The following is a 56771-nucleotide window of genomic DNA, read 5'->3' on the forward strand; positions in this document are numbered from 1 at the left end:
GCGGGGGAGGAAGCGCCGGTGGCGGGGCGGCCGGGAGCACGTCGTCGGCGCCCGGGACCAACTCGGCCGGGACAGCGCAATCGAGCGGCGGTTCCGGCCCACGGGGATCGACGACCGTCGGCCGACCCGGCAATCCTGCAGGCGGCACCAATATCGGACGCATCGATGGGACCGTCACGCCCGGACCCTCGCTGCAGGGCGACGACCAGATTCGCTCGGAGACCTCCCGCGATTCCGAAGCGGATCGAAAGATCAAAGGCATCTGCAGGGGATGCTGAGCCCATGATGCTGACCCCTTGATCAGCAGGGCTTTCGCATTTGAGATTTTCCCTGCGGCCATCCTTCGAGATGTCCGCTTGAGGCGGGCTCCTCAGGATGAGGTCGGAGTGCGCGGCAGCAGTTTCAACGGGCACTGACACCGATTAGCCTCATCCTGAGGAGGCGCGTCAGCGCCGTCTCGAAGGACGAGGCGTGCGCGCAGACCGCCGCCACAAGTCATATGCGATTGCGCTGCCCCTGATCAGGACGCCGGCTTGACCGGCGTCCAGTCCAGGTCCGCATCATCGCAAGGCTCGGGGTCGGCCGGGCAAGGCCTGATCTTCAACTCGTCCTCGAGCACCGCCTCGCCCTCGGCATGCTCGACCAACCCCGCCTCATCGGCTTTCTCCAGCGCTTCCTCCTTGGTCGGAAACGTGCGGCTCATCTTCTCTCCGTCCTTGAACAGGGCGTATGCCATGATCGCCTCTCTGGCTTCCGTCGCTACGCGCTATGCGATTTCCCTGAGGTGACTCAGGGTCGACAATCCGAGGCCACCCAAAGCAAGCAAGAACGATCTTCTCGGCATGTGCATCTCCAACATGTGAGCGACAGACGCAGCGTGATATCGAACGTTCCTATCCGGAATGAAGCCGATGACCAATCGCGCACGCGTGCCGACGAACGTCTCGCTCGCCTTAACGCATGTTAGTCTCGATCAATTGGCACGATTGATCGCAAGCTCGATCCCAGTGAGATGCTGATCGCCATAGGAACGTGTCCGTCTAGCATGGCTTAATTCCGCATCGGAAGTGCCGAGCCGCGCACGAGTTCACCACATGCAAGACAGACAAAGCAATTTCCCGACGTCCGCAGGCGTCCTTCTCGGACTTGGCCTCGGCGCATTCTTCGACGGCATCGTCTTTCATCAGCTGCTGCAATGGCATCATATGTTAAGCGGCTGGTATCCGCTCGATTCCATCGAGAACATCACCCTCAATACGACTTGGGACGGCATCTTTCACAGTACCGCCTATGTCCTCGTACTCGCTGGGCTTTATCTGTTATGGCAGCGGGCACGCCGAGGCGCGCCGCGGTGGTCCCGCTCGCAGTGTCTCGGGACGATCCTGATCGGGTGGGGCATCTTCAATCTCGTCGAAGGCGTGATCGATCACCAGATCCTGAGATTGCATCAGGTGAACGAGACCGTGCCCGACGGCCAGCGCATTTTCTGGGATATCGGCTTCCTGCTGTGGGGAGCTGCGATGATCGTCATGGGCGTTGCCATGGCACGCGCGGGCGCGCAGGAGGGAGTGCATGCGAAAGGCAGCTTACAGGCTCGTTAGAAACACGCCGCCGGCTCTGGTCTACGTGATGTTTCTGCTGCTGCTCGTGCTCGCGACGGCGCCGGCGTTTCGGCCAGTGCTGTTCGGCCTCTCCGTCGACGATCTCTTGCAGTTGCGCTGTTTTTCGCCGGTCTGAGCGCGGAGGTGACCATGGTGGAGTTCAGGCTTCCAAGAAACTCCCGCATCGAGCAGGGGGTGGTCTGGCCAAAGCCGGCCGGCAAGAGCTTGCGGGAATTTCAGGTCTATCGCTGGAATCCGGACGATGGCCGCAATCCCAGGCTCGACACCTATTTCGTCGATCAGACGGATTGCGGGCCGATGGTGCTGGACGGGCTGATCTGGATCAAGAACAACATCGACTCGACCCTGACCTTCAGGCGATCCTGCCGAGAGGGCGTTTGCGGCTCCTGCTCGATGAACATCGCCGGCCAGAACACGCTGGCATGCACGAGGTCGATGAACGAGGATGTTGCGGAAGGCGAGCCGCTCCGCGTGCTTCCCCTGCCGCATCAGCCGGTGGTGAAGGACCTGGTGCCGGATCTGACCAACTTCTACGCGCAGCTCGCACTCATCGAGCCGTGGCTGCAGACCACGTCCCCCACGCCGCAGAAGGAATGGCGGCAAAGCCACGAGGATCGGGCGAAACTCGACGGATTGTACGAGTGTATTCTCTGCGCGTGCTGCTCGACCTCATGCCCGAGCTATTGGTGGAATTCCGAGCGTTTTCTCGGGCCGGCAGCCCTGATCCAGGCGGCGCGCTGGATCAATGACAGCCGGGACGAAGCCACCGGCGAACGCCTCGACATGCTCGAGGATCCCTTCAGGATCTATCGCTGCCACACCATTCTGAATTGCGCGAAAGCATGCCCAAAGGGCCTCAATCCCGGAGAAGCCATTTCGGCTCTGCGGCTCAAGATGGTCGAGCGGAAGTTCTGATCGCGAGCGAGACGCCACTGCGCAAAACAGGAACCATGGCTGCGGCGCTCGCTTATCAGACGCGAGTTGGAGGCGCCTGATGGGAAAGAAGCAATTTGCCGCTCTGCCGTTTCGGCTGGACAAGTCCGAGCTGCGGGTGATGCTGATCACGACCAGGCGCAAGCGCAGGTGGAGCGTCCCAAAGGGATCGCCGATGCGCAACAAGGAGCCGCACCTGACGGCTGCGCTCGAAGCCTATGAGGAGGCGGGCCTGGTCGGTGTCGTGGCCACGCGCGCACTGGGCAGCTTCAAGCATCGCAAGCGAAAAGGTGATCGCAAGCGGACCATGAACGTTGCCGTCTTCCCCATGAAGGTGCACGGGCGCCAGCGCTGGTGGCCCGAGAAGGGCGAGCGGGAGGCGATCTGGGTCTCGCCCAAGACGGCGGCGCGCCTGGTGCACAAGGCGCAGCTCCGGCGCCTGATCGCCCGGTTCGCGGCGCAGACGGCGCGCGAGACATCCTCGCCGCTCGGCCGGTGAGGGGGGGCCGGGATTAGGAACACGTCGCGCGCCCAATCATTCAAGCTTGATGGACCAACAAACCACGGGGCTCATATCGGAGGAGCGGCCGCCTCACGACATCCTGGCAGCGGCGATCGAGCGACGCCGCGCCGTCTTGTTCGTGGGCGCCGGTGTCTCGATGGCCGTCGGCCTGCCGTCCTGGCAGTCCCTGATTGATCATCTCTTGGACGATTTGGGCCTCGAACGCAACGTCATCGACGGAATGCATGGCGGCTATCAGATGCTTGCGGAATATTATCGGATCAAGCGCGGCGGGATCGGCCCGCTGCGCAGCTGGCTCGACCGCAATTGGCGTGTCGACCCCGAGAAGATCGCCGCTTCAGAGCTGCACCGGATGATCGTCGAGCTGGATTTTCCGGTCATCTACACCACTAATTACGACCGCAACCTCGAAACCGCGTTCGACGTGCTGAACAAGCCCTTTGCGAAGATCAGCAACGCGAAGGAGATCGCGAGCGCTCGCGCCGGCGTCACCCACATCATCAAATTCCACGGCGACTTCGATGACGATGCTTCGCTGGTTCTGACCGAGACCGATTTTCTCAACCGGCTCGCCTTCAATTCCCCGCTCGATATCCGCTTTCGCGCCGATGCGCTGGGAAGCACGCTGCTCTTCGTCGGATACAGCATGTCCGATCCGAACATCCGGCTGCTGCTGCACCGGATCTGGCAGATCTGGGACGAGTCCGGGCACAGCCAGGACCGGCCGCGATCCTTCGTATTCGTCGCGCAGCGCAATCCGGTGCAGGAGGCGGTGCTCGCCAACTGGGGCATCACCACCATCGCCCCGCCCGAGGGTATGGCTGCCGATGACGGTCTCAGGCGGCTGCTGCACGACATTCGCGAGCGGCTTGACGGCAGGACAGCGCCTAGCTCGGGTCCCGACACCGAGAGACATCGCTAGGGCCGCCGGACGCTGCAGATCTCGTTCGGGGCTAGAGTGAGGCTTGCGGCATATTGCATATCCAGAAAGCCGGCGCGCCAGCGCTGCGCCATGGCCGTCTCCGACAGATCAAAGGATTTTTCCGGCCCGGCCTCCTCGCGGCCCGGCCGGTAGCTCAGGAGATAGACCTCGTCCTTGTAGTGGAGGTCCTGAAGCTCGGCGCGGAGCTGACGGGCCTCCAGAGCGTAGCCGAGGCGCTGGAAGGTCTGGTTGCCGAAGGTCAGGTCGCTCTTGCGCTCGGAGGCGGCCTCGAGCCCATCGGGGACTTTGCCGTCGCGCGGAAACAGATCGATCGCATAGAGGCGGAGCGGGCCTGCAGTCTCCAGGATCGGATCGAACGGCGCGTTCAGCGAGAACCCGCCGTCGACGAGCCAGCGGCCGGCGATCTGCACCGGAGCGAATTCGGGGAGAAAGCCGCAGCTGGCCAGGATATGGTCCATTTCGATCCGCTCCGATGCGGAGTCGAACAACACGGCATCGCCGCTCTCGACATCGGTGGCGCAGATCGTGATGCGCAGATCGCCGCCATTCAGACGTCCGAAATCAATCAAGCGCTGCAGGCGTTGGCGGGTCGGGCCGAGATCGTAGATGCCGCCGTAGTGAGACGCCGGAATGGGGAGGCGGGGGTGGAAGAAACCGGAATGACCCAGCACGCGCGTACTGATCGAGCTCAGCCACGCGAAAGTATGGCGGCCCGCGTTCGGCACGTCGGCTGGACTGCTTGGGGCATGCCAATAGCTGCGTAAATTGCGCAGCCGATCGTCGCACGGGCTCCCCGCGATCAGCGCGGCCGTGATGGCCCCGGCCGACGAACCGGTCACCCAGTCGATCGGCAGCCGAAGCGAACTGAGGGCTTCAAACACACCGCCATGATAGGCGCCGAGGCCGAGCCCGCCGGAGAACGTGATGGCGGTGAGAGGACGCTCGGCTGTGCCGCCAGGCTCAGCTGCACGGTCGGTCAAGACGGGCGCCAATTGCCGGTCGGGTGGTCGCGCCGATCACCGGTATCTCCCGCAATAGCGAAGATTGATCGCGAGAGCGGCGGCGAGCAATCGACATTCATCTCAAAGCTCCAATGTCGACAATTGAACGCGGCTCTTGATGCCGTGTTCCAAAGGCTCAAACGGCACGCATGGCCGCCCTTTGCGGCGAGCCGTTAACCTGTGTGAAGCCGGTCGCTGCAGATCGCGGCTAAGGTGACGGCTGCGACAGCTCCGACCGGAAGCGGGATGCCAGAACAATCTCCGAGCCTCAGAAATTTCACCATCAACTTCGGTCCTCAACATCCTGCCGCGCACGGGGTGTTGCGGCTGGTGCTCGAGCTGGACGGCGAAGTCGTCGAGCGCGTCGATCCGCATATCGGCCTTCTGCACCGCGGCACCGAAAAGCTGATCGAGGCCAAGACCTATCTCCAGGCCATTCCCTATTTCGACCGGCTCGACTACGTTGCTCCGCTGACCCAGGAACATGCCTTCTGCCTCGCCATCGAACGGCTGATCGGCATTGAGGTGCCGCGCCGCGGCCAGCTCATCAGGGTGCTCTATCACGAGATCAGCCGCATCCTCTCGCACCTTCTGAACGTCACCACCCAGGCCATGGACGTCGGCGCCTTGACCCCGCCGCTGTGGGGCTTCGAAGAGCGCGAGAAGCTCATGGTGTTCTACGAGCGCGCCTCCGGCAGCCGGATGCATGCCAATTATTTCCGGCCGGGCGGCGTGCACCAGGATCTGCCGCCCAAGCTGATCGACGACATCGAGGCCTGGTGTGATCCGTTTCTGAAAGTCGTGGATGATCTCGACCGCTTGCTAACGCTCAACCGGATCTTCAGGGCGCGCAACGTGGATATCGGCAGGGTGACGCTGGAGCAGGCCTGGGCGTGGGGATTTTCGGGCGTGATGGTGCGCGGCTCGGGCGCCGCCTGGGATTTGCGCAAGGCGCAGCCTTACGACTGCTATGCGGAGATGGATTTCGACATCCCCATCGGCAAGAACGGAGACTGCTACGACCGTTATCTCATTCGCATGGAGGAGATGAGGCAGTCCGTCCGCATCATGAAGCAGTGCATCGAGAAGCTGAAGTCGCCGGACGGCGGCGGCCCGGTGATCGTGCAGGACAACAAGGTCGCGCCGCCCCGGCGCGGTGAGATGAAGCGGTCGATGGAGGCGCTGATCCATCACTTCAAGCTCTACACCGAGGGCTTCCATGTTCCCCCCGGCGAAATCTACGTCGCCGTCGAGGCGCCTAAGGGCGAATTCGGCGTGTTTCTCGTCGCGGATGGGACCAACACCGCCTACAAGTGCAAGATCAGGTCGCCCGGCTTCGCCCATCTGCAAGCGATGGATTTCCTCTGCAAAGGGCATTTGCTGGCGGACGTCTCGGCGATCCTGGGCTCGCTGGACATCGTGTTCGGCGAAGTCGATCGCTGATCGTGAACGGCCGGCACGCACCTACTCGGGCAGAGGCGTGTCGGCGATGTCCAGCAGCGCGCCGAGGCCTTGGCGGAGGCGCCGCGTCGCGATGCTGTCGTTGGCAAGGCCGAACACCACGAGCGAGCGCGCGGTCACCGCGTAAGCATGCCCGAACTCGAACTCGGCCATCGGCGCGTCGGGCCGATTGGTGTCGATCAGGCCGAGCCAGCTGCGTCCGTCGGTGACCTCCGGCAGGGTGAAATTCACGACGTCGTGGTGCGCGTTGTAGACCAGCAGCATGGTCGCATCCGAGCCGCGGCGCTTGATCCCGGTCTCCTGCGCGCGGCCGTCGAGCAGCATGCCGAAGCACTTCGCATTGCCGTCCTGCCATTGCTCCGTCGTCATCTCCTCGCCGGACGGCGAGAGCCAGGTGACGTCCTTGACGTCGAGCTCCTCGTTGTGCGAGCCGACCAGGAAGCGGCTGCGGTAGAGGATCGGAAACGCCTTGCGGGTGGCGATCAGCTTGCGCACGAACTCGCGCAGGCTGCGGCCGTTCGCGGTGATGCCCATCCAATTGAGCCAGGTGGTCTCGTTGTCCTGGGCGTAAGCATTGTTATTGCCGTTCTGGGTGTGCCCGAACTCGTCGCCCGCGAGCAGCATCGGCGTACCGTGGGACAGCAGCATCGTTGCCAGCAGATTCCGCTTCTGGCGCTCGCGCAAGGCGGTGATCTCGGCGTCGTTGGTCGGCCCTTCGACGCCGCAATTCCAGGAATGGTTGTTGTCGTGACCGTCGCGATTGTCCTCGCCATTCGCCTCGTTGTGCTTGTCGTTGTAGGAGACGAGATCGTTGAGGTTGAAGCCGTCATGCGCGGTGACGAAATTGACGCTGGCCCAGGGCCGGCGTCCGCGCTTGTTGAAGAGGTCGCCGGAGCCCGAAACGCGCTTGGCGACGTCGGCCAGCGTGCCCGGATCGCCCTTCCAGAAGGCGCGCACCGTGTCCCTGAACTTGTCGTTCCACTCGGCCCAGCCCGGCGGAAACTGACCGACCTGATAGCCACCGGGCCCGATATCCCAGGGTTCCGCGATCAGCTTGACGCTGGAGAGCACGGGATCTTGGCGGCAGGCGTCGAGAAAGCCGCCGCCTTCATCGAAGCCATAGGGCTCGCGCGCCAGGATGGTGGCGAGATCGAAACGGAAGCCGTCGACCCGCATCTCTGTCGCCCAGTAGCGCAAGGAATCAGCGACGAGTTGCAGCACACGCTGATGCGAGAGATTGACGGTGTTTCCGGTGCCGGTGTCGTTGATGTAGTAGCGTTTCTTGTCCGGCAGCAGGCGGTAATAGCTGGCATTGTCGATGCCCTTGAACGACAGGGTCGGGCCGAGCTCGTTGCCTTCGGCGGTATGATTGTAGACGACGTCGAGAATGACCTCGATGCCATGGGCGTGAAACTGGTTGACCATGGCCTTGAATTCGTTCGCAGACGTCGCCTTCAGGTAGCGCGGATCAGGAGCGAAGAAGGCGATGGAATTGTAGCCCCAGTAATTGCGCAGGCCTTTCTCGACCAGATAGCTGTCGTCGACGAACGCATGGATCGGCAGCAGCTCGGCGCTGGTGATGCCGAGCGAGCGCAAGTAGGCCGGGATTTCCGAATGTGCGAGGCCCGAGAACGTGCCGCGATCGGCTTCCGGCACCAGCGGATGCAGCTGGGTGAAGCCTTTGACGTGCATCTCGTAGACGATCGTGCGCTCCCACGGCACTTCCGGCTTGCGCGCCACGCCCCAGGTAAAGGCGGGATCGATGACGCGGCATTTCTGCATCAAGGGCGCGCTGTCGCGTTCATCATAGGACAGGTCCTTGTCGGCGTGATCCAGCCGGTAGCCGAACAGCTCCGGCCCCCAGCGGAGCTGGCCGACCAGCTGCCTGGCGTAGGGATCGAGCACGAGCTTGTTGGGATTGAAGCGGTGGCCGGCGTCGGGTTGGTAAGGACCATGGACGCGATAGCCGTAGACGGTCCCGGGACGGGCGGAGGGCAGATAGCCGTGCCAGACCTCGTCGGTATATTCGGGCAACTCGATGCGCTCGAGCTCGGCTTCGCCGGTATCGTCGAACAGGCAGAGCTCGACCTTGGTGGCGTGGGCGGAGAACAGCGCGAAATTGACGCCGAGGCCATCCCAGGTGGCGCCGAGCGGGAAAGGTCTGCCTTCGGTGATCCGGGTGCGGCGCAGGCGTGAGGCCGTCCGCGTCAGGGCCTCGTCTGAATGTGCTGGCTGGTCCATCTCTGCCCCCGAGTTGCCCGTCAGGATGTCGGCGCAGTCGCGGCGGTGGGCTCCACGTCGGCCGGCTTGGACGGCGCGTTGGCTTTTTGCAGAGCCGCCTCCTTGCTGATGGCCGGAATGGAGTTGCCGATCCGCCCGACGATCGCGATCAGCTCAGCGTCCGAAAGTCCGAGCCGTTTCTTGACGAGGCGCACCTGGGCGCGGTCGGTCAGGTCGAGCTTGTTGCGGATCAGTTGCGGCTTCGGGCGGCGCATGGCCACGGCTCCTGTCTGGGATGGTAACCGTCGCGCTGATGATTCCGTTCCCGTCGCGCTGCAAATGTCCGGCGTCGGCGCCGTGGAGGAACGAACGCACACGGCTCCGCTTTGTCGCCCCGACGCGCGCAATTGCATGCCGAGGTGGGCATGCCGCGAAAGGGGATGGGCTTGAGTCAAAGACTGGGAATGGCCGAGCAAAGTCGGCGCCATGGTCCTCAGATCGTCGATCATGGGGTCTCGTTCCACCTGTGGGCGCCGACGGCGCGATCGGTCGAGCTGCTCGAAATCGGCCAGCCGCCACGCAAGATGCCGCGCGATGCGGACGGCTGGTATCAGCTATTGAGCCAAACTGCGCGCGCCGGCACGCGCTATCAGTTCAGGATCAACCAAGACCTCGTCGTGCCCGATCCCGCCTCGTGCTTCCAGCCGGACGACGTCGGCGCGCCGAGCGAGGTGGTCGACATGGCCGCGTTGAGGGACCCGGTGCTCTATCCGGGCCGTCCCTGGGCGGAAGCCGTGATCTACGAGCTGCATGTCGGCACGTTCAGCGAGGAGGGGACCTATGCCGGCGTCGAGAAGAAGCTGCCTTATCTTCGCGATCTCGGCATCACCGCCATCGAGCTGATGCCGCTCAACGACGTGCCCGGACGGCACAATTGGGGCTATGACGGCGTGCTCCTGAACGCGCCGAATGCCCGCTACGGCCGGCCAGAGGATCTCAAGCGGCTGCTGCGCGCGGCGCATGCCCTCGACATCATGGTCTATCTCGACGTCGTCTATAACCATTTCGGGCCGCAGCTGAACTATCTGCATCTCTATGCGGAGAATTTCTTCAACCCGCGCCACACCACCGGCTGGGGGCCCGCCGTCAACCTGGAAGGAGCCGACGGCGCGTTCGTGCGCGAGTTTCTGATCGAGAATGCCCTGATGTGGCTGCGCGACTATGGCTTCGACGGCCTGCGCTTCGATGCCGTTCATGCGCTGAAGGACGACTCGAACCGTCATTTCCTGGTCGAACTCGCGGAGACCCTGCGCAGCCAGCTGGCGGGCCGGCGCATCCATCTGATGCTGGAGAACGAGGCCAATCAGGCGCACCTGCTCGCGCGTTCACAAGGACGCGCGACGTACTACGATGCGCAATGGGGCGACGATTTCCACAATGCGCTGCACGTCCTGCTCACGGGCGAGGACGAAGGTTATTACCGGGCGTTTGCGGACAAGCCGCTCGAACATCTGGCGCGATCCCTGACCGAGGGCTTCGCCTATCAGGGCGAGGTGTTTCCCCTGCACGAGGCGCCGCGCGGCGAGCCGAGTGCTCATCTGCCGCCCGAAGCGACCATCTTCTTCGCCCAGAACCACGACCAGGTCGGCAACCGCGCTTTCGGGGAGCGGCTGTCGCGGTTGGTCGGTCCGGACAAGCTGGAGCTGGCCCTCGCACTGGTTCTGCTCAGCCCGCATATTCCAATGCTGTTCATGGGCGAGGAAGCGGCAGCCGAAACGCCCTTCCTGTTCTTCGCCGACTGGTCGGGCGAAGCCGCCGAACTGACACGGGAAGGCCGCCGCAAGGAGTTTTCACACTTCAAGGCGTTCGCGACGCCCGAAACGCGCGCCGGAATCCCGGACCCGTGCGACGAAAGAACCTTCCGCGCCTCCAAGCTGGACTGGACCCGCATCGAGCAATCGCCTTCCGGCACCAGGTTCCGAGCACTGACGACGCAGTTGTTGACGATCCGGCGCGAGAAGATCGTGCCGCTGATCAAACGCGGGTTCGTTTCGGCGCAGCGACAATTGCTCGGCGCGGATCCCAGCATGGGCGGCGTGGATGTGCGCTGGCAGACCGAGCAGGGCGACGTTCTGCAGATTGTCGCCAATCTCGCCGACCTCGAACTGCCGATGCCGTCGCTGGTCGACGGCGAGAGCCTGTGGCGATTGCGCCGTCATGTCGCCGGAGCACTTGCGCCCGGCGACATGATCGTGAGGCTTGGCCGCAAGCGCTGACGACAGACGAGGGTCAGCGCTCTCAGGCTAGCTGCCGGCACGGCTCGCGACGGCCGGTGTGGGCGAGGTCGCGAACTTGCCGAGCCCGAGGTAGACGAGGCCCGCCACGCCGATTCCGAACAACCAGCTCAGATCGGCACCGCCGAGCAGATAGATCGAGATCGGCCCCTGCAGCGCGCTGACGAGGCCGTCCTGCACCAGCCATCCGGCAACGAGGCCGGCGAAGAACGCGATCATGCCGGCCCAGTTGATGTCGCCATAGGCGCTGCTCTCCGGCGAGCGATAGAACTCGGCCACCTCGATCTTGCCCTTGCGCTTGATGAAGAAGTCGGCGAGCACCACGCCGGCCCACGGGCTCATCCACAACAGCAGGCTGATCATCCAATGGTCGAACGCCTTCGCGAAGGACGGCGCGAAGATGAAGTAGAGGGTGACCAGATAGCCGGCGACGCCGACGATGACGGTGAGCCAGAAGCGCGAGAGTTTCAGCCCCGCGCTTAAGGCGGCCAGCGCCGCCGAATAGACGTTGAGGATGTTGGTAGCGATCGGGCCGTGCAGCACCATCAGGAGGACAAGGATGCTGACGGGACCGCCGAACACCGCGCTGACCATCTTGGCGGGATCCGTGTCCAGCGTCGTCGAGGCAATGGTCGCGCCGAGAATGCCGAGCCAGACCGTCGGCACGAACATGCCGACATAGCTGTACCAGAACACGGCTTTCGACGGCGTGGAGCGCGGCACGAAGCGCGAATAGTCGGAGGCCCAGGTGACCCAGGAAATGCCCCAGCCGACGCCGATTGCGGTCATCAGCATCGTCAGCATCGCCAGATGCGCGCCGGGCGGCAGCGAGGTGGTCAGGTTCCAGTTGACGACGCCGGGCCGCGTCCAGGCCAGCACGCTCATCAGCACCATGATGGCGATGGTCGGCGGCACCGTGTACTTCTCGAAGGTGCGGATCGCGTAGAAGCCGTAGACGCCGATCATCACCTGCACCGCCATCACCAGCGTGATGACGATCATCTCGACCAGCCAGGTGTCGGGCACGCCGAACTGGCCGAGGATGCCCATCGAGACCTTGACCGGGAAATAGGTGTTCACGCCGATCCAGCCCAGCGTCATCAGGAACATCAGGATGCTCGGCAGGTAGGCGCCGCGGACGCCGAAGGCGGACCGGCTCAGCACCATCTGGTTGACGCCGGTCTTGTGTCCCATCACCGTGAAGGTCGCGAAGATCGCGCAGCCCACGATGTTGCCGAGCACGATGACCGCGATTGTCTCCATCAGGCCGAGCTTGAGGATGATGCCGAGCGCGCCGAGCGCCCAGTTCACCGGCGCGACGTTGGCGCCGGCCCAGATCCACATCTGCTGCGGCCCGCTGGAGTCCCGGTCCGCGTCGGGAATTGGCTCGATGCTGTGAATATCAGCGCGAAGTTCGGAATCCGTCATGGCATCCCCCAATACGAAGCACGCTTCGCATCATCGCAGCATAAATCGTGCCATGGGTTGCGGAGCGGCCGGGCCGGGCGCGTTTCGATGCCGGACGCAGCGAGGCTCGCCTCGGATGCGACTGCGTTTTTAAGCGCCGGCCATGCCGACGCGCCGGCCTGCCGCAGCACACCGGACCCGCCGCCGGTTGACGGCGATCGATGCACGGCCGGGCAGCGGTACGATGATAAATTAAGCAGCCCAACTCAAAAGCGCAGCACTCGCCTCTAGTCGAATAGGGCAGCGGCGCTGTCGCGACTGGGATGGCCGGCCACGATGCGCTGCATCATCTCGATGAAGAGGGCCTGTTCCCGCTGGCTCAAATCACCGAGCGTTGCGCGATGCGCTCGCCGTGCCGCGCCCTCGATTTTAACCAGCAGCGCGGCGCCGGCCGGCGTCAGGCGGCACAATCGCGCGCGCCGATCGTCCTTGTTCACCGCGCGCTCGACAAGGTTGCGCGCCGCGAGACGCTTCAACGCACCGGTCGTCGTAGTGCGATCGAGCGCGATATCGGCCGCCAAAGTGGTCTGATCGGCGGTTTCTCGCACCGCCAGCGCCGAGAGCAGGCTGTATTGCAGCGGCGTGACCTCGAATTCGCCGCAGGCTTCCTGAAACAGCGCGACGTGAATCTGGTGCAGCCGGCGGATCAGATAGCCGGGCCGTTCCGACAAGGGCCAGGGGCGGTGCCGCGTCCCGCCGCGACGTGTCTTCGCTTGCCGCAATGCACACACTCCCAAGCCGAAACCCTGCCGCGCTTAGCTCGATTCGAGTGCGCCTGCCACATCGGGATCATGGCACGATGCTTGCTTTTGTCAAAATGCGAAGCATGCTTCGTAATTCGAGGGACGAAGCCGTCGCCCCTCGCAAGAAGAGGAGAGCGCCATGTCCGTCACTGCCAGCTTCGATCTTCTGCTCCGGGGTGGCCGCGTGATCTGTCCGGCCTCCGGCGTCGATGGCCTCAAGGACGTCGCCATGCGCAATGGCAAGATCGCGGCGGTCGCATCCGACATTCTGCCGACCAGCGCGAAGGAGGTCGCCGATGTCAGCGGCAAGCTCGTGCTGCCCGGGCTGATCGACACCCACGCGCACGTCTATCAATATGTCTCCGGCCGTTTCGGCATGAACCCCGACATGGTCGGGGTGCAGTCCGGCGTGACCACGCTGGTCGACCAGGGCGGTCCGTCCTGCATGACGCTGCCGGGTTTCCGCCATTTCATCGCGGAAGCCTCGGCCTCGCGCGTCTATGCCTTTATCTCCGCCTATCTCGTCGGCGGCCTCGAGGGCCATTTCTATCCGCAGCTCTACAGCCCCGACGGCGTCGACATCGATGCGACCGTCAAGGCGGCAACTGCCAATCTCGATCTCGTGCGCGGCATCAAGGCTCACGCGGAGATCGGCGGCTTCGCGCGCTGGGGCATTCGTGTCATCGAGATGGCGGCCGAGATCGGCAAGCGCGCCGACCTGCCGGTCTATGTGCATTTCGGCCAGCTCTGGGGCCTGCCCGAGAGCGGCGCCAATGGCGAGGACGCCGACACCATCCTCACCCGCGTGATCCCGCTCTTGCGCGAGGGCGACATCCTCGCTCATCCCTTCACGCGCCATCCCGGCGGCTTCGTCAATCGCGAGGGCGAGGTGCATCCGGTGATCCAGGCCGCGCTCGACCGCGGCCTCAAGGTCGATGTCGGCCACGGCAGCCATTTCTCCTATCGGCTCGCGAAGAAGGCGATCGCCGCCGGAATCATTCCGACCACGCTCGGCGCCGACATCCACGGCTACAACACCCATGTGCCCGCGCCGGCCGGAACGCCCGACCAGCACGAGGACGATGAGAACCATCCCTTTGCCGGTCAGGCCAAGTTCAGCCTGGTCCAGGCGATGAGCTCGATGATGGCGCTCGGCCTGTCGCTGGAGCAGGTGGTGCCGATGGTCACCGCCAATCCCGCAAGAATGCTTGGCCGCAGCCACGAGATCGGCGCGCTCAAGATCGGCATGGACGCCGACGTCTCCGTGCTCACGGAGAGAAACGGCCGCTTCGTCCTGAAGGACAACGAGAACAACGAGGTGATTGCCGAGCGCCTGCTGCAGCCAGCCTTCTGCCTGCGCGCCGGCACCCGCTTCGATGCGGTCGCGCCGATCCTGCCGCAGGCCGTCGCGGCATAAGGCCGGGCGGTGGAGGAGAACGCGAAGTTGCGCAACGAGCGAGAATTTCCGGACGGAAAGACGGGGCAGGGCGTAGGCGCACGGCTGCCGCGCAAGGAAGACGACCGCCTGATGCGCGGCCGCGGCCAATATGTCGGAGACGTCAGGCTCGCCGGCCTTCAGGACGTCGCCTTCGTGCGCAGCCCGCTGGCGCATGCGCGCATCCGCGGCATCCATGTGCCCGAACGCCATCGCGGCAGCGTGTTCACGGCGACCGATCTCGTCGGCATCAAGCCGATCCGTGCGGTGTCGGGCCTGCCGGGCTTCAAGATCTCGGAGCAGCCGGTGCTCGCCACCGGTAAGGTGCGCCAGGTCGGTGAGCTCGTCGCGATGTGCCTCGCGCCGACCCGCGCCGAGGCCGAGGACATCGCGGCCTCCGTGACGCTCGATCTGGAGGAGCTGCCGGCGATCCATGACATGCTGAAGGCGCGCGAGCCCGGCTCGGCGCTGGTGCACGAGCATTGGGGCGACAACGTCTTCCTGGAGACCAATTACGAGGTCGACATCTCCGCCGCGCTCGATGCGCCGATCAAGGTGACGCGCGAGATCTCGACGGCGCGGCAATGCATGTCGCCGCTGGAAGGCCGCGGCGTGGTCGCGACCTTCGACGAGAGGCTCGATCAGCTCACACTGCATTCGGCGGCGCAGATGCCGCACATCACGCGCAGCGGCCTCGCCGAATGCCTCGACATGGAGGAGGGCCAGATCCGCGTCATCTCGCCCGACGTCGGCGGTGGTTTCGGTCACAAGGGAATTTTGTTGCCCGAAGAGGTCTGCCTGTCCTGGCTGACGATGCGTTGCGGCCATCCCGTGCGCTGGCTCGAAGACCGGCGCGAGCATCTCGTCGCCAGCTCCAATTGCCGCGAACATCATTACAAAATCACGGTCTATGCTGACCGTGACGGCACGCTGCGCGGCATCGACTGTGAAGCGACGGTCGATTCCGGCGCCTACTCGTCCTATCCGTTCTCGGCCTGCCTGGAGGCCGCGCAGGTCGCCAGCATCCTGCCCGGTCCCTACAAGATGCCGGCCTATCGCTGCCGCACCTTCTCGGTCGCCACCAACAAATGCCCGATCCTGCCCTATCGCGGCGTCGCGCGCACCGGCGTCTGCTTTGCGCTGGAATTGATGCTCGACCTCGTGGCGGCGGAAGCCGGCCTAGAGCCCGGCGAGGTGCGGCTGCGCAATCTGGTGCGCCCTGAACAGATGCCGTTCGACAACATCACCAAGAAGCATTTCGACAGCGGCGATTATCCGGAAGCGATGCGCCGCGCACTCGCAGCCATCGACATCGACGCCATCCGCGCCAGGCAAAAGCAGGGCGAGGCCGACGGCCGCCGCATCGGCGTCGGCATCTCCATCTATTGCGAGCAGGCCGCGCACGGCACCTCGGTCTATTCCGGCTGGGGTATCCCGATGGTGCCGGGCCATGAGCAGGCCTCGGCGCGCCTGACGCCGGACGGTGGCCTTGAACTGCGTGTCGGCGTGCACTCGCACGGGCAGGGCATGGAGACGACGCTCGCCCAGGTCGCGCACGAAATCCTCGGCGTGGATGTCGCAAACATCCGCATCGTCCTCGGCGACACCGCGATGACGCCGTATTCGACCGGCACCTGGGGCTCGCGCTCGATGGTGATGGCGGGTGGTGCGGTCGCGACCGCCTGCCGCGAGCTCGGCGAACGTGCGCGCCGCATCGGCGCGAAACTTTTGCAGCACGATCCGGCCTCCGTGGTATTGCAGAACGGCGAGGTGCGCGGCGTCAACGGCAGCGTCAGCCTGAAGGCGATCGCCCACACCTGGTACCGCCGCCCGCAGGATTTGCCGCCAGACGTCGATCCGGGCGGGCTCGAGGTCACCCAAGGCTACAAGCCCGTGCGCGACAGCGGCACCTTCAGCTATGCCGCGCATGCAGCCGTGGTCGCGGTCGATCCTGATATCGGCGAGGTCGAGATCCTCGACTATGTGATCGTCGAGGACGGCGGCGTGCTGGTCAATCCGCTCGTCGTCGACGGCCAGATCTATGGCGGCCTCGCGCAAGGCATCGGCACCGCGCTCTACGAGGAAATGCCGTTCGATGCCTCCGGCCAGCCGCTGGCGACGACGCTCGCGGATTACCTGTTGCCCGGTCCGACCGAGGTCCCGGCCGCGCGCCTCGATCATATGGAGACGCCGTCGCCCTATACTCAGTTCGGGGTGAAAGGCATCGGCGAGGGCGGCGCCATCGCACCGCCCGCCGCAATCGCCAATGCCGTCAACGACGCGCTGCGCCCGCTCGGCGTCGAGCTGATGCAGTCGCCGATCACGCCGCATCGCATCGTCGCGGCGGTGCTGGCCGCGCGTGCGGCTGAGAGGAGCGCGGCATGAAACCGGCGCCCTTTGCTTACGAGCGCCCGCGCGATCTCGATGCGGCTCTCTCGATGCTGGCCGCAAGCGGCGGATCGGCGAAGATCATCGCCGGCGGCCAATCGCTCGGCCCGATGCTCAATCTGCGGCTGGTGCAGCCGGAGCTGGTTATTGACATTTCCGGCCTTGCCGAGCTCAAGCGCGCAGAGGTCTCCGGCGACGAGCTCGTGCTGGGCGCCCTCGTCACCCATGCCGATATCGAGGACGGCCGCACGGCCGACGTGACCCGCGGCGCCATGCGGGCTGTCGCTGCCAACATCGCCTATCGCGCGGTCCGCAATCGCGGCACGATCGGCGGCTCGCTCAGCCATGCCGATCCCGCCGCGGACTGGATCTCGGCGCTGGCGGCCCTGGGTGCGCGCGTGACATTGCGCAGTCTTGCCGGTGTGCGATCGATGGCGGTCGAAGCGTTTGTGGTCGGTGCGCTGGAATCTGCGCTGCATGCCGGCGAGATCGTCGAGGCGGTCCACGTGCCGGCGCGATCGGCGACAGCGCATTGGGGTTATGCCAAGAGCTGCCGCAAGACCGGCGAATTCGCCCATGCCATCGGTGCGATATTGGTCGATCCCGCTGCCGCCTCGGCGCGTATCGTGATCGGTGCCATCGATACGACGCCGATCGTCATCACCGATGCCGCCGAGCTGTTCGGCGGCCGGATTGCCGCCGACTACAAGCAGCGCTTCGATGTCCGTGCCGCCGATGCCCTGCTCGCAAGCGCCGGCATCGACGATGCCGCGCAGCGCCACATCCATGTCAGCGTGCTGAAGCGCGCCGTTCTGGAGGCCGCGGCATGACCACGATCGCGCTTCAGGTCAATCGCCGCGCGGTGGAGCTGCACGCCGAGCCGCGCACCAGCCTTGCCGATTTCGTCCGCGACAGGCTCGATCTCACCGGCACGCATCTCGGCTGCGAGCATGGGGTCTGCGGCGCCTGCACTGTGCTGCTCGACGGCGTGCCGGCGCGCTCCTGCATCACCTATGCGGCGGCCTGCGAGGGCGCCGATGTCACCACGATCGAAGGCCTCGACGAGGACGAGATCACGACCGAGCTGCGCGCTGCCTTCACCCGCGAGCATGCCCTGCAATGCGGCTATTGCACGCCCGGCATGCTGGTCTCGGCGCGCGACCTGGTGCTGCGTCTGCCCGACGCCGACGAGCGCCAGATTCGCATTGGCCTCAGCGGCAATCTCTGCCGCTGCACCGGCTATGTCGGCATTGTGCGCGCGGTGCAGTCCGTGATCGAGGCAAGGCGCGCGCGCAACGTCGCGCCGATGGCGGATGGGGGTCGGACCGTCCTTGGTCCTGCCGGCTCGGGGCGAGCGGCAACCGCCCGGAACGAGTTGCGGCCTGCGCGGCACGCGCCAGCTCCGGCACTGGAAAGTGCCACCCCAAGCAGCATCCCCGACTTCACGCCGGCAACCGTGCTCGATCAGCGCTTCACGTTGCCGTATCCGCCGGCAAAGGTGTTCGCGATGTTCGAGGACATCGCAGGTATCGCCGCCTGCCTCCCTGGCGTATCGCTGTCGTCGACGCCAAAGCCGGAGCGCGTCGAAGGATCGATCCGCGTCAGGCTCGGTCCGATCGCAGCAAGCTTCGAGGGGGCCGCGCGCGTCGAGCGGGATCCCGCGACACTCTCGGGGCGCATCGTCGGCATCGGCACCGACCAGCGCAGCCATTCGGCGACGCAGGGCGAGATCCGTTACCGCCTGCTGCCACTGGAAGGCGGCGCGGCGACCGCGGTCGAACTGTCGATCGGCTACACGCTCACGGGAATGCTGGCTCAGGTCGGTCGTCCCGGCCTCGTGCGAGACCTTGCAAAACGTCTCGTTGCGGAGTTCGCCGCCAATCTCGACCGCCACATGTCCGGCGCCTCGTCGGGGCAGGCAGGTCCGGCGGAGCTCAGCTTCTGGTCGATTGCATCGGACGTCTTGCGAGCCCGGCTCGCGCAAATATTTCGCCGCACCTTCGGAAGAGGTGGCGCGGAATGATCGGCGAACCGGCGCCGCGGAGTGACGAAGCCTGGACTGCCCTGACATCAACAGCGTGGGATTTGGAGAGACAAACATGACACGAACACTCGGACTGGTTCCGGCAATCGCGTTGGCGACGGCCTTGTTCGGCGGCGCCGCGGGGGCGCAGACCATCAAGATCGGCGTCAACGAGCCGCTCACCGGCGCGTTCGCGGCCTCAGGCACTTACGTCGTCAATGGTGCGAAGATCGCCGCCGACGAGATCAACGCCAAGGGCGGCATCCTCGGCAAGAAGATCGAGCTCGTCATCGAGGACAACAAGAGCAACCCGACGGAGGCCGCCGCCGTCGCCGAGAAGCTCATCACCAGCGACAAGGTGCCGGTCCTGATGGGCGCCTGGGGCTCGAGCCTGACGCTCGCGGTGATGCCGAAGCTGATGGAATACGAGACGCCGATGGTGGTGGAGACCTCGTCCTCCGGCAAGATCACGACGACGGGCAATCCCTTCATCTTCCGCATCTCGCCGCCCTCCGCGATCGAGGCGGCCGCGTTCAAGAACATCGTCGACAAGCTCGCGCTGAAAAAGGTCGACTTCCTTGTCATCAACAACGACTGGGGCCGCGGCACCGCCGAGGATTTCAGCAAGATGATGAAGGAGAAGGGCATCGGCATCGGCCTCGTCGAGACCATGGACCAGGGCGCGCAGGACATGAGCGCGCAGCTGTCCAAGATCAAGACCTCGGATTCCGAGACCGTCATCGTCACCACCGCCGTCGACCAGCTCACGCTGATCTTCAAGCAGGCCGCCGCGCTCGGCCTGAAGAAGCGCATCATCACCACCGGCGGCTCGCAGAATCCGGACCAGATCATCGCGCAAGCCGGCGCCGCCGCCAACGGCACCATGCATCTGACGACGTTCCTGCCCTGGTTCCCGGACAAGACGCCGAACCCGGAAGCCACCAACTATTTCATCGCGGAATGGAAGAAGCGCGGCTTCGACTTCGCCGGCTGCACCGAGAGTTTCCGCGGCTATGACGGCATCCGCACCGTCGCCGCCGCGATCGAGAAGGCCGGCAAGGCTGAGCCTGCCGCGATCAAGGCGGCGCTCTGGAACATCAACATCAAGGGGCTGAACGGCGACATCGTGTTCCGCAAGTCGGGCCCCGAGGGCAAGGAAAGCGGTCAGAGCCAGCCGAATGTCTATCTCATCGAGATCGCCGACGGCAAGATCGAGATGAAGACGCTCTGACGCGCTTGTTCGCAGGCGAGGGCGGTACGTCACCGCTCTCGCCGAATACGGACTAATCGGGAACAATCTTGAGCGAATTCCTTCAGCATCTGATCAACATGCTCGTGCTCGGCGGCACCTATGCGCTGCTGGGTATCGGGCTGACCTTGATCTTCGGCATCATGAACGTCGTGAACTTCACGCATGGCGTGCTCTACACGTTCGGCGCCTACATCATGTTCATCGTGGTGCAGCAGATCGGGCTGAACTTCTTTCTCGCGCTACCGGTGGCCGTGCTGGCCGGATGGCTGCTGGGTGCGGCCATCGAATTGACCTTGCTGCGTCCGCTGCGCGGCTCCGACATCGACACCACCATGCTGGTGATGATCGGCGCCTGGATCGCGATGCAGTCGGGCACGCTGTGGATCTGGGGCGGAGTCGCGAAAGCGGTGGCGACGCCATTCCCGGAGGCGCCGCTGGTGCTGGGGCCGGTCTCCGTCTCCTGGCTGCGCCTGTTCGTGCTCGCCGCTGCGGCCATGTTGATCCTTGTGACGTATCTGCTCATCAACAAGACCAGCCTCGGCCGCGCGATGCGGGCGACGTTCCAGGACCATGACACGGCGTCGCTGATGGGCGTGAACGTCGACATGATCTACACCTCGACCTTCGCGATCGGCTCCAGCCTGGCGGCCGCCGCCGGCGCGCTGCTCGGGCCGGTCTACGTCATTTTCCCGCAGATGGGCGATCTCGCCGCGGTCAAGGCTTTCGCCATCGTCATCCTCGGCGGCCTCGGCAACATCACGGGCGCGGTGATCGGCGGCTTCATCCTGGCGCTGGCCGAGGAGCTCGGCGCCGGCTACGTCTCGTCCGGCTACCGCGATGCCATGGGCTTTCTCATCATCATCGCGGTGCTGATCTTCCGGCCGACCGGCCTGTTCGCGCGCGCGGAGCGCGTCGGATGAAGACGATCGTCACCATTCTCGCCGTCGCGGCGCTGGCCTCGGTGCCGCTCTGGCTGCGCGATCCCTATCTGCTCAACGCGCTGATCACGACCGGCATCTTCGTCATCGGCGCGATGAGTCTCAATCTGCTGCTCGGCTTCACCGGCCAGCTCAGCCTCGGCCATATCGCCTTTTTCGGCATCGGCGCCTATGTCAGCGCACTGACATCGCTCGGCTTCGACATCGGCCTGCTAGGGGGTTTTCGTCTTGTCCACACACCATGGCCGCCGATCGTAGGCTTCGTGCTGGCAATTTTGATTGCAGGATTGTGCGGCTATTTCGTCGGTCTGTTGTCGTTCCGCGTCCGCGGCGCCTATTTCGTCATTGTGACGATCTCCTTTGCCGAGGTGGTCCGGCTGGTCGCGCTGAACTGGGTCGAGCTGACGCAGGGTCCATTGGCGCTGACCAATATTCCGTCCGTCGCGTTGCCCTTGCCCGGCTTTGGCGAGCTGACGCTGCGCACGAAATTCCACAACTATTATCTCGTCCTGGTCGTTGCGCTCATCGCCTATCTCCTGATCGCACGCCTCGTTCATTCCCATTTCGGCCGCTCCATGCGTGGCCTGATGGAGAACGAAACGCTCGCCGTCTCGGTCGGCATCGACGTGACCAGGACGCTGACGATTGCTGCGGTGATCTCCGCCGCGATCGCCGGCGCGGCCGGAAGTCTCTATGCACACTACATCCGGATCATCGACCCTGAAGTCTTCGCCTTCATCAACACCGTCACCATGGTGATCATGGTCATCAGCGGCGGCAAGGGCTCGCTGGCGGGTCCCGTCGTCGGCGGCCTGATCTTCGGCCTATTGCCGGTCGCGCTGCGGCCTGTGATGGCGCCGGAAGCGCAGTGGATCGCCTATGGCGGCGTGCTGATCGCCATCCTGTTCGTGTTGCCGCGCGGCATCGTGCCGTCGCTGGCGCAGCGGTTGACCCGGCGACGGCGCGGGACGACGGCGCTGGCACCGGTGACGCTCACTGAAACCGGCGCCAAGGAGCCGGCGTGATGACCGCGCGCAGCATCGCCATGACCATCGATCAGGTCGCCGTCCGCTTCGGCGGGCTGGTCGCGATCTCCGACATGAGCTTTGAGGTCGGCGAGGGCGAGATCGTCAGCCTGATCGGGCCGAACGGCGCTGGCAAGACCACCGCCTTCAACGTCATGACCGGCTTCCTGACGCCGAGCGCCGGCCGCGTCACCTATCGCAACACTGCGCTCGCCGGATTGAAGCCGCACGAGATCGCCGATCTCGGCCTGATCCGCACCTTCCAGCGCACCAGCGTGTTCCCGAACGACGCCGTCTATGACAACCTCCTGATCGGCCTGCACCGGCAGGGCCGGGTCCGGCTGCTCGACGCCATCTTCGGCCTGCCAGGCGCGCGCGCCTCGGAGCGCAAGCTGCGGCAGCGCGCGAGCGAGCTGCTCGAATGGGTCGGGCTCGAACGCCGCGCCCACGATGCGGCAGGTTCGCTCTCCTACGGCGAGCAGCGCTTGGTCGGCGTCGCGCTGGCGCTGGCGGCCGAGCCGTCGATGCTGCTGCTCGACGAGCCCGTCTCCGGCATGAACGCCTCGGAGACGCACCGTTTCGTCGAGCTGATCCGTGGCATCCGCGACCGCGGCATCACGATTTTGCTGGTCGAGCACGACATGCCGATGGTGATGACCGTCTCGGATCGCATCGTGGTGCTCAACTATGGCCGCATCATCGCCGAAGGGACGCCGGAGGTGATCCGCAACGATCCTGCTGTCATCGAAGCCTATCTTGGACATGGAGCAGGACGTGCTTGAGATCCGCGACATGGTCTGCGGCTACGGTGGCGTCACCGCGCTGCGCGGCATCTCGCTCGACGTGAAGGCCGGCCAGCTGGTCGCCCTGATCGGAGCCAACGGCGCCGGCAAGAGCACGACGCTGCGCGCGATTTCCGGCCTGGTGCCGCCGCGCTCGGGCCAGATGAAGTTCGAGGGCATCGACATCACCGGCGCGAAGCCGCCGCGCGTGCTGGCGAGCGGCATCGCGCATTGTCCGGAAGGGCGGCGCGTGTTTCCGCATATGAGCGTCGAGGAAAATCTCGATATGGGCGCTTACCTCCGGCGTCGTTCGGGCGAGATCGCGGCCGACCGCGACCGTATCTACTCGGAATTCCCGCGGCTCGCCGAGCGGCGCCGGCAGGCGGCGGGCACGCTGTCGGGCGGCGAGCAGCAGATGCTTGCGATCGGCCGCGCGCTGATGTCGCGGCCGCGCCTGATCATGTTCGACGAGCCGTCGCTCGGGCTCGCCCCCAATATCGTCGAGCGCACCTTTGCGATCATCCGCGGCATTCGCGATGCCGGCACCACGGTGCTGCTGGTCGAGCAGAACGCCTTCGCTGCGCTCGAGATGTGCGACCACGCTTATCTGCTCGAGAACGGCCGCATCGTGCTATCGGGCGCCGGGACCGAGCTGATCGCCAACGAGCATGTGCGCAAGGCCTATCTTGGTGGGTGACGACGCCGGGTGGATTGACGTCTGCGATCTCGACCGGCTGAAGGCGGAGACCATCGTCCGCGTCCCCGGGCGCGACCTGCTCGTGATCTGGAACGAGGGCGACGTCGTCGCCTGCGAACGTGCGTGCCCGCACGAACAGGCGGATCTGGCCTTGGGGCAGTTGAGCACGGGGCGGCTGCATTGCCCGCGTCACGCGGCGTCGTTCGATTTGCGCGATGGGGCAATCAGTGCGGGATGGCCGAGCCGGCCGCTGCGGCTTTATCCGGTGCGGATCACGGGCGAGCGAATCTGGATTGAGATGCAGGAGCGGCAGCCGGGGCGATGATGACATCATGCCCCTGTTTTGCCCGACGAGTCAAAGCGGCAATGGCGGTGTCGATCGACCCTCAAACAATTCGCCTTTGCAAACAACGACATCGCTACTGTGCATGGGGTTGTTTTTCGCACTTTTAGTCCAGTAGCCGCCGTGCGGCCTCCACCAGGACTCCGTCCCGGCGGCGCAGAGCCTCGAGAATGGTGAAATGGTCGGCGCCTTCGACCGGGATGAGCTTGCCCGGCGCTCCCGCCGCCACGCGCTTGTCGAAGAGATTGATCGAATCGCAGACCAGCGCCGGCAGCTCGTTGCTGCCATAGGCGATGTCGAGGCGTTTCTGGATGACGGGTAGGCGCAGCGGCGACAGCGTGGCGATCTCCTCGTCCGTCAGCTTCAGCGCATCGTTCAGCCCCGTATCGCGGATCGGCGCGAGATCGTAGACGCCCGAGAGCGCGAGCCCCGCATGGACACGCGGATGATCCAGCGCCATTGCGACGAGATGGGCGCCGGCGGACCAGCCCGACAGCACGACCGGCCCGGCAATTCCATAGGACGCGCCGTGCGCCGCGAGCCAGTCGAGCGCGCGCGGGATCTCGGCGACGATGTCGGTGAGGGACACCTCGGGCGCCAGCGAATAGCCGGGAATCGCAACCGACCAGCCATGCGCGGCGACGCCTTCGACCAGCATCGCGAACAGCTCGCGCGAGTTGCGCTGCCAGTAGCCGCCGTGCAGGAACACCAGGCAGGGCGCATCAGGCTTTGCGGCCGGGTAGAGGTCGATCTTGTTATTCGCCCGCTCGCCATAGGGCAGGTCGAGATGGGACTTGAGCGAGCCCCGCAGCCGGCTTGAGGCTTCGTTGCGCTCGGCGATCAGGGCCGGGCTATTCTTGACCGCCGCGTTGTTGTCATAGGCCGCACTGCGCTCCGCCCGGGACAGCTCGGACCAGCGGTCGCGGGGGTCGAGCGGCCGAATTGTCGAATGAGGGTTCTCAACCATGGGAGTCTCCGTTTGCGTCAGGCACTACGCAAGATCGCTTCGATCTCTTGCGCTGCTGCGAGGAGCGAGCGGTCTTGTCCGCGCGCCGCGATGATTTGAAGGCCGAAGGGAAGCCCGCGCCGATCCGTTCCGCACGGAATCGAGATCGCCGGCAGGCGGGCATGATTGACGAAGGGCGTGAACACCGCGTGGGCCCGCGGGCTTGCGGGTTTTCCGCCGATCATATCAGGGCCGAGCTGCGTCAGCGGCCAGGCGACGCAGGGGACGGTCGGCGTCAGCAGCAGGTCGACGTCCGTGAAGAAGGCTGCGAAGGCATTGGCGATCGCGGTGCTGGCGAGCAGCGCCGCTGCAACGTCCGCACCCGACCAGGACAGACCTCGCTCGATCTGCTTGGCGATGTCAGGATCGAAGACAGTCGGATCCTTGCGAAAGCGTTCGCCGTGGAGTGCCGCGAGCCCCGCATGCTGCAGCGGCATGATCGCATCCTCCGTGGCGCCTGCCGGCCAGGCGGGATCGCGTTGTGTAATGTGCAAACCTGCTGCGGAAAGCCGTTCGACGGCGGCGGCGAGGCCATTCGCGACGACGTCGTCGATCGCGACGTCGAGACCAAGGCGCGGCGAGAACGCGATGCGCTGACTGCCGATGTTTTTGGCCTGCTGCACCACGACGGCAGACTCCGGATCGCGCGGGTCGGCGCCGGCCATGGCTTCAAACGCCAGCGCGATATCGGCCGCGTCCGATGCGATCGGCGCGATGACGGAGAGGCCGAAGAAGGGCTCGGCGAAACCTGGCCCATAGGGGATCGCGCCATAGGACGGCTTGAAGCCCGCGACCCCGACATGAGCCGGCGGCCTGCGGCTGGAGCCGCCCGCATCGGTGCCGATCGCGAGCGGCACCAGGCCGGCCGCAACCGCTGCGGCCGGGCCGCCCGATGAACCGCCTGGCGTCAGCGCGGGATCGAGCGGATGCCGCGTCGGCCCGTACAGCTGTGAGGTGGTGACGCCCTTGCAGGCGAACTCGGAGGTCGCGCCGATGCCGACGACGACGGCACCGGCCTTGCGCAGCCGCTCGACCGCGATGGCATCGCGCGGCGCGATGAAATGGTGGAACAAGCGCGAGCCCTGCGTCACGCGCCAGCCGCCGACCCAGACGTTGTCCTTGACGATCACGGGAACACCGGCGAGCGGCATGATCTCGCCCATACGCAGGCAATCATCGACCGCCGCAGCATCCGCCAGCGTGCGGGCGGGATCGATTGTGACGACCGCGTTCAAGGGCTTGGCGGCCTCGATGCGGCCGAGCGCGGCTTTCGCGGTCTCGACGGCATTGGTCCGCCCGGCGCTGACGTCGGCAACGGTCTCGCGCGCGCTATTTGTCCGCGTTGTCATGGCCTCCCCAGATCAACGCCAATGTACCGCCAAGGGCAAGGCACGCCAGGGCGAAGAAGGCCATGCCGAGGCTGGCCACGCGATCCAGGATCGACACCAGCGCGGGCGCGGCAAGGAGACCGGCATAGGACGCGGTCAGCACCGCGCCGGTGGTCTCGCCGATCCGGTCCTGCGGGGCGAGGCGGGCGATCTCGGCGACGAAGACGCCGTTCCAGCCCGACGCCGTCAGGCCGAACAATGCGGCAATGATGAATTGTCCGCTGCGGCCGAGCGAAGCGCCATTCAGGCCGAGCAGCGCGGCGCAGAAGGCCATACCGAGGCCGATGACGACGAGAACGGCGCGCGAGGCATCGAGCCGCATGGCGACATAGCCCCAACCGAGACGGCCGATCAGGCCGCCGGCTTGCGCGCAGGCGAGCGCCATGCCGGATTCGATATGGCTGAGGCCGAGCTCGCGTGTGCCGAGCGTGACGAAGACCGTGTTGAGCGACACCTGCATCGCGCTGAACGGCATCGAGGCCAGCGCCAGCATCGCGATCCGCCGGTCCGCGATCACCAGCGCCGCCCGCGCGCGGAGATCGAGCTTTGGCGGCGGGGCGACCTTGCCGGCATAGGCCGGCCGCAACCGTTCGAACAGCGCGATCGCCAGTAGCGCCAAGGCAGCAACGGCCGCATAGCACCACACCGGGCCGAACGCGATGGCGATCGCGGGCAGCGCCAGCGAGCCGCAGACGGCGCCGATCTGATTGCCGGTCTGGCGCACCGAGAACACGAAGGCGCGTCGCTCGGCGGTGACGAGCCGCGCCAGCAGCGCCGCGCTCGCCGGCGTCTCCGGCCCCATCGCAAACCCGATGCAGAGGCCTGCGGCCAGCAGGGCGGCGCTCGTTCCGAGCGAAGCCAGTGCCATGCCGACGACGATGGCCGCCGCGCACAGGCTCGCGATGCGCAGCGAGCCCAGCCGCGCGATGAAGTCGCCGCCCCAGAACGAGGCGGGGATGCCGACCGCGAACACGGCGCAGGAGAACAACGAGAGCTGCCAGACCTCGATATGGGCGCGCGGGGCGACCACGCCGGGCGCGAACAGGGCCAGCGCGACGAGAGCCTGCAGCCCGGTCATCGCCCCCAAAGCAGGCAACAATGCCGGTGCTGGCCGAGCGGCCGTGTTTCCGTCTACCATGGCGGCGTGCTCATGGGAGGAACATTGTGGCAGGCGGTATTTCCATTCACGCGGTCGATGTGGCGAGCGGGCGCCCGGCGCAGGGGCTGCGCGTCGAAATCTGGCGGATCGATCCGGAGTCCCAACGCATCGCCGATGGGCGGCTCGGCGCCAACGGCGTGCTCGATCATTCCGTTGCGCAAGGCGCCGGCGTGACCGCAGGCGCGTACGAGGTGCTGTTCCATCTCGGCGAGTTCTTTGGCGAGCGCGACGGCTTCCTCACCGTGACGCCGTTCCGCTTTCGCATCAAGAACGTTGACGAGCATTTTCATCTGCCGCTGAAATTCACGCGCTGGGGCTATTCGCTGTTCCGCGGCGCCTGATCAGTTGGTCAGCCGCCGCGACAGGCCGGTGACGCGCTCCATGACCGCGACCAGCGCGACGGTCGCGATGATCAGCACGCCCGAGAGGGCCGCGATGGTGACATCCAGCTTACCTTCGAGATCCTGCCACATCCGGATCGGCAGCATGTCGGTGGCGGCATCGCGCAGGAACAGCGACACCGGCACGTTGTCGAAGGACGACATGAAGGCGATGAACGCGCCGGCGATGATTCCCGGCCGGATCAGCGGCAGCACGATGCGGCGAAACGTGTAGAGCCGGCTCGCGCCGAGCACGGCCGAGCTTTCGAGCAGGGTCGGCTCGAGCTGGGCCAGCGCTGCGACCGTGTTGCGCACGACATAGGGCACGCAGACCACGGTGTGGCCGATCACCAGCGTCAGCGGCGACACGGGCAGGCCGACCAGCGAGAACAGCATCAGGGCGGCAAGGCCGAAGGCGAGCGCGGGCAGCACCAGGGGCGACATGAAGAGCGAATCGAGCAGCCGCGCCGACAGTGTCCGCGAGCGCGAGATCGCGAGCGCCGCGGCGACGCCGAGGGTAACGGACAGGCCGGTCGCCCACATCGCAACGATCAGGCTGTTCTTGGCGGCGAAGTGCAGCTGCCAGGCATTCCACAGCTCAACGTACCAGCGCAGCGAATAGCCCGGTGGCGGGAAGCGCAGCGAGAAGCCGCTGGTAAAGGAGACGATCAGCACCACGAGCGAGGGGGCAATGATGATGAGAAGCGCGATCACCGCGATCACGGTCATGACGAGCTCGAAGCTGATCGCCTCGAGCGTGCGCTTGCGGCCGCTCATCATGCGCCTCCATAGCCGCGCGACATGCGGCCGAGCGTGGTGAAGACCGAGACGACCGCGAGCACGGCGAGCAGGAAGATGATCGAGATCGCCGCCGCAAACGGCCAGTTCTGCAGCGTCGACGCCTGCTGGTAGAGATACATCGGCATGAACAGCATCTGCCCGCCGCCGATCAGCGACTGGGTGATGAAGGCGGTGATCGCGGCGGCATAGGTCAGCGTGCAGCCGGCGATGACCCCCGGCAACGACAGCGGCAGCATGATCCGGAAGAAGGTGCGCCAGCTTCCCGCGCCGAGCGAGCAGGAGGCATCGTCGAGATTGGGATCGATGCGGCTGAGCGCGGTGATCAGCGGCAGCGTCATCAAGGGCATCTGCACCTGTGCCAGCGCGATCACCACGCCGAACTGGGTGTAGAGCAGCTTTAGCGGGGTATCGATCAAGCCGAGCGATTGCAGCGTCGCGTTGATGATGCCCTGGCGCCCCAGGATGACGATCCAGGCGAAGGTGCGGACCACGACGCTGGTCAGAAGCGGCAGCAGCACGATCAGGATGATGACGGTCTGAAGCTTTGGCCCGACCCGCTGATACAGCCAGGCGATGGGAAAACCGAGCACGAGGCAGACGGCGGTCACCTCGGCGCCCAGCAGCAGCGTCGAGCCGAGCACGCCGAGGCTGAAGGGATCGGTGAGGAAGTGCAAGTACTGGCCGAGCCCCCAGTGGAGCCCCACCGTGTCGTTGTGCAGCGAGAGCCAGAGCAATTGCAGCAGCGGCGCGACGAAGAAGACCAGGAAGAACAGCGCCAGCGGCGCTGCCAATCCCATTCCGTAGGACGTCACGTCCCGTGCTGCCGGCGCTGCGCCCATGGCTTGAACCTCGAGGTTTTAGATCTTGATCTCGCGGTTGAAGCGTTCGATCCAGGCCGAGCGCTGCTCGTTGATCTTCTTCCAGTCCTGGAACACGAACTTCTTCTTCAGCTCGGCGGTGTCCTTGGCCAGCACACGTGCGATCTCGCCGCCCATCGTCACCTTGGAGTTGGTCGGCACGATCAGGTAGGGCGGGTTCATCAGCGTGGTCTGCACCTCCGGCGTCAGGGCCGCCTCGATCAGCTTGAAGGCGAGCTCGCGGTTCGGTGAGTTCTTGACGATGTGAATCGTGGTCTTGAAGGCGATGGCGCCTTCCTTCGGCGCCACGAACTCGACCGGCACGCCACGCGCTTTCAGGATCTGGATGGCGTTGAAATTGCCGGGCGAGATGTCGATCTGGCCCTGCTGGAATAGGGTCGCGAGCGCGCCGGGATTGGCGGCGACCGCGGCGAGATTGGGCTTGAGCTCCTCCAGTGCCTTGAAGCCCGGATCGACATTGGCCTCCGAGCCGCCGCGCATCTTGGCGATCTCGACCAGCCAGCCGGTGCCGAGTGTCGAGTTGAGGTTGGTGATGCCGACGCGGCCCTTGAATTCCGGCTTCCAGAGATCGGCCCATGACGTTGGCGGCGTCTTGACCGCTTCCGGATTGTAGGTGAGGCCGACGACCTGGAAGAACGGGGCGGGGCCCATCGGTTCCTGTGCCTCGGCGATCAGGTCCTTGTAGTACGCGCTCCTCTCGACCGGATAAGGCTCGACCAGATCCTGGCCGACGGCGACGAGGGCAGGACCGGGATCGTGCAGCATGACGTCGATCGGCGGATTTGCTTTCGCTGCGTTGACCTTGGCGATCTGGTCGACAGAGAGCATGGGATCGAGCACCATCGCGGCGTCCGCATTGGCTTTGCGGAACGCCGGCACCAGCACGGCCTTGTGCGCTTCCTCCCAGCTGCCGGTGAAGGTCGCAAACACCAGCGGACGCGCCTGGGCGTAGCTCAGGCCTGGAAACGCCTTCATGGCCCCGAGCGTGAGCGCCGTGGTCAGCAGGCTTCTGCGATTCATGATCATATCAAACTCCCCTCTGGACAAGGACTGGATCTAAAGCGTTGCGGGAAAGGCGTTGGCGAGCGATGGGGCGAGCGGCGCGAGGCGCACCGCAGCGCCGTTCTCCAGGGCGCGCGTCTCGCCGATGCGCGCCTGAGAAACTTTGACGCCGGAGCCGTCGGCGGTGGTGACCTCGTGCACGACGGTGGCGCCCAGCGGCAGCGACATGCCAACGACGCCGGCAAAGCCGGTCTCGTCGCCGACGAACTGCAGGTGCTCGGGGCGGATGCAGACGGTGACGCGGCCCCCCTCGCTGAGCGCACCGCCTGCGGGACGCGCGATGATCTCCGCGCCGGCATCGAGGCGCACTTTCGCTGCCGTGCGGTCCGCTGAGACCACAATGCCGGGCATGCGGTTGGTGGAGCCAACGAAGGTGTTGACGAACAGCGTCTGCGGACGGTCGTAGACGTCCGATGGCGAGCCGAACTGCTCGAGCTTGCCATGGCTCAGCACGGCGACACGATCGGCCATCGACAGCGCTTCTTCCTGGTCGTGTGTCACGATCAGCGTAGTGATGCCGGAGACGCGCTGCAGCCGCTTGACCTCGATCTGCATGTCCAGCCGCAAATTCTTGTCGAGCGCGGCGAAGGGCTCGTCGAGCAGCAGGATCGACGGCTTGATCGCGAGCGCGCGGGCGAGCGCAACGCGCTGCTGCTGGCCCCCGGAGAGCTGCCGCGGCAGCCGGTCGGCCATAGCAGGCAGCTGCACCAGCTCCAGCAGGCGCTGCGCCTCGCGCTGACGTGAGGCCTTGTCGATGCCGCGGGCGGCGAGGCCGTAGGCGACGTTCTCGCTGATCGACAGGTGCGGGAACAACGCGTAGTTCTGGAACACGATGCCGACGGCGCGTTTGTTCGGCGGCAGCGCATCGACGATGTCGTCGCCGATGATGATCCTCCCTTGCGTCTGCGCGATGAAGCCGGCGATGATGCGCAGCAGCGTTGTCTTGCCGCAGCCGGACGGACCCAGCAGCGCAATGATCTCGCCGCCCTTGATGTCGAGATTGATGTTCTCGACCGCAAGCGCGCCACTCGGATACCGGTGGGTGACCGCATCGACGACAAGCGATCGGCTGCTTGGCGCATCAACCATGGTGTTGCCTCCCGTTGCCCCAGAGGAGAAAGCAAGTCTCGTGCCCGCGACTGTCGCTTTTCGCGGAGCGTTTTGGCATGGTGACCCCATGACATCGGATCGATCGATATGCGACCTCACGGCGACAGAGCTCGCGCGCGCCATTGCAAGGCGCGAAGTGTCCTCCCGCCAGGCCGTCGAAGCGCATCTGGCGCGGATGGCGAGCCTCGACAGCCGATTGGCGGCATTCGTGACGGTGGATGCGGATGGTGCCCGCCGTGCAGCGCAGATGTGCGATGCCGCCTCTGCGCCGATGGGCCCGCTGCACGGCGTGCCCATTGCGGTCAAGGACCTCACTGACACTGCGGGACTTGCGACGACTTACGGATCCCTGCTGTTCGGCGATCACGTCCCGGCCGAGGATGATCTCGTCGTGGCGCGGCTGCGGCGTGCCGGCGCGGTCATTCTGGGCAAAACCAACACGCCGGAGTTCGGCTTCGGCGCGATCTGCACCAACAGATTGTGCGGGCCGACACGCAACCCCTTCGATCCGGCGCTGACCTCGGCGGATCGTCCGGCGGCTCTGCCGTCGCGGTCGCATCCGGCATGGTGCCGCTGGCGCACGGCACCGATTTCGGCGGCTCGGTGCGCACGCCCGCCAGCTTCTGTGGTGTCGCCTCGATCCGGCCGACACCCGGCCGCATTGCATTGCCGCGCCGGCCGCTCGGCTGGGACATGCTGGCGACCCACGGCTTCCTCGCCCGCGGTGTTGATGATCTCGAACTCGCGTTGTCGGTCTGCGCCGGAAGCGATCCGCATGATCCGCTCTCGCTCGGCAGTACCGATGATGATCGACCAGTCCCCGACCGTGCCCGGATTGCGGTCACGCCCGATTTCGGCGTGGCGCCCGTTGCGCGCGAGGCTCGTGCCCGCTTCGCGGCGGCGTGCGAGGCGCTCGCGCGTGTCGCCGATGTCGTGCCGTCCTCGCCGGATTGCGGCGGGGCGATCGAAACCTTCCGCACCTTGCGCGCCGCGCATATCGCCAACGCTTACGGCGAGTTGCTGAGAACGCGGCGTGCGGAGCTCACGCCGACGGTGATCTGGAATATCGAAGCCGGGGCAAAACTGTCCGCGCAGAACTACCTCGACGCCGAGCGGCGCCGCACCGCGATCTACCGCAGCTTTCGCCAGCTGTTCACTCGCGCCGATTTCCTGGTCGCGCCGGCTGCGTCGGTCTTGCCCTGGCCGAATGAAATCGCCGACGTCACGGCCATCGATGGGGCCGCGCTGGAGACGCCGATCGACTATCTCGCCGTGACCTTCATCGTGTCGCTGGTCGGCTTCCCGGTGCTGACCGTGCCGGTGCCGCGCGGGGAGAATGTGCTGCCCTTCGGCATGCAGATCGTCGCACCGCCGGGGTGCGAATCCCGCTTGTTTGCCTTCGGCCGCGTGCTCGAGAACGAATTGGGTTTTTCGCATCGCCGGCCGCCTCTCTGATCAGCTGTCGCGATGCTCGAGCCGGGCGGCGAGCGCATCGGCAAGGCCGATGGTCGGCTTGGCGGCGGGGCGGCGGAAGGTGCCCGCAACGGCCTTGCGCAAACGCAGCGCATGCAGCGCCTCGGCTTGCTTCACTGAAGCTATGACCTGATCGACCACGGGGACAGGGATCCGGTCGGCGACGCGCTCGGCAAGACCCGAGAGCGGGGCGCCGGCAAAGATCAGCACATCGGCCTCGTCCTCGACGATGGCGCGCCGGGCGAGCTCGACCAGCATGTCCTCCTTCTCGGTGCCGACCTCGGAGATCGCCTGAAACGGCGTATCCAGCATGCGGATGCCGGCGCAGCGCTCCCACAGCCCGTGGGCGCGGACGCATTCCTCGTACCAGGGCCCCAGCGCCTGCGCGAAGGTAACGATGGCAAAGCGGCGTCCGGCCATGCACGCGGTCAGCATCGCGGCTTCCGCCATGCCGATCACGGGAATGTCGAAGGTCTCGCGCGCCGCGAACAGGCCGGGATCGCCGAAGGCCGCGATGATCGCGGCGTCGACCTTTTTGTGCTGCTCGGCAAGCATCTCCAGCGCGATGGCGCCGCCGATCTGCGCTTCGGTGCGCGTGGCGATATAGGGCACGCCGCGGGCCGCGGTGCAGGGGATCAGCTCGGTACCTGCCGAGGCGGCGCGCTGCCCGACCCCCAGCATCAGCTGCGTGACCTCGGTGCTGGTATTTGGGTTGAGCAGGAGCAGCTTCATGATCATGCCGCCGGCCGCTTGGCCTGAGAGGCGGCGAGAACTTCCAGCAGCGCCGTGCCGGTGCGCGCAACGTGCGCGCCGAGCAGGCGGCCGGCCGCTTCGCCGTCGCGCGCTTCGAGGGCGGCCAGGATGTCGGCGTGCTCGTCGACCGAATTGCTCCAGCGCCTGTCGGCACCGAGCGCGAGATAGCGCGCACGCTCGGCGCGGAAGATCAGCGTCTCGTGCGCCTCGCGGAGCGGGGTGTTGCGGGCCATGCGGACGATGGCGTTGTGGATTTCGCCGTTGATCGCGAAATAATCGTCGAGCTTGCCGCTGCGGTGATGACCCTCCATCCGGGTCTGCAGCGTGCGTAGGCGGACGAGATCGCGCTCGGTGGCGCGTTCCGCGGCGAGCTCGGCGGCGAGCCGCTCGATCCCGGCGAGCGCCTCGAACAATTCCGAGATGCCGTCGACCGCGATATCGGCAATGCGCGGGCTGCGGTTGGGACGGAGCTCGATCAAGCCCTCCGCCGCCAGCACCTTCATCGCCTCGCGCAAGGGCGTGCGCGACACGCCGAGCTCCTTCGACAGCTTGGTCTCCTGAGTCTGCGAGCCCGGCGGCAGCTCGCCGCGAATGATCATCGTCCGCATCCGCGCGGCGGCGCGCTCATGCAGGCCCATCCGCTTGAGCTTGGGCGACTTTCGTCCCGGGTTCAGTTCGGATTTCTGCTGCACGCGAGGCTTCCTGCTTGCAACTCATCCTAGCCATACCGAGCCGAACGCGATGCTCAAATAGGCGACGTATGTGGCGTAAAACAAATGCATATCGAACAAATTGTATGCAGTATGCAAATTGCGGGTTGCGCACGGCGCCGGGGATGCCGATGATCGTTTCGAGGGAGCGTTGATGCTCCCTGCGGCAACGGAGCGACTGTGATCGATGTCAGCCATGCGCAAGCGCCTCGGCATGATCACGCCGTCCTCCAACTCGGTGCTGGAGCCCGTCACCAGCGCCATGCTGGCCGGTGTCTCCGGCGTCACCGCACATTTCTCGCGCTTCCGCGTCACCGAGATCGCGCTCGACGCCGCGGCGCTGAGCCAGTTCGATGCCTCGGTGATGTTGCCGGCGGCCGATCTGCTGGCGGATGCCAAGGTCGACGCGATCGCCTGGAACGGAACGTCCGCAAGCTGGCTCGGCGTCGGCCGCGACCGCAGCCTGTGCGAGGCGATCACGGCCCGCACAAATGTGCCGGCAACGACATCGACCCTGGCCTGCATCGATGCCGCCCGCGCGCTCGGCGCCAGGCGCGTCGGCCTGGTCTCGCCCTATACCGACGACGTGCAGCGGCGCATTGCCGACGTCTGGGCTGAGGAGGGGATCACCCCGCATGCCGAGCGGCATCTCGGCTTGCGCGACAACTTTTCCTTTGGCGAAGTCGCGCCGTCGTCGATCACGGATATGATCCGCACCGTAGCGGCGGAGGGGGCTGACGCGATCGTCATCCTCTGCACCAATCTCGATGGTGCGGCGCTTGCGGCCACGCTGGAGCGGGAGCTGGACATCGCCGTGCTCGATTCGGTCGCGGTGACGCTGTGGCGGACCCTCTGCCTCGCCGGCGGCGATGTGACGGCCCTTGCGCAATGGGGACGGATCTTCCAGACAATGCCAAATATCAGGTGACGGAGACATCAGTGACGCAGCTCGACCTCGCCATCCGCGGCGGCACCATCGTGACGGCCAGCGACGAGTTTCGCGCTGATATCGGAATTCGCGACGGCCGCATCGTCAGCATCGCCGATAGCATCGCGGGCGCAGCGCGCGAGATCGATGCGTCGGGCCTATTGGCGCTGCCGGGCGGCATCGACAGCCACGTCCATATTTCCCAGCGCTCGGGCCCCGACGTGGTGATGGCCGACGATTTTGCCTCGGCGACGCGCGCAGCCGCAGCCGGCGGCAACACCATGGTGCTGCCCTTTGCGCTGCAGGAGAAAGGCACCTCGCTGCGCAGCTGTGTCGAGAACTATCGCAAGCTCGCCGAAGGTGAGTGCTACATCGATACGGCCTTCCATCTCATCATCTCCGATCCGACTGCCGTGGTGCTCGGGCAGGAGCTGCCGGCGCTGGTCAAGGACGGCTACACCTCGTTCAAGGTGTTCATGACCTATGACGACCTCGTGCTCAGCGACAAGCAACTGCTCGAAGTGTTCGAGGTCGCGCGCCGCGAGGAGGCGCTGGTCATGGTCCATTGCGAGGGCTACGACGCCATCCGTTTTCTGACCAGCAAGCTGGAGCGCGAAGGTCATATCGCGCCGTACTATCACGGCACCTCGCGGCCGCAGGCGGTCGAGCGCGAGGCGACGCACCGGGCCATCAGCCATGCCGAGGTGATCGGCGTTCCCATCATGATCGTGCACGTCTCCGGACGCGAGGCGATGGAGCAGGTACGCTGGGCGCAGCAGCGCGGTCTGCCCGTTCATGCCGAGACCTGCCCGCAATACATCACGCTGACGGCCGACGACATGAAGGGCCTCAACATGGACATTACGGGCGCGAAATACGTCTGCTCGCCGCCGCCGCGCGATGTCGAGAGCCAGGAGGCGATCTGGGAGGGCATTACGTCGGGCGTGTTCCAGACCTTCTCGTCCGATCACTGCCCGTTCCGCTACGATGATCCCAAGGGCAAGCTGACGCCGAACGCCCGTACCTCGTTCCGCTGGGTGCCGAACGGCATCCCCGGCGTCGAGACGCGGCTGCCGATCCTGTTCTCCGAAGGCGTCTCGAAGGGCCGCATCACCCTGCAGAAGTTCGTCGAGCTGACCGCGACCAACCACGCCCGCATCTACGGTCTCTATCCCCGGAAGGGCTCGATCGGCGTCGGCTTCGATGCCGACATCGTTCTCTGGGATCCCAAGTTGAAGAAGCCGATCCGGCAGGCCGATCTGCATCACGGCGCGGATTACACGCCCTGGGAAGGTTTCGAGGTTACGGGATGGCCGGTGACGACGATCGCGAGGGGAGAGGTGGTCTGCAGCGAGGGCCGGATCGTCGGCGCCAAAGGCGCAGGCCAGGTGCTGAGCCGGGGCAAGTCGAGCCTGATCTGATCCGGCTCGACACGCCGCCATCGCGCTTCAGAAGGTCGCGGCCATTGCAGCGAGACGTTGATGGGCCCGTTCGCGGGCGGCATCGATCGGCGCTTGTGGTCCCGTGGTTGGACCGATCAGGACGAAGCGGACATTGCTGATCCCGATGAAGCGCAGGATCTCCCGTAAGTAGGGCGTTGCCATATCGATACGGCCGCGGTTCATGCCGGTGGCAAAATCGCTGCCGCTGGCGATGATCACCAGCGTCGGCCGGTCCTTGAGCAGCGGCAGATATCCCTGCGACGGATCGAACCGGAAGGTGAGACCGGGCTGGACGATGATGTCGAACCACTGCTTGAGCTTGTAGGGAAGGCCGAAGTTCCACATCGGGGTCGAGATCAGCACCCGGTCGGCGAGCGAGAAGCGCAGCGCCATTCGCTCGGCCTCGGCAAAGCTGTCGCGCTGCGCATCGGTGAAGGCCTGAGCCTTCATGCGGGCGTATTTGGCTTCGACGATCGGACCGGTGAATTCCGGCATCCGCTCACGCCAGATGTCCACGACATCAATGTCCCAATCCGGCCGGGCCTGGCGGAAGCCATCGAGAAAGACCCGCGCGCCGGCCGTCGATTCGGCCTCGGCGCGCGGCGAGCAGGACAAGTGCAGGAGCTTTGCCACAGCTCATCCCAGCGCTCGGATCACGGCGTCGGCTCTGGTCACGACCGCGACGTTCTGCATGGCAAAGTTGATCGAGGCGTTGTGCCAGTCGGCATTCATGGTCGAGCAGCAATCCTCGGGCACGATCATGAAATAGCCCTTGTCGGCGCCGGTCCGCGCCGTGTGCTCGATCGACATGTTGGTCCAGGCGCCGGTATTGATGATCATGTCGCGACCGGTCGCTTTCAGGATCGTCTCCAGCCGCGTGCCTTCCCAGGCGCTCATCCGCATCTTCTCGACGACGAAATCGCCGGGCCGTGGCTCGAGACCTGAAACGGGAGCCGCGCCCCAGCTTCCGCGCACCATCGCCTTGCTGTCGACGAGACCTTCGAACAGCGGAGCGTTCAGTGTGACGCCGGGCGCGCCGGGCTCGACCACGAACCAGACATGGATGATGGTGACGCCGCGGGCGCGTGCGGCTTCCGCCAGGCGCCGCACATTCTCCACGACATGCTGCTGCTTGGCATGACCCGGCGCGCCGGACTCGGAGAAAGCCCCGCCGTCCATGATGACGTCGTTCTGGAGATCCTGGATGATCATGGCGCAGCGTTGCGGATCGAGCCGCATCTCGCGCTCGGTCAGAATAGGCGCGGCTGGCCATGAGCTCGGGCTTGTTCCGCCGCCAGCGCGCCTGCCGCTCATATAGGGCTCATGCCGCGGGCCGACCCGGGTCGGGATCGCATACACCGAATGCGTCGAGGTGAGATAGAGCGTGCGGAAATCCGGCCCGCCCCAGGCGAGGTTGGCGACCAGCTCGGGCACGCGGACCTTGCCGAGCAGTTCGCCGCGCGGCGAATAGACCCAGACGCCGCCGGGGGCGGTGACCCAGACATTGCCGTGCTGATCGCATTTCATGCCGTCGGGCAAGCCAGGCTCGAGCTCGGACTTGATGCCGCTGGCGAACACGCGCGCATTGGACAGCGAGCCGTCGCTGTTGACGTCGAACACGCGGATCAGCGCTTGCACCGTGTCGTTGACATAGAGCAGCCTCTCGTCCGGCGAGAAGCACAACCCGTTCGGCTGGTCGAACAGATTGCGCTCGACCACGAGCTTCGGCTCGCCGCCCGGCACGACGCGGTAGACGCCCTGGAAGCCGAGCTGGCGCGGCCGTTCGACGCCATAGACCGGCATGCGGCCATACCATGGATCGGAGAAATAGATCGCGCCGGATGAGTGCACGCAGACGTCGTTCGGGCTGTTGAGCTCCTGGCCGCCGAAATGCGAGGCCAGCACCTCGCGCCGTCCGTCCGGGCGTTCGCGGATCAGCGACGAGGTCGCGTGCTCGCAGACGATCAAATTGAGCTCGGCGTCATAGGTCATGCCGTTGCATTTGTTCGACGGGCGTTTGACCTCGACGACGCCGCGCCGCGCATCCCAGCGCCGCCGCACGTCGGCCGGCATGTCCGAGAACAGCAGATACTGATCGACCGGATGCCAGATCGGCCCTTCCGTGAAGTCGAAGCCGGTGCCGATCTGTGCGACCGGCGCATAGGGGTCGATCAGGGTTTCGAACTCGCTTCGCAACGTCACATGCGTCATCGGTCGATCCTCGACAACGTCAAGCCGGGAACCAGTTGCGCTCGGGCAGCGACTGCACGATCGGGCCAGGGACTTGATCGTGCAGACGCCCCACGACATTGCCGCCTTCGATCTTGGCGGGACGGTCGTGGACCGGGAGCAGGTAGCGCGAGCTGCTCAGCAGCTTTTTGATCGCCGCCTTTTCCGCGCGCTTGGTGGTGCCATGGTTGCCGGTGGTACGCGGCTCCCAATCGTGGATCTCATGGAAGGGCGTGACGATCTGGTCGTTGAAGTCGTAGATCACGTCGCCGCAGATGGTGGCGATGCCGTCGGCGGTCTCGACGATGATGTTCATCGAGCCCTCGGTGTGCGCGTTGGCGGCGTCGCAATAGACGCCGGGCATCAGCTCGATCGGCCCGGTGATCTCGAGGTCCAGGAAGCGCAGCGCGCTCTTGGTATGCAGCCGGTCGATCAGGTGCTTGATGTCTGGCGCGGGATATTGCGGATGCATCAGGCCGGAGACGGAATATTCGAGCTCCTTGCGGTTGAGCACGACGGTCGTGTTCATCGGAAACAGGTCGTCCTTGCCGGCATGGTCGATATGCAAATGCGTGTGGCAGACGAAGCGAACGTCGCCCATGCGAACGCCGTGGCGCGCGAGCTGGTTCTCGATCATGTTCTCATGATACTGGAGCCCGCGCATGCCCAGCGTCTCCATGATCTGGTTGGAGCGATAGCCGGTGTCGACGACAACAGGATATTTGCCGCCGAGGATCAAAAAGCCGAGCGTGAGGACGCGGCGGGTGCGGCCGCAGTCGCGGCCGAGCACCAGGAAGCTCGATTCCAGCTCGATATCGCCGTAGTCCAGGATCTTGATCTCCAGCGCCATTCGTTTCCCTCCCGTCTCGTTTCTTGTCTGTCAAAGCCGATAGACGCGCGTCGCCGTCGTCCTGAAGATCGCATCCTGCTGCTCCGCACTGAACGGGGCGGCGGCGGCGCGAAAGGCTGCGACGAGCTCGCGATAACTGGTCCACAATTTCTCGATCGGAAAATTGGAGCCGAACAGGCAGCGCTCGGCGCCGAAGATCGCGACGGTATCGGTGAGCACGGCGGCGATATGCGCGGGATCGTTGCGATGGATGAAGGTGCCGAGCCCGGACAGTTTCGAGACCACGTTCGGACAACTCGCGAGCCGGGCCATCCCGGCGCGCCAGGCCGCCCGTCCAGCCGGCGAGAGATCCTCGAGCATGCCGGCATGCTGGAGGATGAAGGTCACGCCGGGACAGGATTCGGCCAGCTGCGCAGCATCCGGCATCTGCGGCGTGAACACCTGCAAATCGAAGCTCCAGCCGTAATCGGAAAGACGTGCGACATTGCGACGGATCGTCGGGTCGGTGCAGAGATCCGGACGCGCTGCGAAGCGATAGAGCGGGTTCTCGTGCCAATGCAGCTGCATGCGCACCCCGCGCAGTAGCGGATAACGCTTGAGGCGGTCGAGCTGCGGACGGACGTCCTCGGCCGCGAAATTGGCGTAGGCAACGATGGCGTGCGGCCAGCCATGTTCGTCGGAGGTACGCTGTACCCACGCTGCTTCCTCCTCAAAATGCTCGGGCGCCCAATTGGTCTGCACATAGACGGAACGGGTGACGTCGCTGTCCTTGAGATCGTCGAGATATTCCTGGATCGGATAATCGCGCCGGATTGGCTCGTACGGTCCGAAGATGCGGGGCTGCATGGGACCGGTCAGCCAGGGCAGATCGGCCTGCCGCCAGATGTGATGATGGCCGTCGACGATATCGTTCACGCAGCTCTCCTTCCCAGTGCCAGGACGTGGGCGACGATCGATGCGCTCGACCCGCCGTCCACGAGATCGTCGACGAAGCGTTCGATCGCGACCAGCGCTTCTGTCTGCGGACGGAACGCGGGGCCTGTCGCGAGCGGCGTCAGCCAGCTCAGCCGCCACGCCCGCCGCGACAGTTTCGCGACGGCGTCGCGAAGGGCGTCCGGCTCGCCGCGCTCGAGCCCGTCGGAGACGATGATCACAGCGGCGCCGCGGGCGTAGCCGCCGAACCGCGGGACCGCCAGAAACGCCTGCAGCGCGTCGCCGATCCGGGTGCCGCCGTCCCAGTCGCTGACCAGATGTGTCGCGGCGCTCAGCGCCTGCTCGCGCCGTTTCAGACGCAGTGCACGCGTGACACGGGTCAGCCGCGTGCCGAAGGTGAAGACCTCGACGTGAGGGGCGGCCTGCACCAGCGCATGCGCAAGCTTCATGTTCTCCTCGGTGCGGCTTTTCATCGAGCCGGAGACGTCGATCAGCAGCAGGACCTTGCGCGGGCGTTGCCGCCGCTTCATGTGACCGAGCCGCAGGATCTCGCCGTCGCTGCGGACGCTGTCGCGCAAGGTGCGGCGGAGGTCGGCAAAGGGGCCGCGGCGCGCCCGCATGCGGCGGTGACCACGCCGCCGTGGCAGGCGCCGCGGCGCCTCGCGTGCCAGGCGTCGGAGGGCATCGGTCGTGGATAGCTGCACGAAGCGGCGCTCGACCAGCGCCTCGGTGCGCGATGCAGTCAGGCCGGACTCGTTGGCCTCGTCGGAGAGCAGGGGCTCCTCGTCGCCGCGACCTTCCTCCTGCAGACGGACGGTCTCGTCGTCCTCGCCGTCGTCGGCACGCTCGATCGCCTCGCTGCCGCGGAAATGCAGGTCGAACAGCCGATCGAAGGTGGCGCGGCGCTCGGGCGGAGGGGCGAGGGTGGCGAGCGCAGATTGCCTGATGTCGTCGAGCTTGCGCGGTCCGAGCAGCGCGATCGCGGCGAGGAACGCGGTGGTCTGCTCCGGCGCGACGGCGAAGCCGTTGGCGCGCAGCAGGGCGACGAAGGAAACAAAGGTGCGGGCAGCGCGCGGGAGCTGCGGCTCGATGCTCATGCGGTCGCCTCCGCGAGCATGGCATCGAGCCGCGGCGCGATGAAGTGCAGGTCCTCTTCGTCCTTAAGCGCGACGCCGATCGAGCGTTTGAAGGCATCAGGCCAGCGCGCGCCGCCCTTGTTGAGGAGGGTCGCGGCCTCGGCCCAGTCGACGGCTTCGGCGATCCCGGGGGCCTTGCTCAGCGGTTCACGCCGCAATCTCTCGACGGCCGCGACGACGGCGCGGGCCGTGGTTTCGGCGACGCTGGAGGCGCGCATCATGATGATGCGTGCCTCGCGCTCCGCCGTCGGATAATCGATCCAGTGATAGACGCAGCGGCGGCGCAAGGCTTCGTGCAGATCGCGGGTCCGGTTCGAGGTGAGCACGACGACCGGCCGCTCGGCCGCGCGGACCGTGCCACGCTCGGGAATTGAGATCTGGAAGTCGGAGAGGAATTCGAGCAGGAAGGCCTCGAACTCCTGGTCGGCGCGGTCGATTTCATCGATCAGGAGCACGGTGGAATCAGGTGCGCGCAGCGCCGCCAGCATCGGCCGCTCGATCAAGAACGTCTCGCCATAGATGTCGATGCTCTCGTCGCCGGCCTGACGGATCGCCAGCATCTGGCGTGGATAGTTCCACTCATAGAGCGCGGCAGAGGCGTCGATGCCCTCGTAGCATTGCAGGCGGATCAGGCGGCGGCCGAGCACGGCGGCGATGGCTTTGGCGGCCTCCGTCTTGCCGACGCCGGGCGCGCCTTCGAGCAGCAGCGGCTTGCCGAGCGCGAGGCCGAGATAGGCGGCGGTCGCGAGCCCTTCGTCGGCGAGATAATAGGCCGCCCGCAGCGCCCGCTCCAGCGCCTCCGGGCTGTCGATGCCGACGATGTTGCTGCGAACCGCCACGGCCGATCCTCTAACGCCGCGCCTGCGGCCGCGCGCCGCCCTGCGCCTTGATCGCCCGCAGCACTTTCTCGGGCGTGATCGGCAGGTCGTCGATCCGCACGCCGACGGCGTTGAAGATTGCGTTCGCCACGGCGGGCAGCACCGGATTGGCGCACATCTCGCCGGGGCCTTTTCCCCCGAACGGACCATCAGGCGCAGGGCGTTCAAGCACCGCGATATCGTGCGGGCAGATATCGCCTGGACCGGGCATCAGATATTCGACGAAGTCGCGGGGCCCGTGGACAGGATCGGGATAGTACGGCTCCGGCGTCTCGTAGAGGGCGTGGCTGACGCCCATCCAAGCGCCGCCGACCAGCTGCTGCTCGACGAGGCGCGGATTGAGCGCACGGCCGAGCTCGTAAGCCGAGTCCATCCGGACCATCGCGACCTCGCCGGTCTCATCGTCCACCTCGACCTCGGCGACAAGGCAGGCATGGGCATAGCAGGTCGCCGGCGACATCTCGCCGGTTTCAGGATCGACATCCGACAGCGGCACGAGAAAGATGCCGCGGCCCGAGATGGTCTTGCCCTGCTTGAACTGCGCAGCAATGGCCACGTCCTTTGTCGAGATCGAGCGGTGCGGGGCGCCCTTGACGTGGATGTTGCCGCGACCGTCGGTTTCGAGATCGGCGGCGTTGACCTCGAGCTCCTCGGCGGCGGCCTCCATCATCACGCCGCGCGCCTCGCGGGCTGCGGCCATCACGGCATTGCCGACGCGATGGGTGCCGCGCGAGGCGAACGAGCCCATGCAGTGCGGGCCGGTATCGGAATCCGCGGTGTCGACATAGACGTCCTCGACCGGCACGCCAAGCGTCTCCGCGCAGATCTGCCGCGTCACAGATTTCATGCCCTGGCCGAGGTCGATCGACGACAGCGCCACGGTGAACTTGCCGCTCGGGTTGGAATGCACCAGCGCCTGGCTCGGATCGCCGCCGAGATTCATGCCGATGGGGTAGTTGATCGACGCCATGCCGCGTCCACGATGCCGGGTCATCTCAGCGTCTCCTGGTGCCGAACACGGAGGAGAATCGGGTCACGCCGTGCGATGGCGCGGCCGGGCGGGGCGGGGGAGGCGGCGGCGCCGGCGGAGGTGGTTCGCGCGGCGGCTCCCGCGTCGCAGTCATCGGTGCGCGGTCATAGCTCGTGCGCTGCTGCGCAGGCGCGGCCGGCCGCGCCCGGGACTCCGTCGGCGTCGGCGGGATCACGGCGCGGCTGCCGCCGCCGTCCTTGCGCGAGGAGGCGCGCCTGAACTCGTCGCGGATCGGCCATTTGGCCTTCTCGGCGGCAACCTGGACGCACTCGATCAGCGCGGTGTTCTTGGCCTCGCGCCGATGCGCCTTCATGTCGCCGTCGCGATAGGCGTTCAGGATCCGGAACTCCATCGGGTCCATGCCGACGAGGTTTGCGAGCTTGTCCATCTGGCATTCGATGGCAAAGTCCATCGCGGTAACGCCGAAGCCGCGCATGGCGGTCGCCGGCGTGCGATTGGTGAAGACGCAATAGATGTCGCCATAGACATTCGGGATAGTGTAGGGACCCGGCAGATGCGCGGCGCATTTCACCGCGGCATAGCTCGACAGCCGCGTATAGGCGCCGCTGTCGAAATAGGCACGGATCTTGCGCGCGACGATGCGGCCGTCGCGCATCACGCCGTCCTTGATGTAGATGCGCTCTGCGCCGCGCGGCGGGCCGTATTGCATCTCCTCCTCGCGGCCGAACACGTAGCGGACGGGGCGCCCCGTCAACATGGCGCCGAGGATCGCGAGCGGCTCGGTCAAGGTGTCGACCTTGCCGCCAAAGCCGCCGCCGACGGTGCCGCCGATGAAGTGGAAGGTGTTGGAGGGCACGTCGAGGATCTTGGCGCAGGTGTCGACCGAGAAGAACAGTGCCTGCGTCGAGGTATAGACGACGTAGCGGCCGTTGGTATCGGGCGCGGCGATCGCGCCGTTGGTCTCGGTCGGCGCGTGCTCGATCGGCGACATCTGGTAGCGCTGCTCGAGCACGTGGTCGGCGGTTGCGAGCGCGGCATCGGCATCGCCAAAGCGCAGGCGCTGGTGGTCGTAGACGTCATGATAGATGAAGGCGTTCTTCGGATAGGTCTCGTTGACGACGGGCGCACCCGGCTTCAGCGCATCCTCGACGTCGAAAACGGTCGGCAGCGGCTCGTAGTCGATCCTGACCTTTGCGATCGCCTCGAACGCCTCGCGCTCGCTGTCGGCGACGATAGCGAGGATCGGCTCGCCCTTGTAGCGGACCTTGTCAACCGCCAGCGACGGCTCGTCGTCCTTACCGAAGTTGATCAGGCTGAGCAGCGTGTTGAGGTTGCGTGGCACGTCCGCGCCGCGGATGATCCGGCGCACGCCGGCCGAGCGCTCGGCCTCGGTGGTATCGATGCGGCGCAGCCTAGCATGGGCCTGGGTCGAACGAACGACCTTCAGGTGCAGCATGCCCTGCAGCTTGTGGTCGTTGAAATAGCTGGACGTGCCTGTGATGTGGCCGAGCATGTCCTGCCGCTGCGTACCCTTGCCGATTTCCTTCAGGTTATCGTCACGCTCGTCGGCGAAGATGTCCTTGCGCAGTTCCAGCATGGTCTGACCTCAGGCGCTGGCCCGGCCGCCTGCGGCGGCGAGGATGGCATTGATGATGGGCTCGTAGCCGGTGCAACGGCAGATATTGCCAGAGATCGCCTCGATGACGTCGGCCCGACTCGGGGCGGGATTGCGGTCGAGCAGCGCCTTTGCAGCCATCAGCATGCCCGGCGTGCAATAGCCGCACTGGGCGGCGAAATTGTCGGCAAAGGCGCGCTGCAGCGGATGCAGGTTCGGGCCTTGCTTCATGCCGTCGAGCGTCTCGACCGAGCGGCCCGCGACGGTCTCGGCGAGCGTCAGGCAGGAGAGGTGAAGCTCGCCATCGATCAGCACGCTGCATGTGCCGCAGCCACCCTGGCCGCAGCCGAATTTCGGCGTCATGTCGCCGATCAGCTCGCGCAGCGCGACGAGCAGGTTGGTGCCGCCGTCAACGAAGATCGCGACGTCGCGGCCGTTGTGACGAAACTGCAGGGGGATCTTGGCCATGGCGTCTATTCCTGTCCCGACAGCAGGCGGCGCAGATGCACACCGACGATCTCGCGGCGATACCAGGCGCTGCCGAGCGCGTTGTCTGAGGGCGAAGTTCCTTCTGTGGCGGCAGAAGCCGCGGCTGCGATGGTTGCCGCATCCAGCGAGCGGCCCTCCAGCGCGCGCTCGGCGGCGCGGGCGCGGATCTGGGTCGGCGCCATCGAGCCCAGCGCAATCCGCGCGCCCGCGATCCGTCCGCCGCTGACCGGCAGATGCGCGGCGAGCGTGATCACCGAGCCGCCCTTCGGCTTGATGCGCGCGATCTTGCGATATCGGAACGCCTCGCTGCTTGCCGGCCGCGTGCAGGAGACCGACAGCACCAAAGTTCCGGCCTGACGCTCGCGCCCCTGCAGAAATTCCTCGATCGGAATATCGCGCGAGCCGAAGCCGCCTTGAACCGCAATGGTGGCGTCGAGCGCCAGCAGCGCCACGGTGAAATCGCCGTAAGGGTTCGGCGCGAACAGATTGCCGCCGACGGTGCCCATGTTGCGCACGGCGGGACCGCCGATCGAGCGGGCAGGGGCATGCAGGAAGGCGAGGTCGCGCTCGGCGAGCACGCGCGCGAAGGTGACGCCGGCGCCCAAGGTGATGCGCGGACCGGAGGCGTCGATCCGGGTCAGCGCCTGGTCCTGAGCCCGCACGATCGTCGAGATCGAGACGTCGCCTTCGTTCAGCGCGCGCATCACCAGCGTGCCGCCGCCGAGATAGCGCGCGCTCCGGTCCGACGACAGCGCGCCAGCCGCCTCGCTCGCATTCGTAAAGGTCTTTACCGTCACGGCCATGGCTTAAGCGGCCTCCTTCAGATGGCGGCGGATCGCTTCGAATCCGGCCTGATAGATGTCTTCGGCGACCATGTGAGTGATGCGGTCCTTGTCCTCCGGCTTCGTCGTGAAACGCGATTCCCAGTGCCAGAAGGTGCGGTCACCGTCGGTCACCGGCAGCAAGCGGACATGGGCGACGTAATTGAACATCGGGACCGGCGTATCGAGCAGGCAATAGCTGAAGGTCTGCTCGAGGTCGGACAGCGCCAGCAGCTGCTCGCGCAGCTCCGAGCCGTCCTTCAGCTTGAACCGCCTGACGCAGCCGATCTTGTCGGCGGTCTGCGCGCGCTCGATGGAGGAGGTCGCAACTGCCGGGTGCCAGCGGTCGTGCCCGTTGAAATCGCGCAGCACGTCCCACACCGCGTCCGTCGGTGCGTTCAGGATCGTGCTCTTGACGATATGCGGCACGGCTAGCCTCCGAACACGCGCTTCAGGGCGTCGAAGCCGCCCTGGAACACGCCGCCGCCGATGTTGTTGACGAGCTCGGTCTCCCGTTCCGGCGCGCAGTCGAATTCCGCGGTCCATTCCATGAACGTCTGGTCGCCGTCGGTGACGGGCGTCAGGCGCAGGGTGGCGACGTAGTTCTCGACGCCCATCGGCGATTCCAGGATCGAGTAGGTGCAGAACATGTCGTAATCGGAGAGGCCGAGCAGCTTCTCGCGGATGCGGTCGCCGTTGCGCAGGCGAAAATCCCGGACACAGCCGATCTTGTCGGCGGGCTCGCCGCCCTCGATCCGGCTTTCGGCGATGGCCGGGTGCCAGTTCGGCAGGCCGTTGAAATCGCGCACCCGCGCCCAGACGCGGTCGTTGCGGGCGTTGACGACGGTGGAGACGTAGACGCGGGCCATCGCTCAAACCTCAGCTCTTCTTCCGCGGCCCGCGCTCGGCCGGCGGCTCGCCGCCCTCGGTCGCAGGCGGAGCGGCCGCCGGCTTGTCGCCGCCGCCACCACCTCCGCCGCCACCCTTGCGCGCGGCCTCCTTGATGCCCTGCATGTCGCGGGCCTCGCGGATCAGCCCCGGCATCTTGGCCAGGCTGCCGCCCTCCACGCCGATGTCCGACAGGATCGAGTCGATCAGCGGCGCCTGGACGCGATAACGCAGCGCCGAGTCGATCACCTCGTCGGTAGCGCTGCGGCCGCCATTGCCGTTTGCGTGGCCGTTGCCGTTGAGGCCGTCGACCTGGAGGATGCGGATGCCCTCGATCTTCTCCATCGGCTTGACGCTCTCGCGCACGATGCCCTCGATGCGGTCGAGCAGTTTTCTGCGGAACAGCGAGTAGCGCGCCTGGTCGGTCAGCACGTTCTCGGCCTCGTTCAGCATGCGCTGCGCCTCCGCCTCGACCGCCGCGCGGACACGCTCGGCTTCGGCGGCAATGCGGGTCTCCTCCGCCTGCTTCTCCGCCAGCAGGACCTCCACGGTTTTGCGCCGCTTGGCGATCTCGCTCTCGCGGGCGGTGATGACGCGTTCGGCGGCTTCGGTCGCCCGGATGCGTGCTTCCTCGGCAGCTGCGCGCGCGGCGGACTCCTCCAGCGACTTCTGATGGATCGCGATGGCCTTCTCCATCAGCACCGTCTCGACGTCCTTCTCGCGATTGACCTCGAGCTTGCGCAGCTCGCGCTCGCGGCCGATACGGGCCTCGTCGAGACCGCGGTCGGAGGCGATGCGGGCACGTTCGACCTCCTCGCGCGCGGCGATTTCTGCCTCCTGCAGCGATTGGACGCGGGCGACCTCGAGCTGCTCGATGGCGCGGCGCCGCTCGATGCGGGCGGCCTCCAGCGCCTGCTCGCGCGAAACGTCGGTGGTCTCGACCTCCTTGCGCGCCACGATCTCGGCCTGCCGGACCTGGCGGTCGGCGTCGATCCGCTCGGACTTCTTGGTCGACAGCGCGATGACGCGGTCCTCGTCCGCGATCTCGATCGCCTTCTTCTGCTCGATGTTGAGCACTTCGCGCTTCTTGGAGGAATTGATGCGCTCGGCCTCGAGCGCCAGGTCGACCGTGATGCGCTGCCGCTCGATGGCGTCGCGCCGCTTCAGCTCGGCCGCCTCGAGGACGCCGGTCCGCTCGATTTCGAGCGCGCGCGTCTCCCGTTCGGCCTGGATGCGCTCGGCCGCAACCGCCTTTTCCTGGGCGATGCGGGCCGCCTCGATCGCCTCGCGCGAGGCGATGTCAGCTTCCTCGACGGCGCGGTTGCGGGCGATCTCCAGGGAGCGCACGCGCTCCTCCTGGGCGATGCGCGAGGCTTCCGTGGTCTCGCGCGCGGCGATGCCGGCGACGTCCAGCGCCTGGTTGCGCTCGATCTCCAGCTGCCGTGTGTTCTGCTCGGCAGCGATGCGCTCGGCAGCCAGCGTTCGCTCCCGGGCAATGCGGGCGGCCTCGACCGCGCGCTGCGCTTCGATCTCGGCCTCCTGGATGGTCCGCACCTGCTGGATTTCCAGCGCGCGGGTGCGCTCGTCCGAGGAGATGCGCTCGACATTGACGATCAGCGTCTGGGCGATGCGCGCCTTTTCGGTGGCCTCGCGTGCGGCAATCTCGGCCTCGTCGACCGCGCGCGTCCGCTCGATCTCGCGGCGCCGCGTCTCTTCCTCGTTGGCGATGCGGGCGTCGGTGACGACGCGGTCCTGCTGGATGCGGGCTTTCTCGATTGCCTCGCGCGCGGCGATCTCGGCTTCCTCGACTGTGCGCATCCGCTCGATCTCGCGCTGGCGGACTTCGCGTTCCGAAGCGATGCGTGTGGTGTCGATCGAGCGCTGGTTGGCGATCCTTGTCTTCTCGATCTCCTCGCGCGCCAGCAGCTCCTTCTCCTCGATCGTGCGCGTCCGCTCGATCTCCTTCTGGCGGGTCTCGCGCTCGGAGGCGATACGGGCCTCGGCGATCGCCTGCTCATTGGCGATGCGGGCGCGCTCGATGGCCTCGCGGGCGGAAATCTGCGCCTGTTCGGCCTCGGTCTCGCGCAGTGCCCGCTCGCGCGCGACTTCGGTGCGCTGAAGCGCACGGCGCATCTCGATGTCGCGTTCCTGCTCCAGGCGCGCGGTCTCGCTCTCGCGCTCGATCTCCAGCGCCTGCCGCTCGGCTTCGAGGTTGCGCGAGCGGATCTTGATCATCGAATCCTGCTCGATGTCGTTGCGCAGCTTGCGTCTGGCCTCGATGTCCTCCATCAACCGGGTCAGGCCTTCGGCGTCGAACCGGTTCGAAGGGTTGAAGAACTCGAGATCGGTCTGGTCGAGATCGGTGATCGCGACCGATTCCAGCTCGAGGCCGTTCTGGGCAAGAGCTTCCGCCGCTTCGGTCTTGACCCGCGCGACGTAGTCGCCGCGACGCTCGTGCATTTCCTCCATGGTCATCTCGGAAGCGACCGAGCGGATCGCGGAGATGAACTTGCCGGCGAGAAGCGCGTGGAGCTGCCCGGGTTCCAGGGTGCGGCGGCCGAGTGTCGCCGCGGCAATCGAGACGGCCTCCCGGGTCGGCTGCACGCGGACATAGAAGTCGGCCTCGATGTCGACGCGCATGCGGTCGCGGGTGATCACGGCATCCTGCTTCGAACGCACGATGCCCATCGGCAGCACGTTCATGTTGACGGGGGTGTAGTCGTGGATGAACGGCAGCACGAAGGCGCCGCCATTGATCACCACGCGTTCGCCGAGGAAGCCGGTGCGGACGAACGAGGTCTCCTTGGAGGAGCGGTGGTACAGCCAGTTCACGATATAGACGCTAACCACGATCACGATGATCGCGACGATCAGCCAGAGGATCAATTCACCGACCAACATCCCTGACATCTTTCCCTCCCTCGAACCAATCAGGCGTTATCGCGCACCGATCGCCTTGAATTGCCGCACCTGTTCCGTCAGCGCCCGCTCCACCGGCAGCCGCTCCATCGAGGACGCCCCGTAGAAGCCGTGGCAATGACGGGTGTTTTTCATGATGAAATCGGCGTCGGCGGGATCGGCGATCGGGCCGCCATGCGCCAGCACCAGGATGTCCGGATTGACGCTGAGCGCGGCGCTGGCCCAGGTGTCGATCCGCGCCGGGCAGTCCTTGAGCCTCAAGGCGGTTTGCGCACCGATCGTGCCGCCGGTCGTCAGGCCCATGTGGCAGACGATGATGTCAGCGCCGGCGATTGCCATCGCCGCGGCTTCCTTCTCGCTGAACACGTAGGGCGTGGTCAGCATGTCCTTGTCGTGCGCCTTGGCGATCATGTCGATCTCGAGCGCGTAGGACATGCCGGTCTCTTCGAGATTGGCGCGGAAGGTGCCGTCGATCAGGCCGACGGTCGGAAAGTTCTGGACGCCTGCGAAGCCAAGTGCCTTCAGCTGGTCGAGAAAGACGTCCATGTCGCGGAAGGGATCGGTGCCGTTGACGCCCGCCAGCACCGGGGTCTGGTCGACCACGGGGAGCACCTCGCTCGCCATTTCCAGCACGATGGCGTTGGCATCGCCATACGCCATCAGGCCCGCGAGCGAGCCACGCCCGGCCATGCGGTAGCGGCCGGAATTGTAGATGACGATGAGGTCGACGCCGCCGGCTTCCTCGCATTTGGCTGACAGCCCCGTGCCGGCGCCGCCGCCGACGATCGGCTCGCCGCGCCTTGCCATGTCGCGAAACCTCTTCAGCAGCGCCGCGCGTTCAAACCTGGCCATCGGTCACCTCGCGAGTCTCCGCCGCATACCGGTCCGCCCGAACAGGTTTCGGAATGCACTGACGATGGCGGCGGCGAAATCGGGATCGTTGATGTTCTTGGGGATGCGAATGAGCTGGCGGTTGCCGGTCTGCCGCACGGTCCGCTCCAATGTGCGGAACAGCGCGGCGTCGGCATCCGGATCCCAGAACGGCTGACCTCGCGCGTCGAGGGCCGAGACGCCGCCCTCGGGCAGGAAGAAACGCACCGGGCCATCCATCTGGTTGAGCCGCTCGCCGATCCAGCGGCCCATGCGCTCGTTCTCTTCGGCCGTGGTCCGCATCAACGTCACCTGCGGATTGTGGACGTGGAATTTGCGGCCGCGATAGCGCTCGGGAATGGTGTCGGGCGCGCCGAAATTGACCATGTCGAGTGCGCCGACCGAGCCGAGATAAGGCAGGCGGCTGCGGATGATCGCGCCAAAGCGATCTTCGGTGGCGGGAAACACGCCGCCCATCAAGAGGTCGCAGACTTCAGTCGTGGTGAGGTCGATCGCGCCGGCGAGCTGGCCGGACTCGACGAGCTTCTCCATCGAGCGCCCGCCGACGCCGGTGGCGTGGAAGACCAGGCACTCGAAATCGTCGCGAAGGTCGGCGGCGATCTTCTGCACGGCCGGCGTGGTGACGCCGAACATGGTGATGCCGATTGCGGGCAGCCCGCCGGCTTCGCGCGCCGCTCCGGCACGCGTGTCGAGCCGCGCCTTGACCATGCCGGCGAGCGCATTGGCCCCGTTGGCGAGCACCGCGCGCGAGATCGAGTTCAGCCCCTGCACGTCGGTGACGGAGTACATCATGGTGATGTCGGCCGGGCCGACATAGGGGCCGACATCGCCCGAGGCGACGGATGAGATGATCAGCTTGGGAACGCCGACGGGCAGGGCCCGCATCCCCGGGGCGACCAGCGAGGCCGCGCCCGAGCCGCCCGCCGAGATCACGCCGGCGACATTGCCCTGGCGCCGCAGCCAATTCGCAAACGCATCCGCCATTGCTGTCACGGCGGCACCACGGTCGGTGCCGAACACGGCGGAGCCGCCGCGGCCGTGGTTCAGGGCGATCTCCTGCGCGGAGACATCGCAGGAGGAATGCTTGCCGCTGGTCGAGACGTCGACCAACCGCGTGCGCAGGCCGCTTTCGGCTATGATGTCGCGGATGTAGCGCAGCTCCTGGCCCTTGGTATCGAGCGTGCCGACGACCAGCACCACCGGCGGGCCCGAAGCCTGCGCCGCCACCGGTTCGTGCTTGCGCCGCGCCGTCTCGTCGAGCCGGGCGACCTGCGTCGAGAGCGTCCGCGCCGCGGCCTCGATGCGGGCGATCGGCACCGGTTGCGACCATCGCGTCGGCAGCGTCGGATTGGAGATGTAGATGCGCACCGGCCCGTCGCGCCGTGGCGCCGGCGCCGGCTTCGTTTCGGCGCCGGATGCGGCGATTTCGATATCCGGTTCGAGCTCCGCATGAAGCCCGACGCCGAGCAGGCGCTGCTGCAGCTCGCGATCGGCGGCAAGGCGCGCGGAGTCGATGATGCGGTTGATGCGGCCGTTGACCATGATCGCGACGTTGCGCGAGATCGCGGTGGCGACGCCAATGTTCTGCTCGATCACGAGCACGGACATGTCGCCGTCGTCGCCCAGCCGCAGCAGCATCTCCTCGACCTGCGCGACGATGACGGGTGCGAGGCCTTCGGTCGGCTCGTCCATGATGAGCAAATGCGGATTGGTGAGCAGCGCGCGCGAGATCGCCAGCATCTGCTGCTCGCCGCCGGAGAGCTGGCCGCCGCCGTGGCCCTTGCGCTCGGCGAGGCGCGGGAATGTGTCGTAGATGCGCTCGACGGTCCAGGCGCCCGAACGCAGACCGCCGGCGAGCTGCAGATGCTCGTCGACGCTGAGCGAGCGCCAGAGACGGCGTCCCTGCGGCACGTAGCCGACGCCGAGCCGGGCGATCTGGGCCGGCGGCCGGCGCGTGACATCCTCGCCGCGGACGCGGATCGAGCCGCCGCTCACGCCGACCAGCCCCATGATCGCCTTGCACAGCGTGGTCTTGCCCATGCCGTTGCGGCCGACGACGGAGAACACTCCGCTATCAAGCACGAGATCGACGCCTTGCAGCGCGTGCGAGTGGCCGTAGTAGACGTCGAGGCCCCGAACCTCGAGCGCCGGATTGCTGCGGCGGACCTCATTCATGGCCGCCTCCGAGATAGAGCTCCTGCACCTCGGGGTCGGACTGGATCTCCTCCGGCAGGCCTTCCTTGAAGACGCGGCCGTTGTGCATCATCGTGACGCTCTCGACGACGCGCAGCGCAACGTCCATGTCGTGCTCTATGATGATGTAGCCGATGTGCGCGGGCAGGGAGGTCAGGATCTCGATCAGCTCGGCCCGTTCCGTCGGCGACAGACCCGCGGCCGGCTCGTCGAACAGCACGAAGCGCGGCGCGCCGGCGAGCGCGAGCGCGATCTCGAGCTGGCGCTGCTGGCCGTGGGCGAGCTCGGCCACGCGCTGGTCCTTCACCGCGGATAGATGCACGGCCTGGACCAGGTTGTCGGCCGCGTGCATCAGGGCATCGTTCTGCCCCGGTCGCAGGAACGAGAAGCGTCCGCGCGACACGCCGCGGCAGGCGAGATAGACGTTGTCCTGCACGGTGAGGCCGGGGAACAGCGCCGAAATCTGGTAGGTGCGGCGCAGCCCGCGGCGGATGCGCTCATAGGGCGGGAAATGCGTCACGTCCTCGCCGAAGAAGCGGATGGTGCCGGAGGAGGGTGGGAAGTCGCCCGTGATGCAGTTGAACAGCGTGGTCTTGCCGGCACCGTTCGAGCCGAGCACGGCGCGCCGCTCGCCCGGCCGCACGGTGATGGTGACGTCGGTCAGCGCGGCGAGCGCGCCGAACAGCCGCGTCACGCCGCGCAGCTCCAGCGCAGCGCCGGCACCGACTGCGGAAAGGCGTTGGGCGACGCTATCCATGGCCGCGCCCTCCACTGGTGCGGCTCACCTCGCGCCGTTGATGCTGACGCCAGCGCTGCCAGAGGCCAATGACGCCGTCCGAGGACCAGAACACGATGGCAAGGAAGCCGAGCCCGATCAGCAGGCGGAAGCGGTTGCCGTCGAGTCCAAGTCGGACCAGGAAGTCGAGCGCGAAGGTGCGCAGCAGCACGAAGATCAGCGCGCCGATGAAGGGCCCGATCGGGCGCGTGATGCCGCCGACGACGGCGATGATCAGCACGTCGATGCAGGCGCCGACGCTGACCGAGCCCGGCGAGATCTGGCGATAGTTCCAGACCTGGAGCACGCCGGCCAGCGCGGCGACGAAAGACGCGAAGGCATAGGCCGCGACACGATGCGCATTGACGTTGAAGCCGAGCGCCGCCATGCGCCGCGGATTGTCGCGCACGCCCTGGAGCGCAAGGCCGAACGGGGCGCGCGAGAGATACTCGACGGCAAAATAGCAGAGCGCGGCGACCGCGAGCACGATGTAATAGAAGGGAATGTCGGCGCGCCAGTTCACGCCCCAGAAGTGTGGCGTGGCCACGGTGTTGATGCCGGTATGACCGTTGAAGATCGCCCAGTTCTGGTTGGTGAAATAGTAGAAGGCCGCTCCGATCGCGAGCGTGATCATGATGGTGTAGATGCCTTCGGTGCGCACCGCGAGCGCGCCGCCGAGCGTGCCGAAGGCGGTCGCCAGCGCGAGCGCCATCGGCACTGCGAGCCACCACGGCCAGCCCAGGCTGATATTGGGGTTGCCGCTGACGCCGAACACCGCGACCATGTAGGCCGAGAAGCCCGCGATGGTGAGCTGCATCAGGCTGACCATGCCGCCATAGCCGGCAAGAAACATCAGGCTCAGCGCCACGGTGCCGAGGATCAGCGTGCTCGCGAAGATCTCGATCAGAAAAAAGCTGCTCGCGATCAGCGGCATGATCAGGAAGATGACCGCGACGGCCCAGGCGGCTGGGTTGTTGATCTCTGGCCACGTCCGGGCCGGGCGCTGCGCCTTGGTGGTGCGGCCTACGGTGACGTGGGCATCGTGGGCGAGCGACATCTCAGCGCCTCGCCAACAGGCCTTGCGGCCGGATAGCCAGCACCAGCACCATGATCAGGAAGGTCACGACGATGGCGTAGGTCGGGATGTAGACCGAGCCGAGCTGCTCGGCGAGGCCGATGATCAGCGCGCCCAGCGCAGCGCCCGGGATCGAGCCCATGCCGCCCACGATCACGACGACGAGGGACGCCAGCAGGAAACGGATGTCTTCGCCGGGCGACAATGACTGGAAGGTGCCGCCGACGACGCCAGCGATGCCGGCAAGCCCCGCGCCGAAGGCGAACACCCCGACGAAGACGAGCTGGATGCGCACGCCCGTCGCGGCGAGAATATCGCGGTCGTCGACGCCGGCGCGGATGATCATGCCGATCCGGGTGCGGTTGAGCGCGAGCCACATCGCGACGCCGATCACCACGGAGGCCACGAAGATCACGAGCCTGACGAGTGGATATCTGAGGTAGACCGGATCGCCCGAGGATTTGATCGCAGTCACCAGCGGCAGCTCGATGGGACCGATCAGCCATTTCGGGGTCTGGATCTGGTAGAAGTCGCCGCCGCAGGCCCACAGCATGAGATCGGCAAACACGATCGAGAGCCCGATCGTCACCATTGTTTGCCTGAGATCCTGGCCCTCCATCCGGCGGAACACGATCACCTGCAGCAGCACGCCGACAAAGGCGGTCAGGACAAAGGCGACGATGAAGCCGAGGATCCACGAGCCGGACGATGTGCTGATGGCATAGCCGATATAGCCGCCGAACAGGTAGAGCGAGCCGTGCGCGAGGTTGACGTTACGCATCAGGCCGAAGATCAGCGTGAAGCCACTGGCGACCAGGAAGTAGAGGCCACCGAGCGTGATGCCATTGAAGACCGCGTTGAGGAAGACGCGCTTGCGGCCGATCGCCTCTTCCAGCCCCGGCGGCCAG

54 protein-coding genes (1 of these 54 running past the window's edge) are annotated in these 56771 nt (G+C 66.1%); 21 read left to right on the plus strand and 33 right to left on the minus strand.

Annotated features, from left to right (window positions below; genetic code table 11):
• Window positions 1–520: 520 nt before the first annotated feature.
• Window positions 521–736: a hypothetical protein gene (locus tag I6F31_RS31390; protein WP_036005032.1), complete on the minus strand. Its 216-nt coding sequence runs from the start codon at window positions 734–736 to the stop codon at window positions 521–523.
• Window positions 737–1094: 358 nt separating this feature from the next.
• On the opposite strand from I6F31_RS31390, the gene I6F31_RS31395 reads away from it, so the two are divergent.
• The 5 genes from I6F31_RS31395 (at window position 1095) to I6F31_RS31415 (ending at window position 4000) form a co-directional block, all read left to right on the plus strand.
• Window positions 1095–1601, plus strand: a complete 507-nt coding sequence (locus I6F31_RS31395) for a DUF2243 domain-containing protein (RefSeq protein ID WP_036005029.1) — start codon at window positions 1095–1097, stop codon at window positions 1599–1601.
• A complete protein-coding gene (locus I6F31_RS31400; RefSeq protein WP_156447251.1) occupies window positions 1573–1737 on the plus strand; it encodes a hypothetical protein in 165 nt (54 codons plus the stop codon). Before I6F31_RS31395 ends, I6F31_RS31400 begins: the two co-directional genes overlap by 29 nt.
• Window positions 1738–1751: 14 nt before the next feature.
• A complete protein-coding gene (locus I6F31_RS31405) occupies window positions 1752–2537 on the plus strand; it encodes a succinate dehydrogenase iron-sulfur subunit (protein ID WP_036005027.1) in 786 nt (261 codons plus the stop codon).
• Between the two features lie 79 nt (window positions 2538–2616).
• Window positions 2617–3054, plus strand: a complete 438-nt coding sequence (locus I6F31_RS31410) for an NUDIX hydrolase (protein ID WP_036005025.1) — start codon at window positions 2617–2619, stop codon at window positions 3052–3054.
• Between the two features lie 49 nt (window positions 3055–3103).
• A complete protein-coding gene (locus I6F31_RS31415; protein WP_050995899.1) occupies window positions 3104–4000 on the plus strand; it encodes an SIR2 family protein in 897 nt (298 codons plus the stop codon).
• Here the strand turns inward: I6F31_RS31415 and I6F31_RS31420 are convergent.
• Entirely contained in the window at window positions 3997–5001 is a 1005-nt protein-coding gene (locus I6F31_RS31420; protein ID WP_051056884.1) for a patatin-like phospholipase family protein, read from the minus strand. The two genes, I6F31_RS31415 and I6F31_RS31420, sit on opposite strands and share 4 nt — an antisense overlap.
• A 267-nt stretch (window positions 5002–5268) precedes the next feature.
• Between I6F31_RS31420 and I6F31_RS31425 the strand changes: the two genes are divergently transcribed.
• Window positions 5269–6465, plus strand: coding sequence for an NADH-quinone oxidoreductase subunit D (locus tag I6F31_RS31425; RefSeq protein WP_036005022.1), 1197 nt, complete (start codon window positions 5269–5271; stop codon window positions 6463–6465).
• Window positions 6466–6486: 21 nt separating this feature from the next.
• Here the strand turns inward: I6F31_RS31425 and glgX are convergent, their stop codons facing one another.
• A complete protein-coding gene (gene glgX / locus I6F31_RS31430) occupies window positions 6487–8724 on the minus strand; it encodes a glycogen debranching protein GlgX (RefSeq protein WP_225186632.1) in 2238 nt (745 codons plus the stop codon).
• 20 nt (window positions 8725–8744) lie between these two features.
• Window positions 8745–8978, minus strand: coding sequence for a DUF3606 domain-containing protein (locus tag I6F31_RS31435; RefSeq protein ID WP_036005232.1), 234 nt, complete (start codon window positions 8976–8978; stop codon window positions 8745–8747).
• Window positions 8979–9167: 189 nt separating this feature from the next.
• Between I6F31_RS31435 and treZ the strand changes: the two genes are divergently transcribed.
• Window positions 9168–10979, plus strand: a complete 1812-nt coding sequence (gene treZ / locus I6F31_RS31440) for a malto-oligosyltrehalose trehalohydrolase (protein WP_225186633.1) — start codon at window positions 9168–9170, stop codon at window positions 10977–10979.
• Window positions 10980–11006: 27 nt separating this feature from the next.
• On the opposite strand, the gene I6F31_RS31445 is transcribed toward treZ, so the two are convergent.
• Window positions 11007–12425: a cytosine permease gene (locus I6F31_RS31445; RefSeq protein WP_225186634.1), complete on the minus strand. Its 1419-nt coding sequence runs from the start codon at window positions 12423–12425 to the stop codon at window positions 11007–11009.
• 266 nt (window positions 12426–12691) lie between these two features.
• Window positions 12692–13186, minus strand: a complete 495-nt coding sequence (locus tag I6F31_RS31450; protein ID WP_225114753.1) for a MarR family transcriptional regulator — start codon at window positions 13184–13186, stop codon at window positions 12692–12694.
• Window positions 13187–13346: 160 nt separating this feature from the next.
• Between I6F31_RS31450 and I6F31_RS31455 the strand changes: the two genes are divergently transcribed.
• The 10 genes from I6F31_RS31455 (at window position 13347) to I6F31_RS31500 (ending at window position 24072) form a co-directional block, all read left to right on the plus strand.
• Window positions 13347–14624, plus strand: a complete 1278-nt coding sequence (locus I6F31_RS31455) for an amidohydrolase/deacetylase family metallohydrolase (RefSeq protein ID WP_225145864.1) — start codon at window positions 13347–13349, stop codon at window positions 14622–14624.
• A 9-nt stretch (window positions 14625–14633) separates the two neighbouring features.
• Window positions 14634–17027, plus strand: coding sequence for a xanthine dehydrogenase family protein molybdopterin-binding subunit (locus I6F31_RS31460; RefSeq protein WP_225145863.1), 2394 nt, complete (start codon window positions 14634–14636; stop codon window positions 17025–17027).
• Entirely contained in the window at window positions 17024–17860 is an 837-nt protein-coding gene (locus I6F31_RS31465) for an FAD binding domain-containing protein (RefSeq protein WP_225145862.1), read from the plus strand. The genes I6F31_RS31460 and I6F31_RS31465 overlap by 4 nt, the downstream gene beginning before the upstream one ends.
• Window positions 17857–19053, plus strand: a complete 1197-nt coding sequence (locus I6F31_RS31470) for a 2Fe-2S iron-sulfur cluster-binding protein (protein WP_225145861.1) — start codon at window positions 17857–17859, stop codon at window positions 19051–19053. The genes I6F31_RS31465 and I6F31_RS31470 overlap by 4 nt, the downstream gene beginning before the upstream one ends.
• Before the next feature lie 76 nt (window positions 19054–19129).
• The gene (locus I6F31_RS31475) at window positions 19130–20284 is read left to right on the plus strand and encodes an ABC transporter substrate-binding protein (protein WP_225186635.1); all 1155 of its coding nucleotides are present in this window, start codon (window positions 19130–19132) and stop codon (window positions 20282–20284) included.
• Between the two features lie 68 nt (window positions 20285–20352).
• Complete coding sequence (locus I6F31_RS31480) at window positions 20353–21225, plus strand: branched-chain amino acid ABC transporter permease (protein WP_036004995.1); 873 nt, start codon at window positions 20353–20355, stop codon at window positions 21223–21225.
• Window positions 21222–22268, plus strand: a complete 1047-nt coding sequence (locus I6F31_RS31485; RefSeq protein ID WP_225186636.1) for a branched-chain amino acid ABC transporter permease — start codon at window positions 21222–21224, stop codon at window positions 22266–22268. The genes I6F31_RS31480 and I6F31_RS31485 overlap by 4 nt, the downstream gene beginning before the upstream one ends.
• The gene (locus I6F31_RS31490) at window positions 22268–23050 is read left to right on the plus strand and encodes an ABC transporter ATP-binding protein (RefSeq protein ID WP_225186637.1); all 783 of its coding nucleotides are present in this window, start codon (window positions 22268–22270) and stop codon (window positions 23048–23050) included. The genes I6F31_RS31485 and I6F31_RS31490 overlap by 1 nt, the downstream gene beginning before the upstream one ends.
• Window positions 23043–23747, plus strand: a complete 705-nt coding sequence (locus I6F31_RS31495; protein ID WP_192893248.1) for an ABC transporter ATP-binding protein — start codon at window positions 23043–23045, stop codon at window positions 23745–23747. Before I6F31_RS31490 ends, I6F31_RS31495 begins: the two co-directional genes overlap by 8 nt.
• On the plus strand, window positions 23719–24072 hold the full coding sequence (locus I6F31_RS31500) for a Rieske (2Fe-2S) protein (RefSeq protein ID WP_225186638.1): 354 nt from the start codon (window positions 23719–23721) through the stop codon (window positions 24070–24072). The genes I6F31_RS31495 and I6F31_RS31500 overlap by 29 nt, the downstream gene beginning before the upstream one ends.
• 124 nt (window positions 24073–24196) lie before the next feature.
• Here I6F31_RS31500 and I6F31_RS31505 read toward each other — a convergent pair whose 3' ends face one another.
• From I6F31_RS31505 to I6F31_RS31515, 3 genes are read right to left on the minus strand one after another with little or no spacing between them, the layout of a single operon-like run.
• Window positions 24197–25057: an alpha/beta hydrolase gene (locus I6F31_RS31505; RefSeq protein ID WP_225186639.1), complete on the minus strand. Its 861-nt coding sequence runs from the start codon at window positions 25055–25057 to the stop codon at window positions 24197–24199.
• A 17-nt stretch (window positions 25058–25074) separates the two neighbouring features.
• Window positions 25075–26445, minus strand: a complete 1371-nt coding sequence (locus I6F31_RS31510; RefSeq protein WP_225186640.1) for an amidase — start codon at window positions 26443–26445, stop codon at window positions 25075–25077.
• Window positions 26426–27622, minus strand: coding sequence for an MFS transporter (locus I6F31_RS31515; protein WP_225186641.1), 1197 nt, complete (start codon window positions 27620–27622; stop codon window positions 26426–26428). Before I6F31_RS31515 ends, I6F31_RS31510 begins: the two co-directional genes overlap by 20 nt.
• A 26-nt stretch (window positions 27623–27648) precedes the next feature.
• On the opposite strand from I6F31_RS31515, the gene I6F31_RS31520 reads away from it, so the two are divergent.
• The gene (locus I6F31_RS31520; protein ID WP_225186642.1) at window positions 27649–27984 is read left to right on the plus strand and encodes a hydroxyisourate hydrolase; all 336 of its coding nucleotides are present in this window, start codon (window positions 27649–27651) and stop codon (window positions 27982–27984) included.
• On the opposite strand, the gene I6F31_RS31525 is transcribed toward I6F31_RS31520, so the two are convergent.
• Genes I6F31_RS31525 through I6F31_RS31540 form a run of 4 tightly spaced genes read right to left on the minus strand, consistent with a single transcriptional unit; the run spans window position 27985 to window position 31853 of the window.
• Window positions 27985–28800, minus strand: a complete 816-nt coding sequence (locus I6F31_RS31525; protein WP_225186673.1) for an ABC transporter permease — start codon at window positions 28798–28800, stop codon at window positions 27985–27987. It abuts the gene before it with no gap.
• Complete coding sequence (locus I6F31_RS31530) at window positions 28800–29663, minus strand: ABC transporter permease (protein ID WP_225186643.1); 864 nt, start codon at window positions 29661–29663, stop codon at window positions 28800–28802. Before I6F31_RS31530 ends, I6F31_RS31525 begins: the two co-directional genes overlap by 1 nt.
• Before the next feature lie 18 nt (window positions 29664–29681).
• Entirely contained in the window at window positions 29682–30728 is a 1047-nt protein-coding gene (locus tag I6F31_RS31535) for an ABC transporter substrate-binding protein (protein WP_225186644.1), read from the minus strand.
• Window positions 30729–30758: 30 nt separating this feature from the next.
• Window positions 30759–31853: an ABC transporter ATP-binding protein gene (locus I6F31_RS31540; protein WP_225186645.1), complete on the minus strand. Its 1095-nt coding sequence runs from the start codon at window positions 31851–31853 to the stop codon at window positions 30759–30761.
• Window positions 31854–32354: 501 nt separating this feature from the next.
• Between I6F31_RS31540 and I6F31_RS31545 the strand changes: the two genes are divergently transcribed.
• Window positions 32355–33329 (plus strand): amidase, encoded by a 975-nt coding sequence (locus tag I6F31_RS31545; protein ID WP_249788282.1) that lies wholly within the window; start codon window positions 32355–32357, stop codon window positions 33327–33329.
• On the opposite strand, the gene I6F31_RS31550 is transcribed toward I6F31_RS31545, so the two are convergent.
• Complete coding sequence (locus I6F31_RS31550) at window positions 33330–34079, minus strand: aspartate/glutamate racemase family protein (protein WP_192893247.1); 750 nt, start codon at window positions 34077–34079, stop codon at window positions 33330–33332. It abuts the gene before it with no gap.
• Window positions 34080–34081: 2 nt separating this feature from the next.
• Window positions 34082–34792: a GntR family transcriptional regulator gene (locus I6F31_RS31555; protein WP_225149409.1), complete on the minus strand. Its 711-nt coding sequence runs from the start codon at window positions 34790–34792 to the stop codon at window positions 34082–34084.
• Between the two features lie 205 nt (window positions 34793–34997).
• On the opposite strand from I6F31_RS31555, the gene I6F31_RS31560 reads away from it, so the two are divergent.
• Together I6F31_RS31560 and hydA are read left to right on the plus strand one after the other, a co-directional pair.
• Window positions 34998–35738, plus strand: coding sequence for an aspartate/glutamate racemase family protein (locus tag I6F31_RS31560; protein WP_057029897.1), 741 nt, complete (start codon window positions 34998–35000; stop codon window positions 35736–35738).
• Window positions 35699–37159: a dihydropyrimidinase gene (gene hydA, locus I6F31_RS31565; protein WP_225186646.1), complete on the plus strand. Its 1461-nt coding sequence runs from the start codon at window positions 35699–35701 to the stop codon at window positions 37157–37159. The genes I6F31_RS31560 and hydA overlap by 40 nt, the downstream gene beginning before the upstream one ends.
• 27 nt (window positions 37160–37186) lie before the next feature.
• On the opposite strand, the gene I6F31_RS31570 is transcribed toward hydA, so the two are convergent.
• The 18 genes in view from I6F31_RS31570 to I6F31_RS31655 are tightly spaced (at most 30 nt apart) and all read right to left on the minus strand, a layout consistent with a single transcriptional unit that may run on beyond the window.
• Window positions 37187–37813 carry an NAD(P)H-dependent oxidoreductase gene (locus tag I6F31_RS31570; RefSeq protein ID WP_036013316.1) on the minus strand — a complete coding sequence of 209 codons (627 nt, stop codon included), beginning with the start codon at window positions 37811–37813 and terminating at the stop codon, window positions 37187–37189.
• Window positions 37814–37816: 3 nt separating this feature from the next.
• Window positions 37817–39391: an isochorismatase family protein gene (locus I6F31_RS31575; RefSeq protein WP_225186647.1), complete on the minus strand. Its 1575-nt coding sequence runs from the start codon at window positions 39389–39391 to the stop codon at window positions 37817–37819.
• Between the two features lie 19 nt (window positions 39392–39410).
• The gene (locus I6F31_RS31580) at window positions 39411–40259 is read right to left on the minus strand and encodes an MBL fold metallo-hydrolase (RefSeq protein WP_036023756.1); all 849 of its coding nucleotides are present in this window, start codon (window positions 40257–40259) and stop codon (window positions 39411–39413) included.
• Window positions 40260–40289: 30 nt separating this feature from the next.
• Window positions 40290–41174, minus strand: coding sequence for an amidohydrolase family protein (locus tag I6F31_RS31585; protein WP_225114772.1), 885 nt, complete (start codon window positions 41172–41174; stop codon window positions 40290–40292).
• A complete protein-coding gene (locus tag I6F31_RS31590) occupies window positions 41171–42289 on the minus strand; it encodes a VWA domain-containing protein (RefSeq protein ID WP_225186648.1) in 1119 nt (372 codons plus the stop codon). Before I6F31_RS31590 ends, I6F31_RS31585 begins: the two co-directional genes overlap by 4 nt.
• Window positions 42286–43167, minus strand: coding sequence for a MoxR family ATPase (locus I6F31_RS31595; RefSeq protein ID WP_109144209.1), 882 nt, complete (start codon window positions 43165–43167; stop codon window positions 42286–42288). The genes I6F31_RS31590 and I6F31_RS31595 overlap by 4 nt, the downstream gene beginning before the upstream one ends.
• A 10-nt stretch (window positions 43168–43177) precedes the next feature.
• Complete coding sequence (locus I6F31_RS31600; RefSeq protein WP_036023767.1) at window positions 43178–44200, minus strand: molybdopterin cofactor-binding domain-containing protein; 1023 nt, start codon at window positions 44198–44200, stop codon at window positions 43178–43180.
• A gap of 1 nt (window position 44201) precedes the next feature.
• A complete protein-coding gene (locus I6F31_RS31605) occupies window positions 44202–45794 on the minus strand; it encodes a molybdopterin cofactor-binding domain-containing protein (protein ID WP_225186649.1) in 1593 nt (530 codons plus the stop codon).
• Between the two features lie 9 nt (window positions 45795–45803).
• Window positions 45804–46280, minus strand: a complete 477-nt coding sequence (locus I6F31_RS31610; RefSeq protein WP_225137855.1) for a (2Fe-2S)-binding protein — start codon at window positions 46278–46280, stop codon at window positions 45804–45806.
• A 5-nt stretch (window positions 46281–46285) separates the two neighbouring features.
• On the minus strand, window positions 46286–47104 hold the full coding sequence (locus I6F31_RS31615) for an FAD binding domain-containing protein (protein WP_025035418.1): 819 nt from the start codon (window positions 47102–47104) through the stop codon (window positions 46286–46288).
• A gap of 3 nt (window positions 47105–47107) precedes the next feature.
• Window positions 47108–47551 (minus strand): SRPBCC family protein, encoded by a 444-nt coding sequence (locus I6F31_RS31620; RefSeq protein WP_225186650.1) that lies wholly within the window; start codon window positions 47549–47551, stop codon window positions 47108–47110.
• Window positions 47552–47553: 2 nt separating this feature from the next.
• The gene (locus I6F31_RS31625; protein ID WP_035699161.1) at window positions 47554–47991 is read right to left on the minus strand and encodes an SRPBCC family protein; all 438 of its coding nucleotides are present in this window, start codon (window positions 47989–47991) and stop codon (window positions 47554–47556) included.
• A gap of 10 nt (window positions 47992–48001) precedes the next feature.
• Window positions 48002–50920, minus strand: a complete 2919-nt coding sequence (locus tag I6F31_RS31630) for a flotillin family protein (RefSeq protein ID WP_225186651.1) — start codon at window positions 50918–50920, stop codon at window positions 48002–48004.
• A gap of 27 nt (window positions 50921–50947) precedes the next feature.
• The gene (locus I6F31_RS31635) at window positions 50948–51781 is read right to left on the minus strand and encodes a phosphoenolpyruvate hydrolase family protein (RefSeq protein WP_225112742.1); all 834 of its coding nucleotides are present in this window, start codon (window positions 51779–51781) and stop codon (window positions 50948–50950) included.
• Between the two features lie 3 nt (window positions 51782–51784).
• Window positions 51785–53995, minus strand: coding sequence for an ABC transporter permease (locus I6F31_RS31640; RefSeq protein WP_225186652.1), 2211 nt, complete (start codon window positions 53993–53995; stop codon window positions 51785–51787).
• Window positions 53988–54770: an ABC transporter ATP-binding protein gene (locus I6F31_RS31645; protein WP_036023786.1), complete on the minus strand. Its 783-nt coding sequence runs from the start codon at window positions 54768–54770 to the stop codon at window positions 53988–53990. Before I6F31_RS31645 ends, I6F31_RS31640 begins: the two co-directional genes overlap by 8 nt.
• Window positions 54763–55845 carry a branched-chain amino acid ABC transporter permease gene (locus I6F31_RS31650; protein ID WP_225145843.1) on the minus strand — a complete coding sequence of 361 codons (1083 nt, stop codon included), beginning with the start codon at window positions 55843–55845 and terminating at the stop codon, window positions 54763–54765. Before I6F31_RS31650 ends, I6F31_RS31645 begins: the two co-directional genes overlap by 8 nt.
• 1 nt (window position 55846) lies before the next feature.
• Window positions 55847–56771 carry the 3' portion of a branched-chain amino acid ABC transporter permease gene (locus tag I6F31_RS31655; protein WP_225145842.1) on the minus strand. The gene runs 86 nt beyond the window's last position, so 925 of the gene's 1011 nt are visible here — the last part of the coding sequence; its start codon lies off the right edge, out of view — the gene reads right to left on this strand; the stop codon is at window positions 55847–55849.

The organism is Bradyrhizobium sp. NBAIM01 (genome assembly GCF_020194115.1).
In the GTDB taxonomy this organism is placed as follows: Bacteria; Pseudomonadota; Alphaproteobacteria; order Rhizobiales; family Xanthobacteraceae; genus Bradyrhizobium; species Bradyrhizobium yuanmingense.

Excerpts from the sequence above, each read along its gene's own strand:
- I6F31_RS31615 (WP_025035418.1), bottom strand. The coding sequence starts at position 47,104 with ATGGCCGTGACGGTAAAGACCTTTACGAATGCGAGCGAGGCGGCTGGC.
- I6F31_RS31470 (WP_225145861.1), top strand. The coding sequence starts at position 17,857 with ATGACCACGATCGCGCTTCAGGTCAATCGCCGCGCGGTGGAGCTGCAC.
- I6F31_RS31505 (WP_225186639.1), bottom strand. The coding sequence starts at position 25,057 with ATGGTTGAGAACCCTCATTCGACAATTCGGCCGCTCGACCCCCGCGAC.
- I6F31_RS31395 (WP_036005029.1), top strand. The coding sequence starts at position 1,095 with ATGCAAGACAGACAAAGCAATTTCCCGACGTCCGCAGGCGTCCTTCTC.
- I6F31_RS31550 (WP_192893247.1), bottom strand. The coding sequence starts at position 34,079 with ATGAAGCTGCTCCTGCTCAACCCAAATACCAGCACCGAGGTCACGCAG.
- I6F31_RS31610 (WP_225137855.1), bottom strand. The coding sequence starts at position 46,280 with ATGGCCAAGATCCCCCTGCAGTTTCGTCACAACGGCCGCGACGTCGCG.
- I6F31_RS31400 (WP_156447251.1), top strand. The coding sequence starts at position 1,573 with ATGCGAAAGGCAGCTTACAGGCTCGTTAGAAACACGCCGCCGGCTCTG.
- I6F31_RS31605 (WP_225186649.1), bottom strand. The coding sequence starts at position 45,794 with ATGCTGGAACTGCGCAAGGACATCTTCGCCGACGAGCGTGACGATAAC.
- I6F31_RS31410 (WP_036005025.1), top strand. The coding sequence starts at position 2,617 with ATGGGAAAGAAGCAATTTGCCGCTCTGCCGTTTCGGCTGGACAAGTCC.
- I6F31_RS31540 (WP_225186645.1), bottom strand. The coding sequence starts at position 31,853 with ATGGTTGATGCGCCAAGCAGCCGATCGCTTGTCGTCGATGCGGTCACC.
- I6F31_RS31435 (WP_036005232.1), bottom strand. The coding sequence starts at position 8,978 with ATGCGCCGCCCGAAGCCGCAACTGATCCGCAACAAGCTCGACCTGACC.
- I6F31_RS31590 (WP_225186648.1), bottom strand. The coding sequence starts at position 42,289 with ATGAGCATCGAGCCGCAGCTCCCGCGCGCTGCCCGCACCTTTGTTTCC.
- I6F31_RS31625 (WP_035699161.1), bottom strand. The coding sequence starts at position 47,991 with ATGGCCCGCGTCTACGTCTCCACCGTCGTCAACGCCCGCAACGACCGC.
- I6F31_RS31445 (WP_225186634.1), bottom strand. The coding sequence starts at position 12,425 with ATGACGGATTCCGAACTTCGCGCTGATATTCACAGCATCGAGCCAATT.
- I6F31_RS31535 (WP_225186644.1), bottom strand. The coding sequence starts at position 30,728 with ATGATCATGAATCGCAGAAGCCTGCTGACCACGGCGCTCACGCTCGGG.
- I6F31_RS31405 (WP_036005027.1), top strand. The coding sequence starts at position 1,752 with ATGGTGGAGTTCAGGCTTCCAAGAAACTCCCGCATCGAGCAGGGGGTG.
- treZ (WP_225186633.1), top strand. The coding sequence starts at position 9,168 with ATGGCCGAGCAAAGTCGGCGCCATGGTCCTCAGATCGTCGATCATGGG.
- I6F31_RS31465 (WP_225145862.1), top strand. The coding sequence starts at position 17,024 with ATGAAACCGGCGCCCTTTGCTTACGAGCGCCCGCGCGATCTCGATGCG.
- glgX (WP_225186632.1), bottom strand. The coding sequence starts at position 8,724 with ATGGACCAGCCAGCACATTCAGACGAGGCCCTGACGCGGACGGCCTCA.
- I6F31_RS31645 (WP_036023786.1), bottom strand. The coding sequence starts at position 54,770 with ATGGATAGCGTCGCCCAACGCCTTTCCGCAGTCGGTGCCGGCGCTGCG.
- I6F31_RS31600 (WP_036023767.1), bottom strand. The coding sequence starts at position 44,200 with ATGACCCGGCATCGTGGACGCGGCATGGCGTCGATCAACTACCCCATC.
- I6F31_RS31510 (WP_225186640.1), bottom strand. The coding sequence starts at position 26,445 with ATGACAACGCGGACAAATAGCGCGCGCGAGACCGTTGCCGACGTCAGC.
- I6F31_RS31455 (WP_225145864.1), top strand. The coding sequence starts at position 13,347 with ATGTCCGTCACTGCCAGCTTCGATCTTCTGCTCCGGGGTGGCCGCGTG.
- I6F31_RS31475 (WP_225186635.1), top strand. The coding sequence starts at position 19,130 with ATGACACGAACACTCGGACTGGTTCCGGCAATCGCGTTGGCGACGGCC.
- hydA (WP_225186646.1), top strand. The coding sequence starts at position 35,699 with ATGGGGACGGATCTTCCAGACAATGCCAAATATCAGGTGACGGAGACA.
- I6F31_RS31390 (WP_036005032.1), bottom strand. The coding sequence starts at position 736 with ATGGCATACGCCCTGTTCAAGGACGGAGAGAAGATGAGCCGCACGTTT.
- I6F31_RS31525 (WP_225186673.1), bottom strand. The coding sequence starts at position 28,800 with ATGAGCGGCCGCAAGCGCACGCTCGAGGCGATCAGCTTCGAGCTCGTC.
- I6F31_RS31425 (WP_036005022.1), top strand. The coding sequence starts at position 5,269 with ATGCCAGAACAATCTCCGAGCCTCAGAAATTTCACCATCAACTTCGGT.
- I6F31_RS31640 (WP_225186652.1), bottom strand. The coding sequence starts at position 53,995 with ATGAATGAGGTCCGCCGCAGCAATCCGGCGCTCGAGGTTCGGGGCCTC.
- I6F31_RS31500 (WP_225186638.1), top strand. The coding sequence starts at position 23,719 with ATGTGCGCAAGGCCTATCTTGGTGGGTGACGACGCCGGGTGGATTGAC.
- I6F31_RS31560 (WP_057029897.1), top strand. The coding sequence starts at position 34,998 with ATGTCAGCCATGCGCAAGCGCCTCGGCATGATCACGCCGTCCTCCAAC.
- I6F31_RS31415 (WP_050995899.1), top strand. The coding sequence starts at position 3,104 with ATGGACCAACAAACCACGGGGCTCATATCGGAGGAGCGGCCGCCTCAC.
- I6F31_RS31650 (WP_225145843.1), bottom strand. The coding sequence starts at position 55,845 with ATGTCGCTCGCCCACGATGCCCACGTCACCGTAGGCCGCACCACCAAG.
- I6F31_RS31515 (WP_225186641.1), bottom strand. The coding sequence starts at position 27,622 with ATGGTAGACGGAAACACGGCCGCTCGGCCAGCACCGGCATTGTTGCCT.
- I6F31_RS31630 (WP_225186651.1), bottom strand. The coding sequence starts at position 50,920 with ATGTCAGGGATGTTGGTCGGTGAATTGATCCTCTGGCTGATCGTCGCG.
- I6F31_RS31485 (WP_225186636.1), top strand. The coding sequence starts at position 21,222 with ATGAAGACGATCGTCACCATTCTCGCCGTCGCGGCGCTGGCCTCGGTG.
- I6F31_RS31580 (WP_036023756.1), bottom strand. The coding sequence starts at position 40,259 with ATGGCGCTGGAGATCAAGATCCTGGACTACGGCGATATCGAGCTGGAA.
- I6F31_RS31635 (WP_225112742.1), bottom strand. The coding sequence starts at position 51,781 with ATGGCCAGGTTTGAACGCGCGGCGCTGCTGAAGAGGTTTCGCGACATG.
- I6F31_RS31490 (WP_225186637.1), top strand. The coding sequence starts at position 22,268 with ATGACCGCGCGCAGCATCGCCATGACCATCGATCAGGTCGCCGTCCGC.
- I6F31_RS31530 (WP_225186643.1), bottom strand. The coding sequence starts at position 29,663 with ATGGGCGCAGCGCCGGCAGCACGGGACGTGACGTCCTACGGAATGGGA.
- I6F31_RS31575 (WP_225186647.1), bottom strand. The coding sequence starts at position 39,391 with ATGACGCATGTGACGTTGCGAAGCGAGTTCGAAACCCTGATCGACCCC.